The organism is Streptomyces radiopugnans (assembly GCF_900110735.1).
Taxonomy (GTDB): Bacteria; Actinomycetota; Actinomycetes; order Streptomycetales; family Streptomycetaceae; genus Streptomyces; species Streptomyces radiopugnans.
Window position 1 is genome coordinate 482,254 of the sequence record NZ_FOET01000002.1, and the last position, 55,158, is coordinate 537,411.

General features: G+C 74.8%; 50 protein-coding genes and 4 pseudogenes (1 of these 54 only partly in view). 23 read left to right on the plus strand and 31 right to left on the minus strand.

Annotated features, from left to right (window positions below; all coding sequences use genetic code 11):
• Window positions 1–69: 69 nt before the first annotated feature.
• Window positions 70–1,806 (plus strand): bifunctional 3'-5' exonuclease/DNA polymerase, encoded by a 1,737-nt coding sequence (locus tag BMY40_RS06945; protein WP_093656518.1) that lies wholly within the window; start codon window positions 70–72, stop codon window positions 1,804–1,806.
• On the opposite strand, the gene BMY40_RS06950 is transcribed toward BMY40_RS06945, so the two are convergent.
• Window positions 1,766–2,722, minus strand: a complete 957-nt coding sequence (locus BMY40_RS06950) for an alpha/beta fold hydrolase (protein ID WP_093656520.1) — start codon at window positions 2,720–2,722, stop codon at window positions 1,766–1,768. The genes BMY40_RS06945 and BMY40_RS06950 overlap by 41 nt on opposite strands.
• A gap of 187 nt (window positions 2,723–2,909) precedes the next feature.
• On the opposite strand from BMY40_RS06950, the gene gndA reads away from it, so the two are divergent.
• The 5 genes from gndA to BMY40_RS06975 all read left to right on the plus strand — a co-directional run bounded on the left by gndA (window position 2,910) and on the right by BMY40_RS06975 (window position 8,415).
• Window positions 2,910–4,355, plus strand: a complete 1,446-nt coding sequence (gene gndA, locus BMY40_RS06955; RefSeq protein WP_093656830.1) for an NADP-dependent phosphogluconate dehydrogenase — start codon at window positions 2,910–2,912, stop codon at window positions 4,353–4,355.
• Between the two features lie 201 nt (window positions 4,356–4,556).
• Window positions 4,557–5,723 carry a S1 family peptidase gene (locus BMY40_RS06960; RefSeq protein WP_093656522.1) on the plus strand — a complete coding sequence of 389 codons (1,167 nt, stop codon included), beginning with the start codon at window positions 4,557–4,559 and terminating at the stop codon, window positions 5,721–5,723.
• A gap of 351 nt (window positions 5,724–6,074) precedes the next feature.
• On the plus strand, window positions 6,075–6,278 hold the full coding sequence (locus BMY40_RS06965; RefSeq protein WP_093656524.1) for a cold-shock protein: 204 nt from the start codon (window positions 6,075–6,077) through the stop codon (window positions 6,276–6,278).
• Window positions 6,279–6,565: 287 nt separating this feature from the next.
• Window positions 6,566–8,086 carry a DEAD/DEAH box helicase gene (locus BMY40_RS06970; protein WP_425443080.1) on the plus strand — a complete coding sequence of 507 codons (1,521 nt, stop codon included), beginning with the start codon at window positions 6,566–6,568 and terminating at the stop codon, window positions 8,084–8,086.
• A 131-nt stretch (window positions 8,087–8,217) separates the two neighbouring features.
• Entirely contained in the window at window positions 8,218–8,415 is a 198-nt protein-coding gene (locus BMY40_RS06975) for a DUF2795 domain-containing protein (protein ID WP_093656528.1), read from the plus strand.
• A 106-nt stretch (window positions 8,416–8,521) separates the two neighbouring features.
• Here the strand turns inward: BMY40_RS06975 and BMY40_RS06980 are convergent, their stop codons facing one another.
• The 3 genes from BMY40_RS06980 to BMY40_RS06990 all read right to left on the minus strand — a co-directional run bounded on the left by BMY40_RS06980 (window position 8,522) and on the right by BMY40_RS06990 (window position 10,247).
• Entirely contained in the window at window positions 8,522–8,728 is a 207-nt protein-coding gene (locus BMY40_RS06980) for a hypothetical protein (RefSeq protein ID WP_093656530.1), read from the minus strand.
• Between the two features lie 155 nt (window positions 8,729–8,883).
• Window positions 8,884–9,801 (minus strand): phosphorothioated DNA-binding restriction endonuclease, encoded by a 918-nt coding sequence (locus BMY40_RS06985; protein WP_093656832.1) that lies wholly within the window; start codon window positions 9,799–9,801, stop codon window positions 8,884–8,886.
• Window positions 9,802–9,851: 50 nt separating this feature from the next.
• Window positions 9,852–10,247 carry a DUF1330 domain-containing protein gene (locus BMY40_RS06990; RefSeq protein WP_093656532.1) on the minus strand — a complete coding sequence of 132 codons (396 nt, stop codon included), beginning with the start codon at window positions 10,245–10,247 and terminating at the stop codon, window positions 9,852–9,854.
• A gap of 258 nt (window positions 10,248–10,505) precedes the next feature.
• Between BMY40_RS06990 and BMY40_RS06995 the strand changes: the two genes are divergently transcribed.
• The 3 genes from BMY40_RS06995 to BMY40_RS07005 all read left to right on the plus strand — a co-directional run bounded on the left by BMY40_RS06995 (window position 10,506) and on the right by BMY40_RS07005 (window position 12,821).
• A complete protein-coding gene (locus BMY40_RS06995; RefSeq protein ID WP_093656534.1) occupies window positions 10,506–10,817 on the plus strand; it encodes a hypothetical protein in 312 nt (103 codons plus the stop codon).
• Window positions 10,817–11,554, plus strand: a complete 738-nt coding sequence (locus tag BMY40_RS07000) for a peptidoglycan recognition protein family protein (protein ID WP_093656536.1) — start codon at window positions 10,817–10,819, stop codon at window positions 11,552–11,554. The genes BMY40_RS06995 and BMY40_RS07000 overlap by 1 nt, the downstream gene beginning before the upstream one ends.
• 262 nt (window positions 11,555–11,816) lie before the next feature.
• Window positions 11,817–12,821: a 2-hydroxyacid dehydrogenase gene (locus BMY40_RS07005; RefSeq protein ID WP_093656834.1), complete on the plus strand. Its 1,005-nt coding sequence runs from the start codon at window positions 11,817–11,819 to the stop codon at window positions 12,819–12,821.
• 18 nt (window positions 12,822–12,839) lie between these two features.
• Here BMY40_RS07005 and BMY40_RS07010 read toward each other — a convergent pair whose 3' ends face one another.
• From BMY40_RS07010 to BMY40_RS07040, 7 genes are all read right to left on the minus strand, one after another.
• Window positions 12,840–15,560 carry a cation-translocating P-type ATPase gene (locus BMY40_RS07010; protein WP_093656538.1) on the minus strand — a complete coding sequence of 907 codons (2,721 nt, stop codon included), beginning with the start codon at window positions 15,558–15,560 and terminating at the stop codon, window positions 12,840–12,842.
• 230 nt (window positions 15,561–15,790) lie between these two features.
• Window positions 15,791–16,171 (minus strand): hypothetical protein, encoded by a 381-nt coding sequence (locus BMY40_RS07015; RefSeq protein ID WP_093656540.1) that lies wholly within the window; start codon window positions 16,169–16,171, stop codon window positions 15,791–15,793.
• Window positions 16,168–16,860: a DUF4389 domain-containing protein gene (locus BMY40_RS07020; protein ID WP_218158237.1), complete on the minus strand. Its 693-nt coding sequence runs from the start codon at window positions 16,858–16,860 to the stop codon at window positions 16,168–16,170. Before BMY40_RS07020 ends, BMY40_RS07015 begins: the two co-directional genes overlap by 4 nt.
• Window positions 16,861–16,898: 38 nt before the next feature.
• Window positions 16,899–17,420 carry a flavodoxin domain-containing protein gene (locus BMY40_RS07025; RefSeq protein WP_093656542.1) on the minus strand — a complete coding sequence of 174 codons (522 nt, stop codon included), beginning with the start codon at window positions 17,418–17,420 and terminating at the stop codon, window positions 16,899–16,901.
• On the minus strand, window positions 17,417–18,388 hold the full coding sequence (locus tag BMY40_RS07030; protein ID WP_245769905.1) for a universal stress protein: 972 nt from the start codon (window positions 18,386–18,388) through the stop codon (window positions 17,417–17,419). The genes BMY40_RS07025 and BMY40_RS07030 overlap by 4 nt, the downstream gene beginning before the upstream one ends.
• 153 nt (window positions 18,389–18,541) lie before the next feature.
• Window positions 18,542–21,196: a pyruvate, phosphate dikinase gene (gene ppdK, locus BMY40_RS07035; protein ID WP_093656544.1), complete on the minus strand. Its 2,655-nt coding sequence runs from the start codon at window positions 21,194–21,196 to the stop codon at window positions 18,542–18,544.
• A gap of 121 nt (window positions 21,197–21,317) precedes the next feature.
• Window positions 21,318–22,175: a universal stress protein gene (locus BMY40_RS07040; RefSeq protein ID WP_093656546.1), complete on the minus strand. Its 858-nt coding sequence runs from the start codon at window positions 22,173–22,175 to the stop codon at window positions 21,318–21,320.
• Between the two features lie 240 nt (window positions 22,176–22,415).
• On the opposite strand from BMY40_RS07040, the gene BMY40_RS07045 reads away from it, so the two are divergent.
• The 4 genes from BMY40_RS07045 (at window position 22,416) to BMY40_RS07060 (ending at window position 28,055) form a co-directional block, all read left to right on the plus strand.
• Window positions 22,416–25,238 (plus strand): bifunctional acetate--CoA ligase family protein/GNAT family N-acetyltransferase, encoded by a 2,823-nt coding sequence (locus BMY40_RS07045; RefSeq protein ID WP_093656548.1) that lies wholly within the window; start codon window positions 22,416–22,418, stop codon window positions 25,236–25,238.
• Between the two features lie 32 nt (window positions 25,239–25,270).
• Entirely contained in the window at window positions 25,271–25,981 is a 711-nt protein-coding gene (locus tag BMY40_RS07050) for a CBS domain-containing protein (RefSeq protein ID WP_093656549.1), read from the plus strand.
• Window positions 25,982–26,084: 103 nt separating this feature from the next.
• Entirely contained in the window at window positions 26,085–26,606 is a 522-nt protein-coding gene (locus BMY40_RS07055; protein WP_093656550.1) for a flavodoxin domain-containing protein, read from the plus strand.
• A 474-nt stretch (window positions 26,607–27,080) separates the two neighbouring features.
• Complete coding sequence (locus BMY40_RS07060; protein WP_093656552.1) at window positions 27,081–28,055, plus strand: Acg family FMN-binding oxidoreductase; 975 nt, start codon at window positions 27,081–27,083, stop codon at window positions 28,053–28,055.
• 46 nt (window positions 28,056–28,101) lie between these two features.
• Here BMY40_RS07060 and BMY40_RS07065 read toward each other — a convergent pair whose 3' ends face one another.
• Entirely contained in the window at window positions 28,102–29,817 is a 1,716-nt protein-coding gene (locus BMY40_RS07065) for a sensor histidine kinase (protein WP_177213906.1), read from the minus strand.
• A 351-nt stretch (window positions 29,818–30,168) separates the two neighbouring features.
• Between BMY40_RS07065 and BMY40_RS07070 the strand changes: the two genes are divergently transcribed.
• Complete coding sequence (locus BMY40_RS07070; protein WP_093656554.1) at window positions 30,169–30,453, plus strand: DUF1540 domain-containing protein; 285 nt, start codon at window positions 30,169–30,171, stop codon at window positions 30,451–30,453.
• Between the two features lie 185 nt (window positions 30,454–30,638).
• A pseudogene (locus BMY40_RS07075) lies at window positions 30,639–30,857 on the plus strand (DUF1918 domain-containing protein); the annotation flags it as partial.
• Between the two features lie 85 nt (window positions 30,858–30,942).
• Here the strand turns inward: BMY40_RS07075 and BMY40_RS07080 are convergent.
• Window positions 30,943–31,971, minus strand: a complete 1,029-nt coding sequence (locus tag BMY40_RS07080) for an Acg family FMN-binding oxidoreductase (protein WP_093656558.1) — start codon at window positions 31,969–31,971, stop codon at window positions 30,943–30,945.
• 111 nt (window positions 31,972–32,082) lie between these two features.
• A complete protein-coding gene (locus BMY40_RS07085) occupies window positions 32,083–32,337 on the minus strand; it encodes a DUF1876 domain-containing protein (protein ID WP_093656560.1) in 255 nt (84 codons plus the stop codon).
• A 351-nt stretch (window positions 32,338–32,688) separates the two neighbouring features.
• Here BMY40_RS07085 and BMY40_RS07090 point away from each other — a divergent pair, with 351 nt between their 5' ends.
• Together BMY40_RS07090 and BMY40_RS07095 are read left to right on the plus strand one after the other, a co-directional pair.
• Window positions 32,689–34,290: a bifunctional aminoglycoside phosphotransferase/ATP-binding protein gene (locus BMY40_RS07090; RefSeq protein ID WP_093656562.1), complete on the plus strand. Its 1,602-nt coding sequence runs from the start codon at window positions 32,689–32,691 to the stop codon at window positions 34,288–34,290.
• Between the two features lie 95 nt (window positions 34,291–34,385).
• The gene (locus BMY40_RS07095; RefSeq protein WP_245769906.1) at window positions 34,386–35,750 is read left to right on the plus strand and encodes a nicotinate phosphoribosyltransferase; all 1,365 of its coding nucleotides are present in this window, start codon (window positions 34,386–34,388) and stop codon (window positions 35,748–35,750) included.
• 103 nt (window positions 35,751–35,853) lie between these two features.
• On the opposite strand, the gene BMY40_RS07100 is transcribed toward BMY40_RS07095, so the two are convergent.
• The 11 genes and pseudogenes from BMY40_RS07100 to BMY40_RS07145 all read right to left on the minus strand — a co-directional run bounded on the left by BMY40_RS07100 (window position 35,854) and on the right by BMY40_RS07145 (window position 43,263).
• Window positions 35,854–36,546: a hypothetical protein gene (locus tag BMY40_RS07100; protein WP_093656564.1), complete on the minus strand. Its 693-nt coding sequence runs from the start codon at window positions 36,544–36,546 to the stop codon at window positions 35,854–35,856.
• Complete coding sequence (locus BMY40_RS07105) at window positions 36,543–36,938, minus strand: DUF6114 domain-containing protein (protein WP_093656566.1); 396 nt, start codon at window positions 36,936–36,938, stop codon at window positions 36,543–36,545. The genes BMY40_RS07100 and BMY40_RS07105 overlap by 4 nt, the downstream gene beginning before the upstream one ends.
• The gene (locus tag BMY40_RS07110) at window positions 36,929–37,549 is read right to left on the minus strand and encodes a DUF6230 family protein (protein WP_093656568.1); all 621 of its coding nucleotides are present in this window, start codon (window positions 37,547–37,549) and stop codon (window positions 36,929–36,931) included. Before BMY40_RS07110 ends, BMY40_RS07105 begins: the two co-directional genes overlap by 10 nt.
• A 408-nt stretch (window positions 37,550–37,957) precedes the next feature.
• Window positions 37,958–38,167 carry a DUF4236 domain-containing protein gene (locus BMY40_RS07115; RefSeq protein WP_093656844.1) on the minus strand — a complete coding sequence of 70 codons (210 nt, stop codon included), beginning with the start codon at window positions 38,165–38,167 and terminating at the stop codon, window positions 37,958–37,960.
• Between the two features lie 123 nt (window positions 38,168–38,290).
• Entirely contained in the window at window positions 38,291–38,626 is a 336-nt protein-coding gene (locus BMY40_RS07120; protein WP_093656570.1) for a hypothetical protein, read from the minus strand.
• Entirely contained in the window at window positions 38,619–39,239 is a 621-nt protein-coding gene (locus tag BMY40_RS07125; RefSeq protein WP_143071740.1) for a hypothetical protein, read from the minus strand. Before BMY40_RS07125 ends, BMY40_RS07120 begins: the two co-directional genes overlap by 8 nt.
• Window positions 39,240–39,373: 134 nt before the next feature.
• Window positions 39,374–41,172 (minus strand): annotated as a pseudogene (locus tag BMY40_RS07130) (CotH kinase family protein).
• Window positions 41,173–41,285: 113 nt separating this feature from the next.
• Window positions 41,286–41,528 (minus strand): hypothetical protein, encoded by a 243-nt coding sequence (locus BMY40_RS28470; RefSeq protein ID WP_245769907.1) that lies wholly within the window; start codon window positions 41,526–41,528, stop codon window positions 41,286–41,288.
• A gap of 89 nt (window positions 41,529–41,617) precedes the next feature.
• Window positions 41,618–42,133 (minus strand): annotated as a pseudogene (locus tag BMY40_RS28475) (VTC domain-containing protein); the annotation flags it as partial.
• Entirely contained in the window at window positions 42,130–42,609 is a 480-nt protein-coding gene (locus tag BMY40_RS07140; RefSeq protein WP_218158239.1) for a DUF4956 domain-containing protein, read from the minus strand. The pseudogene BMY40_RS28475 and the gene BMY40_RS07140, both read right to left, overlap by 4 nt.
• A gap of 78 nt (window positions 42,610–42,687) precedes the next feature.
• The gene (locus BMY40_RS07145; protein ID WP_093656576.1) at window positions 42,688–43,263 is read right to left on the minus strand and encodes a hypothetical protein; all 576 of its coding nucleotides are present in this window, start codon (window positions 43,261–43,263) and stop codon (window positions 42,688–42,690) included.
• A gap of 433 nt (window positions 43,264–43,696) precedes the next feature.
• On the opposite strand from BMY40_RS07145, the gene BMY40_RS07150 reads away from it, so the two are divergent.
• Both BMY40_RS07150 and BMY40_RS07155 read left to right on the plus strand, forming a co-directional pair.
• Window positions 43,697–45,604 carry a pentapeptide repeat-containing protein gene (locus tag BMY40_RS07150; protein ID WP_342745060.1) on the plus strand — a complete coding sequence of 636 codons (1,908 nt, stop codon included), beginning with the start codon at window positions 43,697–43,699 and terminating at the stop codon, window positions 45,602–45,604.
• Between the two features lie 235 nt (window positions 45,605–45,839).
• Window positions 45,840–46,199 (plus strand): annotated as a pseudogene (locus BMY40_RS07155) (VOC family protein); the annotation flags it as partial.
• 66 nt (window positions 46,200–46,265) lie between these two features.
• On the opposite strand, the gene BMY40_RS07160 reads toward BMY40_RS07155, so the two are convergent.
• Entirely contained in the window at window positions 46,266–47,117 is an 852-nt protein-coding gene (locus tag BMY40_RS07160) for a phosphotransferase enzyme family protein (protein ID WP_093656580.1), read from the minus strand.
• A gap of 258 nt (window positions 47,118–47,375) precedes the next feature.
• On the opposite strand from BMY40_RS07160, the gene BMY40_RS07165 reads away from it, so the two are divergent.
• Complete coding sequence (locus BMY40_RS07165) at window positions 47,376–47,753, plus strand: VOC family protein (RefSeq protein WP_093656582.1); 378 nt, start codon at window positions 47,376–47,378, stop codon at window positions 47,751–47,753.
• Window positions 47,754–47,788: 35 nt separating this feature from the next.
• On the opposite strand, the gene BMY40_RS07170 is transcribed toward BMY40_RS07165, so the two are convergent.
• Window positions 47,789–48,355 carry a GNAT family N-acetyltransferase gene (locus BMY40_RS07170; protein ID WP_093656584.1) on the minus strand — a complete coding sequence of 189 codons (567 nt, stop codon included), beginning with the start codon at window positions 48,353–48,355 and terminating at the stop codon, window positions 47,789–47,791.
• A 138-nt stretch (window positions 48,356–48,493) separates the two neighbouring features.
• Between BMY40_RS07170 and BMY40_RS07175 the strand changes: the two genes are divergently transcribed.
• Window positions 48,494–49,441 carry an EamA family transporter gene (locus BMY40_RS07175; protein WP_177213907.1) on the plus strand — a complete coding sequence of 316 codons (948 nt, stop codon included), beginning with the start codon at window positions 48,494–48,496 and terminating at the stop codon, window positions 49,439–49,441.
• A 72-nt stretch (window positions 49,442–49,513) separates the two neighbouring features.
• On the opposite strand, the gene BMY40_RS07180 is transcribed toward BMY40_RS07175, so the two are convergent.
• The 4 genes from BMY40_RS07180 to BMY40_RS07190 all read right to left on the minus strand — a co-directional run bounded on the left by BMY40_RS07180 (window position 49,514) and on the right by BMY40_RS07190 (window position 53,356).
• Window positions 49,514–49,957 (minus strand): hypothetical protein, encoded by a 444-nt coding sequence (locus BMY40_RS07180; RefSeq protein ID WP_143071741.1) that lies wholly within the window; start codon window positions 49,955–49,957, stop codon window positions 49,514–49,516.
• A 56-nt stretch (window positions 49,958–50,013) separates the two neighbouring features.
• A complete protein-coding gene (locus tag BMY40_RS28930) occupies window positions 50,014–50,142 on the minus strand; it encodes a hypothetical protein (RefSeq protein ID WP_281250745.1) in 129 nt (42 codons plus the stop codon).
• The gene (locus tag BMY40_RS07185) at window positions 50,142–51,575 is read right to left on the minus strand and encodes an NACHT domain-containing protein (protein WP_093656588.1); all 1,434 of its coding nucleotides are present in this window, start codon (window positions 51,573–51,575) and stop codon (window positions 50,142–50,144) included. Before BMY40_RS07185 ends, BMY40_RS28930 begins: the two co-directional genes overlap by 1 nt.
• 233 nt (window positions 51,576–51,808) lie before the next feature.
• Window positions 51,809–53,356, minus strand: a complete 1,548-nt coding sequence (locus BMY40_RS07190) for a GH39 family glycosyl hydrolase (protein WP_093656590.1) — start codon at window positions 53,354–53,356, stop codon at window positions 51,809–51,811.
• A 341-nt stretch (window positions 53,357–53,697) separates the two neighbouring features.
• Between BMY40_RS07190 and BMY40_RS07195 the strand changes: the two genes are divergently transcribed.
• A complete protein-coding gene (locus tag BMY40_RS07195; RefSeq protein ID WP_245769908.1) occupies window positions 53,698–54,987 on the plus strand; it encodes an extracellular solute-binding protein in 1,290 nt (429 codons plus the stop codon).
• Window positions 54,988–54,997: 10 nt separating this feature from the next.
• Window positions 54,998–55,158 carry the 5' end (the start) of a carbohydrate ABC transporter permease gene (locus BMY40_RS07200; protein WP_093656594.1) on the plus strand. It continues 862 nt past the right edge of the window, so the window shows 161 of its 1,023 coding nt (coding positions 1–161); the start codon lies at window positions 54,998–55,000; its stop codon lies beyond the right edge, outside the window.

Consider the following 55,158-nt stretch of genomic DNA (forward strand, 5'->3'; position numbering starts at 1 on the left):
TCACCGCGGGGCGAGGCCCGCCGTCGGCCGGCCGCCGGGTTGTCGGTCCCCGCTGCCACACTCCACCGTATGCGGGACGGCCACGGCCCCGGGCTGAGGGGCGGACGGGAACGGGAGGACGCGGTGCGCTGGGCGGTGGCGGTGACCGCCGAGGGCACGGCCCTGCTGTGCCCGCTGGACGAGCGGGGGCGCGCGGCGGGCCCGGTGGCGGCCGAGCCGGACGTGGCGCGGGCCGTGGCGGAGCGCACCGCGTCCGGCTCGGTCAGCCGGTGGGTGTGGCGTTCGACGGCTCAGGTGTACCCGCGGCTGCTGGAGGCCGGGGTGCGGGTGGAGCGGTGCCATGACACGGAGGCGTGCGAGGCGCTGCTGCTGGGCCACGAGGGCCGGTGGGGCGAGCCGCGTTCGCTGGCGGCGGCCTGGGCGCGGCTGCACGGGGCCCCGGTGCCGGACGACCCGCCGCTGCCCGCGGCCGACCAGCAGCCCTCGCTGTTCGCGCCGGGCCCGGTGCCGCTGCCGCCGGGCACGGACCCGCTCGCCGCCCTGCTGGAGGTGTACGCCGGCCAGTTGCGGCGGGCGGAGGCGGCCGGGCACCCGGAGCGGATGCGGCTGCTGCTGGCGGCGGAGTCCGCGGGGACGCTGGTGGCGGCGGAGATGAACCGCACGGGGGTGCCCTGGCGGGCGGACGTCCACCGGGAGCTGCTGCGGGAACTGCTGGGCGAGAGCTATCCGGGCGGCGAGCCGGTCCGGCTGGCGGAGCTGGCCGAGGAGGTCTCGCGCGCCTTCGGGCCGGGGGTGCGGGTGCGGCCCGACCTGCCGGCGGACGTGGTCAGGGCGTTCGCGCGGGCCGGGATCCGGCTGTCCTCGACCCGGGCGTGGGAGCTGCGGAAGGTCGACCACCCGGCCGTCGCCCCGCTGCTGCGCCACAAGACGCTGTACCGGCTGCACACCGCGCACGGCCGGTCCTGGCTGCGCACCTGGGTGCGCGACGGCCGCTTCCGCCCCGAGTACGTGCCCGGCGGCTCGGTCACGGGCCGCTGGACGAGCAACGGCGGGGGCGCGCTGCAGATCCCCAAGGTGGTGCGGCGCGCGGTGGTGGCCGACCGGGGGTGGCGGCTGGTGGTCGCCGACGCCGACCAGATGGAGCCCAGGGTGCTGGCTGCGGTCTCCCGTGACCGGGGGCTGATGGAGGTGGCCGGAAGCGGCCGGGACATGTACTCGGTGCTGTCGGACCGGGCGTTCGGCGGCGACCGGGACCGGGCCAAGCTGGCGCTGCTGGGCGCGGTGTACGGGCAGACCTCGGGGGACGGCCTGCGGCACCTGGCGGATCTGCGGCGCCGCTACCCGGCGGCGGTGGCGTATGTGGACGAGGCGGCGCGGGCCGGCGAGGAGGGCCGCCTGGTGCGCACCTGGCTGGGGCGCACCTGTCCGCCCGCGGCCGCCCGGGAGGCGGATTTCGGGGACGGCGGGGCCGGCCCGCCGGAGGCGGGCGCGGAGGGACCGGCGGGCGGCGGCGCGGCCCGGGCCCGCGGCCGGTTCACCCGCAACTTCGTGGTGCAGGGCAGCGGGGCCGACTGGATGCTGCTGGTGCTGGCCGCACTGCGGCAGTCCCTGGCCGGGATGCGCGCCGAGCTGGTGTTCTTCCAGCACGACGAGGTGATCGTGCACTGCCCCGAGCGGGAGGCGGAGGCGGTGGTGGAGGCCGTCCGGGCGGCGGGCGAGCGGGCGGGCCGCGCGGCCTTCGGCGAGACCCCGGTGCGCTTCCCGTTCACCACGGCCGTGGTGGAGTGCTACGCGGACGCCAAGTGAGCGGGGGCCGTGGCCGTACGGCGGCCGTGGCCGCCGGCTCCCGGGCCGTCCGCGCCCGTTCCGGGGCGAGGAAGTCGCGCAGCGCCCCGGCGAGCTGCTCGGGCGCCTCCTCGGCCATGTGGTGGCCGCTGTCGATCGTGCCGCAGGTGACGTCGTCCGCCCAGTCGCGCCAGATGCCGGGGATGTCCGGGTACAGGTCGCCGAGGTCGTCCTTCTCCGACCACAGCACCAGCATCGGGCAGGTGATGCGGCGGCCCGCGGCCCGGTCGGCCTCCTCGTGGCGGCGGTCCACGGTCAGCCCGGCCCGGTAGTCCTCCAGCATCGCCCGCACGGTGGCCGGATTCCGGATGGCCGCCTGGTAGTCCTCCCACGCCTCGGCGCCCATCACCTCCTCCGAGCCGCCGTACCAGGCGGCGGGGTCGGCGAGGATGGCGCGTTCGGGCTTGTCCGGAACGGCGAAGAAGAACCAGTGGTACCAGGCGCGGGCGAAGCGCTCGTCGCAGCGGGCCAGGTGTTCGCTGATGGGGATGCAGTCGCCGACCGCGAGGCGGGTCACGGCCCCGGGCGCGTCCAGCGCGAGCCGGTGGGCGACGTAGGAGCCCCGGTCGTGGCCGAAGACGGCGAAGCGGTCGTGGCCCAGCCGCCGCATCAGCTCCAGGCAGTCGCGGGCCATGGCGCGCTTGGAGTACGGGGTGTGGCCGTCGTCGGTGGGCGGTTTGGAGGACTGCCCGTAGCCGCGCAGGTCGGGGCAGACGACGGTGTGGCCGTCCGCGAGCAGGGGTGCGACGCGGTGCCAGGTGGCGTGGGTGCGCGGATGGCCGTGGAGGAGCAGCACCGGGGGTCCCGAGCCGCCGTGGCGCACCCGTAAGGCCGCCTCGCCCACGTCGATCCGCTCCAGCGCGAAACCCTCGAACACACCCGCTCCCTCCGCCGCCCGTCCTCTCCCCGCCCGTGCCCGCCGGTTCGCCGGACGGGCTCGGGCGGGGGCCCTCGGGGGTCACAGCGGTGTACCCGGGTACACCGCACCGTCGCGGCCCTTCCCGGCCCTGCCCGACCGTTCCCGCGTTCCCCGTGTTCCGAGGAGCCACACCATGAGCGACACCATGAGCGGCACCGCACAGATCGGCGTCACCGGACTCGCCGTCATGGGCCGCAACCTGGCCCGCAACCTCGCCCGCCACGGCTACACCGTCGCCGTGCACAACCGCACGGGCGCCAGGACGGAGGAGCTGGTGGAGGAGTTCGGCCGGGAGGGCGACTTCGTGCCCGCCGGGACGCCTCGGGAGTTCGTCGCCGCGCTGGAGCGGCCGCGCCGCGTGATCGTGATGGTCAGGGCAGGCGAGGCGACCGACGCCGTCATCGGGGAGTTCGCACCGCTGCTGGAGCCGGGCGACATCGTCGTCGACGGCGGCAACGCCCACTTCGCCGACACCCGCCGCCGCGAGGAGGCGCTGCGCGAGCGCGGCGTCCACTTCGTCGGCGCGGGCGTCTCCGGCGGCGAGGAGGGCGCCCTGCACGGGCCGAGCATCATGCCCGGCGGCTCGGACGAGGCGTACGCCGCGCTCGGCCCGCTGCTGGAGGACATCGCCGCGAAGGCGCCCGACGGCGCGCCCTGCACCGCGCACATCGGGCCCGACGGCGCCGGACACTTCGTGAAGATGGTGCACAACGGCATCGAGTACGCCGACATGCAGCTCATCGCCGAGGCGTACGACCTGCTGCGCACCGTCGCCGGGTACGGGCCGGCCCGTGTCGCCGAGGTCTTCCGCGCCTGGAACACCGGCCCCCTGGACTCCTACCTCGTCGAGATCACCGCCGAGGTGCTGGCCCACACCGACGCCTCCACCGGGCGCCCCTTCGTCGACGTCGTGGCCGACGCCGCCGAGCAGAAGGGCACCGGCCGCTGGACGGTGCAGACCGCCCTGGACCTGGGCGTTCCGGTATCCGGCATCGCCGAGGCGGTCTTCGCCCGCTCCCTGTCCGGGCACACCGGCCTGCGCCGCGCCGCCGCCGGCCTGCCGGGACCGCACCGGCCCCCGTTCGGCGAACGGGACGCCGCGCGCTTCGCCGAACGGGTCGAACAGGCCCTGTACGCCTCGAAGATCACCTCCTACGCCCAGGGCTGGAACATGATGCGGGCGGCGAGCGCGGAGTACGGCTGGGGCATCGACCTGGGAGCCGTGGCCGCCGTCTGGCGCGGCGGGTGCATCATCCGGGCCGCCTTCCTGGACCGGGTGCGCGCCGCGTACGCCGCGGATCCGGAGCTGCCCACACTGCTGGCCGACGCGGAGTTCGCCGAGGAGACCGGCCGGGCACAGGAGGCGTGGCGGGAGGTGGTGGCCACCGCCGTCCGGCACGGCGTCCCCGTGCCGGGCCTGTCGGCGGCGCTGGCCTCGTACGACGCCCTGCGCGCCGAGCGGCTGCCGGCCGCTCTCGTCCAGGCGCAGCGCGACTACTTCGGCGCCCACACCTACCGGCGAACCGACCGGCCCGGCTCGTACCACACCCTGTGGGGGCGGGACCGCTCCGAGGTCCGCACCGACGGCTGAGCCCGGCGGTCCGTCCGGCGGTCCGGTGGCCCGGCGTTCCCGTACGGCGAGGGCGCCGGGCCGCCCGCAGCATTGGTATGGACATGACCTCGGATCCCTTCTACGCTCTCCTGGACCAGACCTGAGAGCGCTCTCATGTCTCCACTGTCCGACCCCACCTCGACCTCACCAGGTAGAGCCGACAGAAGGAGAACAACCGTCATGCGACGCAGGATCGGCATGCGCGTGGGCCTGTCCGCGCTGCTCGCGCTGGGCGCCCTGACCGCCACGGGAAGCGGGCTCGCCTCCGCCTCGCCCGCCCCGGTGGAGCCCCGCGCCGGCGCACCGGCGCAGGAGCTGGTGGACGCCATGGAGCGCGACCTCGGGCTGACCGAGGGCCAGGCGCGGAAGCGGCTGCGGCAGGAGGCGGCGGCCATGGAGGCGGCCCCCGGGGCCGAGCGGGCCGCGGGCGCCGCCTTCGCCGGTTCCTGGTTCGACGCCCGCACCGGCGAACTCGTCGTCGGCGTGACCGCCCCCGGCAGAGCCGGCGCCGTACGGGCCGCGGGCGCCCGGGCGCGGGTGGTCGAGCACAGCGCGAAGGAACTGGACGCCGCCAAGGAGCGGATCGACGCCCGGGCCGAGCGTGAGGCCGCTCCCGAGGGTGTGAGCGGCTGGTACGTCGATCCCCGCGCCAACAGCGTGGTGGTCGAGCTCGTGGAGGGCGCCGGGGAGGACGCCGCCGTGCGCGGCTTCCTGGCCGCCGCGCGGAAGGCCGGCCCCGTCGAGGTCCGCGAGAGCACCGGCGGGGCGCCGCGCACCTTCGCCGCCGGCGTCGTCGGCGGCGACCCGTACTACACCGGCAACGCCCGCTGCTCCATCGGCTTCTCGGTGCACGGCGGCTTCGTCACCGCCGGGCACTGCGGGCCGGCCGGAGCGTCGGTGCGCGGCTGGGACGGCTCCCAGATGGGCACCTTCCAGGGCTCGTCCTTCCCCGGCAACGACTACGCCTTCGTGAGGACCGGCCACGGCTGGTGGACCGTCCCGGTGGTGCTGGGCTGGGGGACGGTGCCCGACGTCCTGGTGCGCGGCTCCGCCGAGGCCCCGGTCGGCGCCTCGATCTGCCGCTCCGGCTCCACGACCCGCTGGCACTGCGGCCGGGTGCTGGCGAAGAACGAGACGGTCAACTACAGCCAGGGTGCCGTCCACCAGATGACCAAGACCAGCGTCTGCGCCGAGCCCGGCGACTCCGGCGGCTCGTTCGTCAGCGGCGACCAGGCCCAGGGCGTGACCTCGGGCGGCTGGGGCAACTGCTCCGGCGGCGGTGAGACGTGGTTCCAGCCGGTCAACGAGATCCTGTCGGTGTACGGCCTGACGCTGCACACCGCCTGACACCCCCCTGTACGCCGCGCCCGGGGGTGCGCGGAGCAGAGGCCGCCCGGCCCGCGCCGGGCGGCCTCTCGTCGCCCCCGGGGGTCTTTTCCCCGGTCGCCTTCCCCCCGCCTTCCCCTCGTCTTCCCCGGTTCCCCGTGATGCCGGGCGGGGCCGCCGCCCGGGGCGGATCTGTGTTACGTTGGACCACGTTGCAGTTTTGGTACCCATGAACTTTGTGCGCGCCTGACGGTTTGTGACCTTCAGGCGCCTTTGTTTTTCCGGCTCTTCCGGCGGGGTCTCATTGCGGCGACAAGGAAGTCCGCACAGTGCGGACTTCCTGCACTGCGCCTATCTGGAGGAGAGAAAAGTATGGCTACTGGCACCGTCAAGTGGTTCAACGCGGAAAAGGGTTTCGGTTTCATCCAGCAGGACGGCGGCGGCGCCGACGTCTTCGCGCACTACTCGAACATCGCCACCCAGGGCTTCCGCGAGCTCCACGAGGGCCAGAAGGTCACCTTCGACGTCACCCAGGGCCAGAAGGGCCCGCAGGCGGAGAACATCCTCCCCGCCTGATCCCGCCGCGTTCGGCGAACGCGACGCGCAGCACCACCAGAAGCCGGGGCCCGCACCACAGGGTGCGGGCCCCGGCTCGTGCCGCCCTCCGGCCCGCGGCCGCGCCATCACCGCGCCGCACCGCCACTTCGCCGCACCGCCGTACGCCCCCGCCGGCCCGTTGGGCCGGCTTTCTCCGCGCAGCAGCGCGATCCGCTCTTTCACCGGCTCGTTCCCGCGACTCTCCGCCCGCTCACGCGCTGCGGAGCCTCCCCGGCACGCGCCGCCCCGAGGAAGGTCACACCCGCGTGAACCAGAATTCCGGAACCCGTTCCACCCGCTCCCCCCGTCCCGCCCGGCGCCGTCCCTCCCGTTCCCAGGCCCCCTCGCGGGTCCCCGCGCAGAAGGCGGCCCACGGCCGCGGGGGCGCCCCGCGCCGGGAGGAGCCCATGGCGCCGGCCGGCACGCCCGGCCTGCCCCCGGCCGCCTCGTTCGCCGAGCTGGACATGCCCGCCGCCCTGCTGGAGACCCTGGGGCGCGAGGGCGTCACCGCGCCGTTCCCGATCCAGGCGGCCACCCTGCCCGACTCGCTGGGCGGCCGCGACGTCCTGGGCCGCGGGCAGACCGGCTCGGGCAAGACCCTCGCCTTCGGTCTGGCCCTGCTCGCCCGCACGGCCGGGCACCGCGCCGAGCCGCGCCGCCCGCTGGCCCTGGTGCTCGTGCCCACCCGGGAACTGGCCCAGCAGGTCACCGACGCCCTCACCCCGTACGCGAAGGCCGTACGGCTGCGGACGGTCACGGTCGTGGGCGGCCTGTCCATCGGCCGCCAGGCCGCGGCGCTCAGGAGCGGCGCCGAGGTCGTCGTCGCGACCCCCGGGCGGCTGAGGGACCTGGTCGAGCGCGGCGACTGCCGGCTGGACGAGGTGCGGACCACCGTGCTGGACGAGGCCGACCAGATGGCCGACATGGGCTTCCTCCCGCAGGTCACCGCCCTGCTGGACCAGGTGCGCCCCGACGGCCAGCGGATGCTGTTCTCCGCCACCCTGGACCGCGACGTGGACCGGCTGGTGCGACGCTTCCTGTCCGACCCGGTGGTCCACTCCGTGGACCCCCCGGCGGGCGCCGTCACCACGATGGAGCACCACATCCTGCGGGTGAGCACCGACGACAAGAACGCCGTCGCCACGCGCATCGCCGCCCGCGACGGGCGCGTGATCATGTTCGTGCACACCAAGCGCGCCGTGGACCGGCTGGTCAGGAGACTGCTGGCCAGCGGGGTGCGGGCCGGCGCACTGCACGGGGGCAAGTCCCAGAACCAGCGCAACCGCACGCTGGAGCAGTTCAAGGACGGGCAGGCCACGGTCCTGGTGGCCACCAACGTCGCCGCCCGCGGCATCCACGTCGACAACCTCGACCTGGTCGTCAACGTCGATCCGCCCGCCGACCACAAGGACTACCTGCACCGCGGCGGCCGCACCGCACGGGCCGGCGAGTCCGGCAGCGTCGTGACCCTGGTCACCCCCGAGCAGCGCCGCGAGGTCGACCGGATGGTGGCCGCCGCCGGTGTGTCGCCCCGGGTCACCCCGGTCCGCTCCACCGGTGAGGAACTCGTCCGGATCACCGGGGCGAAGGAGCCCTCCGGCGTTCCCGTGGTCATCGCCGCACCGCCCGCCGAGCGGGCTCAGCGGCCCCAGCGGCCCCGCGGCGGCACGTCCGGCCGCGGCGGCGCCTCCGGCCGGGGCGGCGCGTCCGGCGCCTCCCGCGGGCACCGGGGACGCCAGGGGCGCGGCCGGCGTGCGCCGGGCGCGGCGAGCAGCGCCTCCTCCTGACCCGCTCCCGGCCGCCGGGCCACCCGGCCGGCCGTACGGACGGGCCGCCGTGCATGCCGTGCGGACCGCCGGGGTACCCCGGTGCCCCGCACGGCACACAGTCCGTACGGCCTGTATCGAGGAGGCACCCTATGGCGAAGATCAACAACCCGATCGAGCTGCAGAAGGCCCTGGGCGGCGTGGACTACCCCGCCGACCGTGAGTCCCTGGTGAAGAACGCCAAGGAGAAGGGCGCCAAGAAAGAGGTCATCGATGAGCTCTCGTCCCTGAAGAAGGACCGTTTCGACGGGCCGGACGATGTGAGCAAGGCCGTCTTCGGCAAGGGCTGAGCCGAGCCCCACCCGTACGACAACCCTCCGGGGCGCGGCCGCCGAGCGGCCGCGCCCCGGAGGCGTGTGCGGTGCCCGTACGGTACGGGTCCGCATGGCGGTACGGCTAACTCCGCCCGCCCTCGCCGTTCTCGCCGGTGAGGTCCTCGCGGTCCACACCGGCCTCGTTCATGGCGTCCTCGAGCTGCCGCCCGACGTTCCCCCGGTCCTTGTTGGCCTCCTCGGCCCGGCGGGCGGACTCCTGGCCCTGCTCGTCGAAGACGACCTGGTCGGTCTTCTCGGTCTTCGGCCGGTTCTCCTCGGGAGTGGTCATGACGGCCTCCTCGGCTCCGTGGCGTCTGCGGTCGTCTGCGACCGCCCGTGATCTCCTGTGCAGGAGGACGCCGTACCCGTTCGCGGACGGCGCATGCGCGTCCGCGTCCGCATCGGCCGCCGCCGCGTGCTCCGCCCGCCGGTGTCCGCACCGGTTCAGGCGGTCGCCGCGCGGTCGCCGTGCTTGAAGACCTGGCGGTCGTGCCACTCCACGGAGGCGGGGTCGAGCGGCGGCCGTCCGGGGCGGGGCCTGGCCAGCGGGGCGCCGTCGAGTTCCCCGACGGCGCGGCCCGCCCGGCTGCGGGCGGTGTAGCGGGGGGAGACGCGGATGCGCAGGTCCGGGGTGAGGCCGAGCGCACCCAGGTCGAACAGCGCGTGGTGCAGGGCGCACAGCGCCAGGCCGTTGGAGGGCTCGTCCGGGCCGTCCTGGCTGTGCCACCGCACGTGGGCGGCCTCCAGCCCGACCGGGTTGCGGCCCAGCGCCCCGTCGTAGCCGCACATCGCGCAGGCGCGGGCGTACGCGTGCAGCACCTGCTCGGCGAAGTCCGGCCGGCGCGGGCGGCTCCCTCGCACCCGGAGGGTGAGCGCGGCCTCCTCCACGGCCGTCGGGTTCAGTCCGGCGTCGGCGCGGATCGCGGGTTCGAGCGCGGGTGTGAAGTGGAGGTCCAGCAGGAGCCGGGCGGCGGAGGCCAGGGCGCCGGGGTCGGCCAGGAGGCGCTCGACGGGCGCGCGCAGCCTTCCGGTCGCGCCCCGGGCGCGCAGCCAGGAGCCGCGCTCGAGGGCGGAGGGGGGTATCGGCCGGCCGTCGGCGTCCCGCGGGTCCCACAGGGTGCGCTCCAGGTGCACGAACGGCATCGCGGCGCGGTCGGCGGACCGCGCCGGAGGGCCGTAGTCGTCGATCATGCGGCCGACCGGCTCCTCCGCCTCGTCGTAGGCCACCGCCGTGCTGCCGGTGGCCGTGAAGCGGCCCAGCAGCCACAGCAGCAGGAGCGGCTTGTGCGGTGCGCGCCGCCCTCCGACGGTGGCCCGTCTCAACCCCGCCAGTGCGGACAGCAGTTCGTCCCTCGTCGTCACGTCCCTCGTCACGGCGGTCACGGTGCCATGCCCGGCGGGGCCGCCGCTCGTCAGGCCTCTTCGGGCGAGGAGCCGCCGCGGGATGTCCACGGGACGGTCGGCTGGAGCACGGCCTCGGTCAGCGCGCGGGTGCGCAGGGCGGTGACCTGCTGGTACTCGGGGTCGGCGACCATGCGGCAGAACGCCTCCCGGCTGGGGTAGCGGACGAGCAGCACCGCGTCCCACTCCTGCCCGTCCTCGGCGACCAGGGCCGTGGAGCCGTCGCCGGCGTAGAGCACCTCGGCGCCGTAGCGATCCAGGAAGCGGTCCGCCAGGTGCCGTGCGTACTCCGCGTACGAGGCCCGGCCGTCCGGGGCGAAGCGCAGCAGGTTGAGCATGACGACCGGGCCTCCGGGGTCCTCGGCCAGCATCCGCTTGAGGTCGGCTCCGGTGGGGTCGATGGCCATGGAGGCCTCCTTGCCGCTGTGTCGGTGTGTGCTGCCACCCGCCGCCGACGGCGGGGGTCGGCAGGAGCTTAGACGCCCCGCCGCCCGTTGCATACCGTCTGGTCGGTCAGTGTTGGGGGCGGCGTTGGGGGCGGTGATGTTCACCGGTACGGCCGAGCCTGTCCGGGACGCCGGGGGGTAGGCCCATGTGCGCACTCAGACGGACGGGCCCCCGTCCCCGTCCTCCCTCCCCACCCCCTCGGCGGCAGGAGAAGCCCCTTGTCCTCCACACTGTCCCCCAGACCGTCTCCCGGCCCCTCCTCAGGCCCGCCCTCCGGTCCGTCCCCCCGTACGACCCGGCGCGGCTTCCTGGGGCTGACCGGCGCCGCCGCAGCGGCCGCGGCCGGCGCGGCGGCGCTTCCGCCCCTGGGCGCCTTCGGCGCCGGTGCCGCGGCCGGCGAGCACCGGCTCCCGGCGGTCACCCACCCCTACCACCCGGCCGCCCTCTACCCCGAGGACGCCGACGACGACGCCCCCGGCGAGCCCCTCAACGCCGGTGTGGAGTGCTGCCGGGAGGGGGTGGACGCCTGATGGCCGTCTTCGTCCCCCGCTCGGAATGGGGCGCCCGCGCCCCCACCAACCGGCCCTCCGACATCGCGCCGGGGAACGGCGGCACCACCGTCCACCACGTCGGCGGCACCCGTACCGCCCGCTCCGACCACGGCGAGTGCGCCGGCCAGGTGCGCGGCATCCAGAGCCACCACATGGACGGCAACGGCTGGGCCGACATCGCCTACACCTATCTGGTGTGCGTCCACGGCCGTGTCTTCGAGGGCCGGGGGCCCTGGGTACGGACCGCCGCCAACGGCACCGGCCCCGGCAACCGGAACTGGTACGCGGTGTGCGCGCTCACCGGCGGCTCCTCCTCCGACTACGACCCCGTCACCGAGCAGCTCCTGGACGCCTTCCGCTGGTCGATCGCCAACCTGCGCGACATCGGCGGCGCGGGCCGCGGGATCAACCGGCACGGCGACCACCTGCCGACGTCCTGCCCGGGCAGGCTCTCCTCCTATGTGAGCAACGGCTCGCTGGAGCCCGCCTCCGGTCCCCCCGCCTGGCCCGGCGTCTACCTCAGCCATCCGCCGGCCACCGAGCACCCCGCCGTGGGGCTGTGGCAGCGGCGGATGCGCGAGCGCGGCTGGTCCCCCGGCACGGACGGGCGGTACGACGCGCGGTCCAAGGAGGTGTGCGAGCGCTTCCAGGCACGGCACGGCCTGGCGGTCGACGGCGTCGTCGGCCCGGAGACCTGGGAGGCCTGCTTCGGCTGACCCTCCGCCCTCCCGGCCGCCCGCCTCCCGAGGCGCCTCCTTCCCGGGAAGGGACCGGGTGGCCCGTTCGGCCCTGGGCCGGAGGGAGGCGTCCGGGGAAGGCTTGCGGGCAACGTGTTCCCCGGGGGGTGCGGCATCCCGCGCCCCCGCCGGCCCCGCACGGCCGGCCGGGCACGTACACGCGCACGCAGGACGGCGCAGGACGAGGGAGGAAACGGTGGAGCAGACGGTGGAGGGCACGGCCGGAAGGGCCGGGGAGGCGGTGGACGTCGTCGCCTACGGAGTCGTCGCCGACGAACGGCCCCTGCTGGAGAAGGCGTTCGACGGGCGGCACCGCCTGCGCTGCCTGGACCTGGTCCTGGACCGGGACACCGCCGCGACGGCCGCCGGATGCGCGGTGGTGTGCAGCAGCGTCAACGACGTGCTGGACGAGGAGGTCCTGGCCGTCCTGGCGAAAGGCGGCACCAGGCTGGTCACCCAGCGCGCCACCGGCTACAACAACATCGATCTGAACGCCGCCCGGAAGCTGGGCCTGTCGGTGGCGCGCGTGTCGCACTACTCCCCCCACTCGGTGGCCGAGTTCGCCTGGGCCCTGGCCCTGGCGGTCAACCGCCGGGTGCCCCGCGCGGTGACCCGCACCCGCGACTTCGACTTCCGGCTCAACGGCCTGATGGGGCGGGACTTCCACGGGCGCACCGCCGGGATCCTGGGCACCGGGAAGATCGGCGCGGCCTTCGCCCGCATCGCGGCGGGCTTCGGCATGCGCCTGCTCGGCTCCGACGTCGCGGAGAACCCCGAGTGCCTGGCCCTGGGCATGGAGTACGTCGACCGCGACCGGCTGTTCACCGAGTCCGACCTGATCAGCCTTCACCTGCCGCTGCTGCCCGACACCTACCACGTGGTCGACGGCGACGCCCTGCGCAGGATGAAGGACGACGCGATCCTGATCAACACCAGCCGGGGCGGTCTGATGGACGCCCACGCCCTGGTGGAGACCCTGCGCGAGGGCCGTCTGGACGGGGTGGGGCTGGACGTGTACGAGGAGGAGGCCGGGGTCTTCTTCTTCGACCGCTCGCTGGACGTGATGACCGACGACACCCTCGCCCGGCTGATGACCTTCCGCAACGTCCTGGTCAGCTCGCACCAGGCGTACTTCACTCATGACGCGGTGGGGCAGATCGTCCAGGCCACCGCCCGCAACGTCGAGGACCACCTGGCCGGGCGCACGGGCGAGAACGTCCTGGTGCCCCCGCCCGCCCCGCGCTGACCGTACGGGTGCGGGGCCTCAGCCCCGTGTGCGCCGCCCGGCGCCCGCCGGGCCGCCCGGGGCGGCGGGGCCCCAGGACGCGGCCGCGCCTCCTGCCGCGCCGCGCGTGAAGCGGCTCTCGAACCGGGCCGCGGCGAACCCGGCCGCGGCGACGGCCGCGACGGCCGCCAGGGCGGACGGGCCCAGCGGTTCGGTGCGGAGCACCTCCTCCAGGAAGGGCACCACGACGGTGGCCGCGCCCAGCGCAACCGCGGCCAGCACCGCCGCCGGCAGGAAGGGGTTCTCCCGCGTCAGCAGCCGCTCCCGCAGGCCCAGCACGACGCCGAGCTGGGCCGCCAGCAGGGCCAGGAACAGCGTGGTCTGCCACGGCTGCCCGGCGGCGCGCGCCCACAGCGCCGCCGCCAGGGAGGCGGCCGTCACCAGCGCGGCCAGCCGCAGGATCCGCAGCCACAGCCCGTCGCCGAGGACATGCTCGCCGGAGGGGCGCGGAGGGCGGTGCATGGCGTTCGGGGAGACCGGTTCGGCTCCCATGGCCACGCCCGTCAGACCGTGGGTGAGCAGGTTGATCCACAGGATCTGGCCCGCCCGCAGCGGCACCGTCAGACCGAGGAAGGGGCCGATGAGCATCACCAGGATCTCCGCCGCTCCCCCGGCCATGCCGTAGAGCAGGAAGCGGCGGATGTTGTCGTAGACCCGGCGTCCCTCCTCCACCGCCGCGACCACCGTGCGCAGTTCGTCGTCGGTGAGCACCAGGTCGGCGGCCTGCCGGGCGACCTCGGTGCCCCGCCGCCCCATCGCCACCCCGATGTCGGCCTGCCGCAGCGCCGGCCCGTCGTTGACGCCGTCCCCGGTCATGGCCGTCACCGCGCCGCGCGCCCGCCATGCCTGGACGATGTCCACCTTCTGCTGCGGGTCGGTGCGGGCGAACACCCGCACCGTGGACGGGTCGGCGACCCGTCCGGCGGCCAGTGCGCGGCCGGTGACCACCTCGGGCGGCTCGGTGGGCGCGGCCCCGTCGGTTCCGGTCGGGCCCGGGCCCCGGTCGAGGATGCCGAGCCGGGCGGCGATCGCGCGGGCGGTGGCCGGGTGGTCCCCGGTGATCATCACGGGGGTGATGCCCGCCTCCCGGCAGGCGGCGACGGTGGCCCCGGCCACCTCCTTGGGCGGATCGCTCAGCGCCGCCAGCCCCAGCAGCCGCAGCCCGCTCTCGGCCTCCTCCCAGCGGCCGGGCGTCCCGTCGAGCGGGCCCGACGCCACGGCCAGGACGCGGTAGCCCTCGGCCGACAGCGCGGCGGCCTCCCGGTGGGCGCGCTCCAGCCGCGGGGGCGTCTCGTCCAGGAGCGAGGCGTTCAGGACCGCCTCGGGGGCGCCCTTGAGGCACACCAGGCGCCCGCCGGAGGGCTCCCGGTGGACGGTGGTCATGCGCTTGCGCAGGCTGTCGAAGGGCACCTCGCCGATCCGGGGGTGCTCCCGCAGCACCTCGGCACGGTCCAGGCCGGCCTTGGACGCCGCGGCCAGCAGCGCCGCCTCGGTGGGGTCGCCGAGCGCGGTCCAGCGCTCCTCGTCGTCGTGCGGGGGGCGCAGCGCGGCGTCGTTGCACAGCGCGGCGGCGGTCAGCAGGGCCCGTACGGCCCGTGCCGCCGCGGGGGCGGGCGGCACGTCGCCTCTGCCACCGGCACCGCTGCCGCTGCCGCCGTCGGACAGCATCTCGCCGGCCGGCTCGTATCCGCCGCCGGTGAGGCGGACGGTGCCCTCGGGGGTCCACACCCGCTCCACGACCATCCGCCCCTCGGTGAGGGTGCCGGTCTTGTCGGTGGCCAGCACGGTGACCGAGCCGAGGGTCTCCACCGCGGGCAGCCGCCGCACCAGCGCGTTGCGGGCGGCCATCCGCCGGGCGCCGAGTGCCAGGGCGAGGGTGACGACGGCGGGCAGGGACTCCGGGACGGCGGCCACGGCCAGACTGATCGCGGTGACGGTCATCGTCTCCAGCGACTGGCCGCGGGCCAGGCCCATCAGCAGCACCAGCAGGCACAGGGCCACCGTGACCGCAGCGAGCACCCGGCCCAGGCCCGCCAGGCGGCGCTGGAGCGGGGTGGGTTCGCGGCGGGGGCGCAGCAGGGCGGCGATGCGGCCCAGCGCGCTGTCCGCCCCGGTGGCGGTGACGCGGGCCACCGCCCGGCCGCGTACGACGACGGTGCCCGCCCGCAGGGCGCAGGCCTCCGGCCCGTCGGCCCGCGCGTCCTTGTCCACGGGCACGGACTCGCCGGTCAGCGCGGACTCGTCCACCGACAGGACCCAGGAGTGCAGCAGCCGCGCGTCCGCCGGGACGATGTCCCCCTCGCCGAGCAGGAGCACGTCGCCGGGCACCACCTCGGCCGAGGGCACCTCCCGCTCGGCGCCGCCGCGCACCACCCGGGCCACGGGGGCGGACATGGCGGTCAGTGCCGCGATCGCGTTGTCGGCGCGCACTTCCTGGACCACTCCCACGCCCGTGTTGGCGACGATCACCAGGGCGATGACGGCCGTGTCGCCGTGGTCCCCGGTCAGCAGCGTCAGCACCACCGCGCCGAGCAGGACCAGGATCAGCGGGTCGCGCAGCTGTGCGGCCACCCGCGACCACAGCGGCGTGCCCGGGGGCCGCCCCACCTCGTTGCGCCCCCGTTCCGCCAGCCGCCGGGCGGCCTCCTGCTCGGTGAGGCCGTCCGGGCGCGCGGCGGGAATGGTGGGCGGGTCCTGCATGGTCTGCTCCGGTTCGTCACGGTGGCTGCCGGGCTGTACGGGCGTGCCGGGGGGTGGGCGCGGATGGTGCGGTGGTGCGGCGTGGGCACGGTGCGCGACGGCGCCCCTCCCGGCGCACGGGCCGGCAGGGGCGCCGGAAGCCCCGGCCGGTACCCGTGTGGTCCGCACGCCATGCCGCGGACGGCCCGGGCCGGTACGGGACCGGTACAGGCCGGACCGGCACGGTCGGATCAGTACAGGGAGGCGGGCCAGGTCAGCGTCACGGCCAGGACGACGCCCGCGTCCAGCACGATGCCCAGCAGCAGCCACGGGTTGAACCAGACCACCTTCAGCACCAGTCCGCCCGCCGCCGCCACCACGGCCGCCGGGGGCCACCAGCCGGCGTCCGCCAGCAGGGCCACGCCCGCGACGGCGTACAGCAGGCCCGTGACCGCGGCCAGGGCCGTCGCCGCCGCCCTGGAGGTCTCCTCGGTCACATGGGCCGCGGCGAGCACCCAGGAGTGGCCGGGGGCGAAGGGGGGCGGGTTGTCGGGGTCCGGAGGCGTCACCCAGACCCTGAAGTGCACCAGGGCGTGCGCGAGGAGGAAGACCACCACCAGCGCCCTGATCACGGCGACCGCTCCGGCGCCGGCCCTCGCTCCGAGCCGCCCTTGTCCAGCCGGAAGGGCGGGTAGGCGTCCGTCATCAGGGCCGCGTAGGCCGTCACCCGCAGCACCCAGCGGTTGAGCCCGGTGATCAGGTCGAACAGCTCCCCGGGGTAGGTGCGGGTGAAGGCCTTGGCGATGATCGCGATGAACGCCAGGACGGTGATGAGCCCCGCGGACCAGAACCACTGCTCCTCCGTACCGCCTCCGGCGCCACCGCCGCCGACGAAGAAGCCGACCACGATGTAGTGCGGGATCGCCAGGAGCCACCACTTGACCAGTACCAGGCCGCGCGAGAGCCGCTCGGGGTAGCCGATGTCCAGCCGCGCCGGGTAGTCCGGTTCCCGGCCCAGGCTGAAGGGCGGGTAGCGGTCGGTGGCGAACGCGGCGGTCGAGTAGAAGCCCACGCGCCAGCTCCAGCGCAGCACGCCGACGTTGAAGTCGAACAGCGGCCTGGGATAGCGCGCGGTGAACAGGATCGCGAAGAACGCGATCACGGTCACCACGAAGAACGCGATCCACAGGAAGAACAGCACGACGAAGTGCGGGATCAGCAGGATCCACTTCACCAGCCACAGCCATCTCGACAGCGGTTCGTCCAGCTCCGCCTCCACCGTCACGGGCCGGTGGGCCCCGGTTTCCGCCGTGGGGAACACGGTGATCAGCTCCTTCGTTCTGTGGTGTCCGCGGGTGCTCAGGGACTGTCGGGGGCCGGGTGCAGGGAGCCCGCGACGGTGTCGGCGAAGGCGTCGATCGCCTCCCAGTCGCGGTAGTCGCCGTAGCGCAGGCCCATCGCCCGGAAGACCGCGCGTCCGGCGCCGGGCAGGTGCTCCGGTGCGACGACCCCGGAGAACATGGCGTGGTCGCGGGGGGAGAGGTCGGCCAGGACCTCCTCGGTCACCTTCGGCTCCTCCTTGGGCGCCATGGGTTTCCACGGGCCGCGCAGGGCCGCGGGCATGCCGACGCTGAAGATCCACACCGGCCGGCCGGCCAGCAGCCCCCGGTGGGTGTGGACGAATCCGGTGGCCTCCGGCAGCCAGGCCATCCCGTGGACGGCGCTGCCCAGCACGTAGGCGTCGTAGCCGCCCGCGTCGCCGACCGCGTCCAGGGAAGCGGTCTCGGCCTCGACGCCCCGCTCGGCCAGCCGGGCGGCGATGCGCTCGGCGATCTCGCGGGTGGAGCCGTGGGCGCTGGCGTATCCCACCAGTACGGTCATGTCGTTTCCTCCTCGCCGCGGTCCCCTTCGTGGCCCCCTCCGTGTCCTCCGCGTCCGCCACCGAGCGGGACCGGCACCACCAGCACCGGGCAGCGGGCGTGGTGGAGCAGGGAGTGCACCACCGGGCCCAGCCGCATCGCCAGCCGGCCGCGCCGCCGGTGGACGGCGACCACCACCACGTCCGCCGCCTCGCTGGCCTCGACCAGCGCATGGGCGGCGCCGCCGTTGACGGCCCTGACCTCCGCGCGCACCTGCGGGTAGCGGCCGCGGAACGGGGCCAACGCCCCTTCGGCCGCCGCCGCCTCGGCGCGCGCGACCCGGGCGATGTCCTCGCGCCGCGGGCTGGTGGGCACCAGCGGCTCCCCGGGCGGGGCGAGGTGCCGGTAGACCCAGGCGTGCAGCGCCACCAGGCGCGCCCCCCGGGCGGCGGCCTCGCGGAAGGCCAGGCCGACCGCGTCGGCGTCGGCGTCGCTCTCCACGCCCAGCAGTACGGTGCCGTGGGGGACGCGGTTGTGCTCCGGCGGCAGGTCGCCGCGCACCACCAGCAGCGGCCCGGCGGTGTGCGCGGCGACGCGCAGGCCCACCGACCCCAGCAGCAGGCCCGTGAAACCGCCCAGCCCGCGGGAGCCGACCACGGTCAGGCCGGCCAGGTGGCTCAGGCGCACCAGGGCGTCCGGGGCTTCCTCGTCCACGGCCGATGCCACCACCTCCAGCCCCGGGGCCAGGCGCCGGGCGTGTTCGGCGGACGACTCCGCCAGCGCCTGGGCGTCCCCGCGGGAGGGGGTGTGCGCGGCGGGTTCCGCCCCGGTCTGCGGGAGCGCGGCCCAGGGGCGGCCGTGCACGACCTCCAGCGGCACCCCGCGGCGCCGCGCCTCCGCCGCCGCCTGCTCCAGCGCCAGTTCGGCGTGCCGGGAGCCGTCCACTCCGACGGCCACATGGCCCCGGGGCCGGGCTGGGTTGGCCTCCATCGTCGCTCCTCCCGCTCCGCCGCACGCGGCGGGCGTTTCGCCCGCCGTCCTCCACCCTTACCGGAAAAATCCTTTTCCGCCTGGGATCGGCCGCCCTTCCGGTGGACCGGGCGGCCCCGGGCGCCGCCCGTCCGCCCGGGGCCCCTAAGGCCGTCAGGCGGTCGTCGACCGCGCGCGGCCGGGGCCCAGGGCCGCACGGGCCGCCTCCAGCCGGGCGACCGGCACCCGGAAGGGGGAGCAGGAGACGTAGTCCAGACCCACCTGGTGGAAGAAGTGCACGGACTCGGGGTCCCCGCCGTGCTCGCCGCACACCCCCACCTTCAGACCCGGCCGGGCGGCCCGGCCCTCCTCGACCGCGATCCGCACCAGCCGGCCCACCCCCTGCAGGTCGAGCGTCTCGAACGGCGAGTCCTGGAGGATGCCCCGCTCCAGGTAGTCGGAGAAGAACGACGCCTCCACGTCGTCGCGGGACAGCCCCCAGGTGGTCTGGGTCAGGTCGTTGGTGCCCAGGGAGAAGAAGTCGGCCTCGGCCGCGATCCGGTCCGCGGTCAGCGCCGCCCTGGGCAGCTCGATCATCGTGCCGACCGGGCAGGTGACCTCCACCCCCGCCTCCCGGGAGACCTCGGCCAGTACGGCGTCCACCTCGTCGCGCACCAGCCGCAGTTCGTCGGAGGTGTCCACCAGCGGCACCATGATCTCCACCCGCGGGTCGCCGCCGGCGCGCAGCCGCCGTGCCACGGCCTCGCCCACCGCCCGCACCTGCAGGGCGATCAGCCCCGGCACCACCAGGCCCAGCCGCACACCGCGCAGCCCCAGCATCGGGTTGTGCTCGTGCATGCGCTCCACCGCGCTCAGCAGCCGCACGTCGTGCGGGTCGGGCTCGCCCCCGGCCGCCTCGGCGGACGCCACCCGCACCGCCAGTTCGGTGTGGTCGGGCAGGAACTCGTGCAGCGGCGGGTCCAGCAGGCGGATGGTGACCGGCAGGCCGTCCATGGCCTCCAGCATGGCGGTGAAGTCCTCGCGCTGCGGCGGCAGCAGCGCCGCCAGCGCCTTCTCGCGCTCGCTGTCGTCCTCGGCCAGGATCATCGCCTCCACCAGGCGCCGCCGCTCCCCCAGGAACATGTGCTCGGTGCGGCACAGGCCGATGCCCCGCGCGCCGAAGCGGCGGGCCCGCTCGGCGTCCTCGGGCGTGTCGGCGTTGGCCCGCACGCCCAGGCGGCGCGTGGCGTCGGCGTGCTCCATCAGCCGGGCGACCGCGTCGACCACGCCCGGCTGCCGCTCCCCCGTCTCGAAGTACCGCATCACCGGGGAGCCCACCAGGGGCAGCTCGCCCAGGTAGACGGCGCCGGCCGACCCGTCCACGGAGACCGTCTCGCCCTCGGCGACCACCGTGCCGTCCACGGTGAAGCGGCGCGCGGCGACGTCGATCTCGACGGCCTCGGCGCCGCACACGCACACCCGGCCCATGCCCCGGGCCACCACGGCCGCATGGCTGGTCTTGCCTCCCCGGCTGGTCAGCACCGCCTGGGCGGCCACCATGCCGGGCAGGTCGTCGGGCGTGGTCTCGCCGCGCACCAGCACCACCTTCTCGCCGGCCGCGGCCCGGCGGGCGGCCTCGGCGGAGTCGAAGACCACCGCCCCGGAGGCCGCGCCGGGGGACGCCGGCACCCCGTGGGCCAGCGGCTCACCGGCTCCGGCGGTGTCGAAGCGCGGGAACATCAGCCGGGCGAGCTGCTCGCCGCCGACCCGGTCCAGGGCCTCGTCCCAGTCGATCGTCCCCTCGTCCGCCAGCTGGGCGGCGATGCGGAAGGCGGCCTCGGCGGTGCGCTTGCCCACCCGGGTCTGCAGCATCCACAGCCTGCCGCGCTCGATGGTGAACTCGATGTCGCACAGATCCCGGTAGTGCCGCTCCAGCCTCTCCATGTACTCGCACAGCTGCGCGTAGCACTCGGGGTGCAGACGCTCCAGCTCGGCCAGCGGCACGGTGTTGCGCGCCCCGGAGACCACGTCCTCGCCCTGGGCGTCGGCCAGGTAGTCGCCGTAGACGCCCTGGAGCCCGGTGGCCGGGTCGCGGGTGAAGGCCACACCGGTGCCGGAGTCGGGACCGAGGTTGCCGAAGACCATCGTCTGGACGTTGACGGCCGTGCCCAGGTCCTCGGGGATGTGCTCGCGGCGGCGGTAGACACGGGCGCGCTCGGTGTTCCAGGAGGAGAACACCGCGCGCACCGAGCGCCGCAGCTGCTCGGCCGGGTCCTGCGGGAACTCCTCGCCCGTCCGCTCGCGCACGATGCGGCGGAAGTCCTCCACCAGCAGCCGCCGCTGCCCCGGGTCGGGGCGGCGGGCCAGCGCCCCGGCGAACAGCGCCCCGTCGATCCCCATCACCGTGGTGCCGAACATCTGGATCAGCCGCCGGTAGGAGTCCCAGGCGAAGTCCTCGTGCCCGGAGGTCCGGGCCAGCCCGTGCACGGAGGCGTCGTTCAGCCCGATGTCGAGGATCGTCTCCATCATCCCCGGCATGGAGTGGCGGGCGCCGGAGCGCACCGACAGCAGCAGCGGATCGTCCGGGTCGCCCAGCCTCCGGCCGGCGGCCCGCTCCAGCACCGCCAGGTGCTCGGCCAGCTCCCGCTCCAGCCCCTCGGGCTCGGAACCGGTGGCCAGATAGGCCCGGCACGCCTGGGTGGTGACGGTGAAACCGGGCGGCACGGGCAGGCCGATGCGGGTCATCTCGGCGAGGTTGGCGCCCTTGCCCCCGAGCAGGTCTGCCTGCTCCCGGCCGCCCTCGGTGAAGTCCTGGACGTAGCGGACCATGGTCACGGTCTCCTCAGCGGTTCGGCGCCCGTGCGGGCCTGCGCCCGGCGGCGGAGCACCTCGGTCGGACGGGTTCGCGGCCCCGGTGCGGCCGGGCAGGCCCGGCCGCACCGGATACGGCTCAGTCGTGCGGTACGACGGCCACCGGCGCCGGCGAGTGGTGCATCAGGGCGTGGGTGACCGGCCCGGTGTGGAAACCCAGCCGGGCGCGGCGGTTGCGGCGCCCCACGACCAGCAGGGAGGCGTTCTCGGCGGCCTCCAGCAGGTGGTGGGCGGCCCTGCCGACCACGGCCTGCGGCCTCACCTCCACCTCCGGGTGCCTCTCCCGCCAGGGGGCCAGCACACGGGTCAGGGCGTCGGCCTTCTCCTCGGCCAGGTCGTCGATCAGATGGGGGTTCACGGCCACCGGGTTGATCCCGTACACCGGCGGCGGGTCCCAGCCGTGGACGACCGTCAGCGGCACCCCGCGCCGGGCGGCGGCGTCGAAGGCGAACTCCAGCAGCTCCTCGCGCGGCCTGGACAGGTCCAGTCCCACCACGACGTCACCGGTGTCCTGCTCGGCCGTCCCGGCCCGCACCAGCACCACCGGGCACTCCACGTGCGCCACGGTGGACAGCGCCACCGAGCCCACCAGGAAACCCGTCAGCGTCCCGCGGCCCCGCGACCCGAGGACCAGCAGCTCCGCCTCGCCCACCGAGTCCCTGATCACCTCGGCCGGACGGCCGGCCAGCCGCTCCACGGCGACCTCCAGCGGCGGGTGCTTGCGGGCCAGGTCGGCCGCCGTCTCGTCCGGCAGCGCCTCCCACCGCTCCCGCGCCTCCGGGTCCATCCCGGACAGCACCTTCGGGTGGGAGTCGTTCTCCTCCACGTGCACGAGCCGCAGCGGCAGCGTGCGGCGCAGCGCCTCGCGGGCCGCCCACTCGGCAGCGGCCAGGCTCTCGCGCGAACCGTCCAGGCCCACGGTGACGGTGCGGGTCATGGTGTGTACCTCCAAGCCTTCCGGGTGGAGCGGCCGTCCGCTCCACCTCCAGGCTGCGGCCGGGTACCCGCCACCGCGAGGGGACACAGGTCCCTACGGGTGGGACCGACCGGCCTGCCCGGCCGTCCCGCCCCGCCCGGCCGGGGCCGAACGGCCCCCCGCCGCACCCCTGCCGGCCCTGGGAGCGACCCCGCTCCCGTACGACGCTGGGAAGCGAGGCAGAAGGAGAGGGGACCGGCCATGACGGGCACCACGGGCACGACGGACATAACGGGAACAGCGGACACCGCGGGCGCCGTACGCCCCGTACGGCCGGCCCACGCGCTGCTGGCCGACGGCCGGACCGTGGAGATCCGCCCCGCCCGCCCCGAGGACCGCACCGGTGTCGACGGGCTGTACGAGCGGATGTCGCCCGAGAACCTGCGCCTGCGGTTCTTCGGCTCCGGCCGCGAACTGGGCCGGCAGGCCGCCCGCCGCGTCTGCGGACCGCCCCGCCCCGGCAGCCTGGCCCTGCTGGCCCTCCACGAGGGGCGGCCCGTGGGGATCGCCGAGTACGAGGGCGAGGACGGCACGGGCGGCACCGCGGAGGTCGCGCTGGCGGTGACCGACGAGTTCCACCACCGCGGCGTGGGCACCCTGCTGCTCGAACACCTGGTCCACGCCGCCCGCGCCGCCGGCGTCACCGCCTTCACCGCCGGGGCCCTGGCCGACAACCACGCCGTGCAGAAGGTCTTCGCCGACCTCGGGCTGCGCACCACCCGCCAATACGACGGCGGCGAGGTGCGCTGGACCATCCGGCTGGACCCCGACGAGCACTACCTGACCGCCGTCGACGAGCGCGCCCGCACCGCCGACGCCGCCAGCCTCCGCCCGCTGCTGCGCCCCCGCTCCCTCGTCGTGGTCGGCGCCGGCGGGCCGGAGGGGGCGGCGGGCCGCGCCGTCCTGCGCGGCCTGCGCCGCGCGGGCTTCACCGGCCGCCTGCTGGCCGTAGCCCCCGGTGCCCGGTCCGTCGAGGGCGTCTCCGCCCACCCCTCGGTGACCGCCCTTCCCAAGGCACCCGAGCTGGCCGTGCTGACCCTCCCCGCCCACGAGGTGCCCGAGACCGCCGAGCAGTGCGGCAAGACGGGGGTGCGCGCCCTGGCCGTCCTCGGCCCCCGCCTCGACGCCGGGCAGGGCGCCGCCCTGCTGGCCGCCTGCCGCCGCCACGGCATGCGCCTGCTCGGCCCCCACTCGCTGGGCGCCGCCAACACCGAGGACGACATCCGCCTGGCGGCCGTCCTCACCCCCGCGCTCCCGGCCGTCGGCACCGGCGGCACCGCCGGGGTGGCCGTGCAGTCCGGCGGGGTCGGCGCCGCCCTGCTGGGCGGGCTGGCCCGCCTGGGCATCGGCGTCTCCACCTTCGCCTCCCTGGGCGACAAGTACGACGTCAGCGGCAACGACATGCTCCGGTGGTGGGAGGGCGACGGCCGCACCGACCTGGCCCTGCTCCACCTGGAGTCCTTTGGCAACCCGCGCGCCTTCTCCCGCACCGCCCGCCGCGTCTCCCGCCGCATGCCCGTGCTCACCGTCGACGCCGGGCGCTCCGAGGCCGGCCGCCGCGCCGCCGCGGCGCACACCGCCGCCGCGTCCGCCCCCGCCATGACCCGCCGCGCCCTGTTCGCCCAGGCCGGGGTGATCGCCACCCACGGCATCGGCGAACTCCTGGACACCGCGGCCCTGCTCCACTCCCAGCCCCTGCCCACCGGCACCCGCGTCGCCGTGGTCTCCAACGCCGGCGGCGCCGGGGTCCTGGCCGCCGACGCCTGCGCCGAGGCCGGGCTGGTCCTCCCCCGGCTGCCCGACTCCCTCACCGCCGACCTGCTCGGCGCCCCTCCCGCCCGCGCCTCCACCGCGAACCCCGTCGACACGGACGGCAGCGGCGGGCCGCGGCCGGCCGAGTGCGTGGGAAGGCTGGCCGAGTACGGGGGCGTGGACGCCGTCCTGGCCGTCCTGGTGCCCACCGCCCCGGCCGACGGCGACGGCAGCGACAGCGACAGCGACAGCGACGACGGTGGCGGTGGCGGCAGGCACGGGGACGGCGGGGCGGTGGGCGAGGCCCGGGTCCGCGAACTGCTGCGCACCGCCTCCGCCCACCCCTCCCGCACCATCGTCGCCGTCCTGCCCGGCCAGGCCGAACGCGTCCGCCTGCTCCGCTCGGACGACGGCACCGCCCTCCCGGCGTACGCCGAACCCCAGGACGCCGCACGCGCCCTGGCCCACGCCGCCGAACGGACCCGCTGGCTGGGCCGCCCGCCCGGCGAGGTCCCCGAACTGTCCGGCGTGGACACCGCGGCCGCCCGCGCCCTGGTCGGCGCCTTCCTCGCCGACCACCCCTCGGGCGGCCTGCTCGACCCCCGCGACTGCGCCCGCCTCCTGGACCACTACGGCATCCCACGCCTGCCCCAGCTCTGGGCCGAGGACGAGGACGCCGCCGCCGAGGCCGCCGCCCGCCTGGCCGGGCGGCGCGGCGAGCGCGTCGCCCTCAAGGCCCACTGGCCCGGCCTGCACCACCGGAGCGAGGAGGACGCCGTGGCACTCGACCTCGGGGACGAGGACCGCGTACGGGCCGCCTGGCGGGACCTGTCCGCCCGCCTGGACGGCGCCATGACCGGCGCGCTCGTCCAGCCCATGGCACGGCGCGGCACCGAACTGGTCGCCGGCGTCGTCCAGGACGAGGTCTTCGGCCCCCTGGTCCTCTTCGGACCGGGCGGCACCGCCGCCGAGGTCCTGGCCGACCACGCCGCCCGGCTCGCCCCGCTCACCGACCGGGACGTCCGCGACCTGCTCACCGCACCCCGCTGCGCCCCCCTGCTGCTCGGGCGCCGCGGCGGCGAACCGGTGGACCTGGAGGCCCTGGAGCAGATCCTGCTGCGCCTGTCGCGGATGGCCTGCGACCTTCCCGAACTCGCCGGGGCCGACCTCAACCCGGTCCTGGCCCGGCCCGACGGCGCCACCGCCGTCGACGCCCGCGTGCGCCTGCTGCCCAGGCGCGCCCACGACCCCCACCTGCGCCGGCTGCGCTGACAGGCCGCCGGAAAGAGAACACGGAGGACACCATGAAGCACAAAGTGGTCGGCGCCGTCATGACGATCGACGTCGTCAAGGCCCACCCGACGACACCCTTCAAGCAGATAGCCCACCTGCTCGCACGGCACGGCATCAGCGGCCTGCCCGTCGTGGACGACGACGACAAGGTCCTCGGAGTCGTCTCCGAGACCGACCTCCTGGCCCACCAGGCGCGCCAGGGAACGGACGGCCCTCCGCCCAAGGGGCGCGCCGGACGCCGCAGGGACGCCGCCGGACGCCCGCTGACCGCCGGCGAGCTGATGACCGCACCGGCCGTCACCGTCCACGCCCTGGACTCCGTGGCACGCGCGGCCCGCACGATGGTCGCCCACGGCGTCCAGCGGCTGCCGGTCCTGGACGAGGAGGAGCGGCTGGTCGGCATCGTCACCCGCCGCGACCTGCTGGGCGTCTTCCTCCGCCCGGACGCCGACATCCGCGCCCAGGTCGTCGACGAGGTCCTGGTCCGGTCCCTGTGGCTGTCACCCGACACCGTCTCCGTCTCCGTCGCCGACGGCGTGGTCACCCTCACCGGGCGGGTCGAACGGCGCAGCGAGATCCCCGTCGCCACCGCCCTCATCCGCCGCCTCGACGGTGTGGTCGACGTCGTCAGCCGGCTCACCTACCACCTGGACGACTCACGGCTGCGGCCCGAGGAACCCGCACTGCATGGCCTCGCCGACCGGTGGCTGCGCAACCACTGACAACACCACCGTCACACCACCGGCACACCAGCGGCCCTGCCGGGCACCCGGGAACGTCCCGGGCGCCCGGGAGCGCCCGGCGACTCACAGGAAGGCGATCACGATGACACCACCGCACGTACTCGTCGCCCACGGCTCGAAGAACGGCTCCACGGCGGAGATCGCCGAGTGGATCGGCCAGGACCTGCGGGAGAGCGGCCTGACCGCCGACGTCCTGCCCGCCGCCGAGGCCGCCTCCCTCGACCGCCTCGACGCCTACGACGCCGTACTGCTGGGCTCCGGCCTGTACGCGGGCCGCTGGGTCAGGGAGGCCACCCGGTTCGCCCGGCGCCACCGCCACGCCCTGGCGCGGCTCCCGGTGTGGCTGTTCAGCAGCGGCCCGCTGGACTCCTCCGCCGAGGAGCGCGACATCCCGCCCGCCCCCGGCGCCGCGCGCGTCGCCGCCCTGCTCGACGCACGCGGCCACACCACCTTCGGCGGCCGGCTGGGGGAGGACGCACGCGGTTTCATCGCCCGGCAGATCGTCAAGCAGGGCAAGGGCGGGGACTTCCGCGACCGCGAGCACATCCGGCGGTGGACGCGCTCGGTCGCCGCCGAACTCACCCGGGCGACCCAGGGCATCTGAAGGGCACCGGAGCAGGAGCGGGCACCCGGGCCTCCGGTCCGCACCGGGGACACGGCGAAGGTCCGGCTTCCGGGCGTACCCCGGAAACCGGACCGAAGACCACGGCCCGAGACCGCCGGCCGAAGACCCGGACCGAAGACCACGGCCCGGCCGATCCCCCCGGCCGGGCCGCTCCCCTCCTCGCCCTCGGCTCCTCACTCGTGACCGCGCACCGAGACCCGGTAGGCATCGCCCCCCGACAGGGCCACCGCCACCTTCTCCATGACGCACCTCCTCGGCATCACCCCCAGCCAACCGCTCCGCGCGCGGCCGCGGCCAGGGCCGACCGGACGCGCCCGGGGGCCGTACGGCCCCGCTTCCCGGGCCACCCGGCCGCACTGGACCGGTCGGCGGCACGGAACGGGACCAAAGGCACTGCCCCGGCGGGCCGCCGCGGCGGCAGCCTGGTGACGGCCGGAACGGGAGGAGCACACCATGCCACCCACCACACTCGACGCGGTCGTCCTGGAGAACCTCGTCTCCGCGGCCGTGGCCGCACCGTCGATCCACAACACCCAGCCCTGGCGCTACCGCCTGGACCCCGCCACAGCCACCCTGGAGGTACGCGCCGCCGCGGGGCGGGGACTGCGCCACACCGACCCCGTCGGGCGGGCCCTGCACGTCTCCGTCGGCGCCGCTCTGTTCAACCTCCGCGTGGCGGTGGCCCACACGGGCTGGGAACCGGCCGTACGGCTGCTGCCCCGCCCCGCCGAACCGGACCTGCTGGCCTCCGTGCGCCCGGTCGGGGCCGAGGCCCCCGACCCGCGCCACCGCCCCGACCTGTACGCCGCCCTGTGGCGCCGGCACAGCAGCCGCTTCCCCTTCTCGCCCCACCGCCCGCCCGAGGAGCTCCTGCGCGAACTGGCCGCCGCCGCCCGCGCCGAGGGCGCCTCGCTGTGGTTCCCCGGCGTCCGGGACACCATCCGGATGATGCGTCTGACCGCCGCGGCCGAACGCCGCAACACCGAGACCGACGCACGCCGCGCCGAGAACCGCTCCTGGATGCGCGAGGGCGCCCACGACGGACTCCCCGGTGCCGCCCTGGGCGCCCGCGACGCCACCGGGCGCCTCCCCCTGCGCGACTTCTCAGGCGTCGGGGCGGCCGGCGCCCTCACGGCCCGGTTCGAGACCGGCCCCACAATCGCCGTCCTCGCCACGGCCCGCGACCGGCGCGCGGACTGGCTCCGCGCCGGGCAGGCGCTGGAACACGTCCTGCTGGTCGCCACCGCCCACTCGGTGCGGACCTCGCTGCTGCACCAGGCCCTGGAGTGGCCGGACCTCCGGAGTTCCCTGCACCGTGTGACCGCGGGCCCGCGGTACGTCCAGATGCTCGTCCGCCTCGGCTACGGCCCCGAGGGACCGGCCACGCCCCGCCGGCCCGTGCGGGAGGTGCTGGAGACGGGCTTCTGAACGCGCCGCCCCGGCCCTCGGGCCCGGTTCCTCAGACCCGGGTTCCTCAGACCCCGTCCAGCGGCACCCGCCACACCAGGCGGGAGCCGCCGGACGGCGGCCTCTCCACCAGCAGCTCGCCGCCGAGCTTCTCGGCCCGCTCCGCCAGGTTCACCAGCCCGCTGCGGCGTCCGCCCTCCGGGATGCCCACCCCGTCGTCGGTCACCGTGGCGGTCAGGGAACCGCCCGCCACCACCAGCGAGACCTCGGCCACCGCGGCCCGCGCGTGCCGCGCCACGTTCGACAGCGCCTCGGCCAGCACCGCCACCACGTGGTCTGCCACGGCCGGCGGCACATCGGTGTCCACCAGCCCCTCCATGCGCAGGGCCGGGGTGAAGCCCAGGTTCCCCACGGCCTCCTCCACCAGCCGGGCCACCCGCACCCGCAGCCCCTGCTGCCGGCCCTGGCCGTCGCCGTGGCTGCGCAGACCGAAGATCGTCGATCTGATGATCTTGATGGTCTCGTCCAGGTCGTCCACGGCCCGCAGCAGCCGCTCGCTCGCCTCCTGGTGCTGGACGAAACGCACCGCGCTCTGCAGCGTCATACCCGTGGCGAACAACCGCTGGATGGCCAGGTCGTGCAGATCGCGGGCGATGCGGTCGCGGTCCTCCAGCAGGGCCACCTGCTCGGCAGCCCGGCGCCGCTCCGCCAGCTCCATGGCCACCGCGGCCTGTCCGGAGAAGGACGCCAGCGGCGCCGTCTCCGTCTCCGTGAACGGCGCGCGCCTCTCCTTGCGCGCCAGCAGCAGCACACCGCGCACCCCGTCGCCGGCGCCCATCGGCACCGCCACCGTCGGGCCCATGCCCTTCCATCGCTCCGTACCCGCAGAGATACGGGGGTCGCCCGCGATGTCGGCGCTGGTGATCGCCTCGCCGGCGGCCAGCGCCGCCCCCACGAACGACCCCTCCTCGGGCAGCACCAGACCGCGGAACTCCTCGCTCCCCTCCCCCTCGGCCAGCACCACCTGGAGGTTGCCGGTGTCCTCCAGGGGCAGGGCCAGTACGCCCAGGTCCGCGGCGAGGATGTGCCGCGCGTGGTCGACGACCAGCGCCAGCACCTCGTGCTCGTGCACCCCGGACAGCAGTCCGGCGGTGATCTCGGCGTTGGCCTCCATCCAGCGCTCGCGGTTGCGGGCCTGCTCGTAGAGGCGGGCGTTCTCGATGGCCACGCCCGCCGCCACGGCGAGGGTGGACAGCACCACCTCGTCCTCGGCGTCGAACTCCAGGCCGCCCCGCTTCTCGGTCAGGTAGAGGTTGCCGAAGACCTCCTCGCGCACCCGGATCGGCACGCCCAGGAAGGAGTGCATCGGCGGGTGGTTGAGCGGGAAGCCCGAGGAGTTGCGGTGCTCGGCCAGCTCCGGGATGCGCAGCGGCTCCGGGTGGCGGATCAGCTCGCCCAGCAGCCCGTGACCCGACGGCAGCGGGCCGATGGCCTCGACCGTCTCCGCGTCGATGCCCACCGGGATGAACTGCGACAGCCGGCCGTCCTCGCCGATGACGCCGAGGGCGCCGTACTCGGCGTCGACCAGCAGCACCGCGGCCTCCACGATCCGCTGGAGCGCGTGGGACAGCTCCAGCTCCTGCCCCACCGACATCACGGCCTCGAGCAGACTGTGCACCCGGTCCTGGGTGCCGCGCACCGCGTCGACGCGAGCCTGCAACTCGTCCAGCAACTCGTCCAGCTGCAGCCGAGGCAGACGGCCCGCGCCCTTCTCGCTCCCCATGCCCACCGGTCCTTCCGTCAGGCCCTCGGGCCTTTACCCAAAGGTATCGGTTCACCCGGGCGGACCGCTGCCCTGCCTCGGGGTGTCCGGTCCCGGCCGCTTCCGCCGGGACCGGATGCGCGGAGATACCTCCCCCTAACTCGTAATATGAACTGCTTGGCACACTATTTATTCGGGCGGAGATCCGACAGCCCCTCCGAACTCGGCCCATCGGGTGAACTCCGGCGGCCCGGCGGCGGGCGCCGCCGCCGGGCCGGGGAAGCACTCCCCCTGGACGGCCGCACCCCGGCCGGACGCCCCGGAGCACCCGAAGACCATCCCAGAGCACGCCCGAGAGCACAGGAGACTCCCATGGAGATGCCCGCCGTGACCGAATGCGCCGTGGATTCCTGCGTGTACAACAGGGAGCACGCCTGCCACGCGCTCGCCATCACCGTCGGCGACCCCCTGCACGCCCACTGCGACACCTTCTTCACCGCTCCGCGCAAGGGCGGGAGCCCGGAGGCCGCCGCGCACGTCGGCGCCTGCAAGATGTCCGACTGCCGGTACAACACCGACTTCGAGTGCCAGGCGACCGGCATCTCGGTGGGCGCCCGGCACGACTCGGCGGACTGTCTGACCTACTCCCCTCGCTGACCCGGTTCCGAGCCGGTCCCCGCCCCGCCCGCCACCGGGCCGCGGCGGCGTCCCCGGAACACGGCCGGCCCGCGGGGTTCCACAGGCCGGTTGCGGATACGGCGCACCGGGTACCCGCCCCGCGCCCGGACGCCCGGCCACTGGTCCGGGGCGGGCGCCGGAGAGTTCGGAGAGCGGTGACGAGCATGCACGCGGAGCTGGGAGACGAGCTGATCATCGAGAGCCCGGCCACGGGCGCCGCCCGGCGGGACGGCGAGATCGTCGGGCTGCACCACGACGACGGGACACCGCCGTACGACGTGCGCTGGTCGGACACCGGCCGGGTCACGCTCGTCTTCCCCGGGCCCGACGCGCACGTCCGCCATCTGCACCACCGGGAGGCCCCCGGCGCTCCGCGGCGCCCGGGCCGGGACTGACGGCCCGACGGGGCGGCGGGCCGGGCGGGGCCCGTGGGCCGGCGAGGCCCGTGGGCCGGACGGGTCGGTGCGGTCAGGGCCGGATGTCGAGCACCTCGCCAGTCGGGCGGCGCGGGGTGCCGGGCCCCGACGGGCCGTACCCCAGCCGCAGCACCGTCTGCACCTGGCCCCGGCCCGACACCGGATCACGCAGCGGCCAGCGCAGGTCCGGCCACTCCACGGGCTGGGTGGCCGGCGAGCCGACCAGGCCCTCCAGGGTGGCCAGCAGCAGGACGCGCTCCATGGCCTGACCCGCCCTCAGCCAGTCCTCGGGGCGGTCCTTCACCGTGCTGAGCAGGGCGACCTGCGGGTGCCGCTCGAACGTCGCCGCCCGGCGCCCGGACACCCGCCCGGTGCCCGCGAAGTCCCGTACCGGGGCCCGCCCGTCGAACCTGCGCGGCCCGAAGGCGTACTCGGGTATCCCGTCGCCGGCCGCGGCGGCCCCGGCGGCGTCGGAGGTGCCTGCGGTGCCTGCGCGGGTCCAGCGCGCCAGGTCCTCCGCCTCGCCGCGGTCGGTGCGGTTGCGGGCCTCGGCCTCCTCCACCAGTTGCAGCACCCACCGCAGATGACTCGGCCCGGGGAAGTCGAGCAGGGCGCCCTCCCGCCGGGCGGCGTCGGACAGCGCGGTGCGCAGCGCCTGCGGGATCTCGGTCTCGGTGAACGGCAGGCGGCTGGTGTGGCGGCGGTGGACGGCCGGGTGGAGCGCGCCGAGCCCGCCCTCGCCACCACCGCCCTCGCCGCCGTCCTCGGGGCGGGACGGCCGCACCACGGCGAGCAGTGCGGGATCACCCGGGTCCGGCAGCAGCCGGGCCACCGGCCGCAGCCCCCGGTGGGCGAGCGCGACTCTCAGGTTCAGCAGGGCGGCGCCGCAGCTGATGTGGAGGGCGCGCCCGTCGGGATCGGCGTGCGGGAGCGCGCGGCCGAAGTCCGCGCGCACCTGGAAGACGCCCTCGCTCCGCAGATAGCGGAAGCGCCAGGGCTGGGTGTTGTGCATGGACGGGGCCGCGGTGGCGTCGCGGACCGCGGCCGTCACGCGTTCGTCGGACAGCTCCCCTGTGCTCATCGGGCCTCCCCGGTCCTGGCGGCCCGCCGGCCTGTCGGTTGGGCGGCCCCGGGGGACGCGCCCGCGGGCCGGGGCGCGCCCGGGGCTCGGTCGAGCCGGATCCGGCCGGGGTCAGGGCCCGGGGTGCGCCACGCCCTCGATGTCGGTGCGCGCGACGCTCAGCAGCTTCTGCGCCAGGTCGTTCATCGCGCGTCCCGCCGCGAGTTCGTCACCGATCTCGGGGACGTCCCTGTCGTGCGGGTTGCGCCGTGCGACGCCCTGTCCGCTGATCTCCGTGCCCCCGAGGTCCAGCACCGCGCGGGCCTTCGTCGTGCCTTCCTCCTCGAAGAGGTGGACGCGGACCTTCCAGTCCTGTGTGTGAGCCATCGTCTGCTCCCTGGGGTGGTGCGGGGCCGATGGGGTCCGGATGCGTCCGGCCCGGTCCGGTGTCCACGCCCTCCGCACGCCGGGCCCGCCGGCTTCGGCGGTCGCCGCACCGGGCGTCGCCGGCGCCTGCCCGGCGCGGATGCGCCTCCGGCCTCTGCCTCCCACCGTAACCCCGGTGCCGTGAGGGTTCCATCGGACGGCGTACGGCCCGCCCCCGGTCCGGGCGGGGCGGCGGGGGTTTCCGGGCCGGGGCTCCCCGGTACTCCCCACCGGGCGGCGCCCGCGGGTCCCGCCCGCGCGGCCTGCGTACGGCCCCCCGCACGAACCCCGCAGCAGCCAGGGAGCGACAGGATGCCCACACCGCCGACCCCCGGTCCCAAACCCCGCCCCGGCGCCGGGGCGGGGGCGGCGCACCCCCCGCGGGCGGAGGTCCGCGAGACCCACACCGCGGTGCTGTTCTTCCTCGGGGACCGCGTCTACAAGCTCAAGAAGCCGGTCGGTCTGGGGTTCGTGGACTTCACCACCCTCGCCGCCCGGCGGCGGGGGTGCGAGCGGGAGATCGAGCTCAACCGCCGTTTCGCGCCCGACGTCTACCTGGGGCTCGCCGAGGTCCACTGCCCGCCCGGCCTCCGTCCCGCGCAGTCCGGCGGGCCGCAGGGGCGGCCGGAGGAGGACGCCGGGCCCGAGCCGGTCGTGGTGATGCGCCGTATGCCGGCCGAGCGCCGGCTGGCCGCCCTGGTGGGCCGGGGCTCGGACGTGCGGGAGCCGCTGCGGGCCGTGGCGCGGCTGCTGGCGGCGCGACACGCGGACTCCCCGCGCGGCCCGGAGGTGGTGCGCGAGGGCACCCGGGACGCGCTCGCCGGGCGCTGGGAGGCGAACTTCGCCGAGGTCCGCGCCCTGGAGGGCGCGATCGCGCTGCCCGCGGGGGTGTCCGAGGCCGAGCGGCTGGTGCGCCGTTACCTCGGCGGCCGCGAGGTGCTGTTCGAGACCCGTGTCCGCCGCAACCGGGTCGTCGACGGGCACGGCGATCTGCGGGCTGAGGACATCTTCTGCCTCGACGACGGCCCGCGCGTCCTGGACTGCCTGGAGTTCGACGACCGGCTGCGCCGCGTCGACGGCCTGGACGACGCCGCGTTCCTGGCGATGGACCTGGAGCGGCTGGGCGCGCCGGACGCGGCGGCGTTCTTCCTGGCCCACTACGGCGAGTACTCCGGGGATCCCGCCCCGCCCTCCCTGTGGCACCACTACGTCGCCTACCGCGCCTTCGTACGTGCCAAGGTCTCCCTCATCCAGGCCGTCCAGGGCGCGCCGGACGCGGAGGAGGAGGCGTGGCGGTTGGTCACCGCGGCCCTGCGCCATCTGCGCGCCTCCGCCGTACGCCTGGTCCTGGTCGGCGGGCTGCCGGGCCGCGGCAAGTCCACGCTCTCGGGGGCGCTGGCGGACCGGATGGGTGTCACGCTGCTCAGCAGCGACCGCGTCCGCAAGGAGCTGGCGGGCATCCCGGCCGAGCGGCCGGCGCCCGCTTCCTACGGCGAGGGCCTGTACACGGCGGAGCGGACGCGCGCCGTCTACACGGCCCTTCTGGACCGCGCGGCCGCCCTGCTGTCCTCGGGCGAGTCGGTGGTGCTGGACGCCAGTTGGACGGATCCGGAGCAGCGGGAGGCGGCCCGGCGGACCGCCGAGCGCGCCGGGGCGGACCTGGTCGCCCTGCACTGCCGGGTGCCGGGCGATGTGGCCGCGGCCCGGCTGGCCGGCCGCGCGCCGGGGGTCTCCGACGCCGGGGCGGAGGTGGCCGCCGAGATGGCGGCCCGGGAGGCGCCGTGGCCGGAGGCCGTCGCCGTGGACACCTCCGGCCCGCTCCGGGCGGCGGCCGATCAGGCGATGGCGGCCGTCCATCCGCACGGCGCCGGGTCCGCACCGGCCTTCCGCCGCCCCTACATGGAGCCGGACTGACGGACTGACGGGCTGACGGCCGGGGCGGCGTCCTGCGGGACGGGCCGCGTCCCGCGAAGGTGCGCCGGGCCGCGCGCGGAAGGAGACTGCGGAACATGACCGGACAGATGACCGTCCCCGGAGCGCTCACCACGGACCTGTACGAGGTGAGCATGGCCCTGGCGTACCTGCGCGAGGACATGACCGGCGAGGCCGTCTTCAGTCTGTTCGTGCGGAAGCTGCCGCCGGACCGCGGCTTCCTGGTGGCGGCGGGGCTGGAGTCGGCGCTGTCGTACCTGGAGGGGCTGCGGGTCGGCGCGAGCGAGGCCGCCGCCTTCGCCGAGGCGCTGCACCGCCCGGTGGAGGACCTCGAGCCGATGCGGGGGCTGGAGTTCACCGGCGAGGTGCGGGCCGTGCCCGAGGGCCGGATCGTGCTGGCGGGCGAGCCGCTGCTGGAGGTGACCGCGCCGCTGCCGCAGGCGCAGCTGGCGGAGACCTGCCTGCTCAACCAGCTCAGCCACCAGACGGCCGTCGCCTCGAAGGCGGCGCGCTGCGTCCTGGCAGCCGGCGGCCGCCCGGTGGTGGACTTCTCGCTGCGCCGCACCCACGGGGTCGAGGCCGGTCTGCGCATGGCCCGGCTCGGCGCCCTGGTGGGTTTCGCCGGGACCAGCAACGTGGCCGCGTCCGCCGCCTACGGCATCCCGGCGGTGGGCACCATGGCGCACTCCTTCGTGGAGGCCCACGAGGACGAGGAGGCGGCGTTCCGCGCCTTCGCCAGGGCCCATCCGGGCCCGGTGACCTTCCTGGTGGACACCTACGACACCGAGGAGGGCGTGCGGACGGCGGCGCGGGTGCTGCGCGACCTGGGGTACGGGCCCGGCTGCGCCGTCCGGCTCGACAGCGGCGACCTGGGGGAACTGGCCGTGCGCGCGCGGCGGATCCTGGACGGGGCCGGGCTGGAGGAGGTGCGGATCGTCGCCAGCGGCGGCCTGGACGAGCACGGTGTCGACCGCCTGGTGCGCTCCGGCGCCCCGATCGACACCTACGCCGTGGGCACCCGCGTCGGGGTGTCGGCCGACGCCCCCTATCTGGACTCCGCCTACAAGCTGGTGGCCTACGAGGGGCGGCCGGTGATGAAGCTGTCCGCGGCCAAGGTGACCGCTCCGGGGGCCAAGCAGGTCTTCCGCGGCCCGGACTTCGCCGATGTCGTCGCCCTGCGGGACGAGACGCCGCCGCCCGGTGCCGAACCGCTGCTGGAGACGGTGATGAGCGGCGGCCGGCGCGTCGCCGCGCCCGCGACCCTGGCGGCCGCCCGCGAGCGCTTCGAGGCCGATCTGGCGCGGCTGCCCGAGGAGGCGCGGCGCGTGGTGGATCCGGTGCCGCCGGAGCCCGTCGCCTCCGAGGCCCTGTCGCGCCTGACCGCCGAGGTCAGGCGCCGTATCGCCGAGCGGGTGCTCGGCGGCCGCACGGCGGGCGGCTGACCCGCGGGCCCGTCGCGCCGCCGTACGGCCGTTCGGCACCACGGGCCCCGGGCGGCTGCCTGGTCGCCGCCCGGGGCCCTTCGGCGAGCCGCCGCTCGCCGGGTCAGTCGGTCACGGTGATCTGCGAGGCGGGGTCGGTCGTGTCGGTGATGTTGTAGGTGGCGTTGAAGACGGAACTGGTGGCGCTGGTCGGGCAGCCGAATCCGCCGACGACGTCGACGGGCACGGAGACGTTCGTGAAGGCGAGCTTGGAGGGTGCCCCGTTGGTCCAGGTGCCGGTGATCGAGGCACCGGCGTCGGGCGCGGCGGTCACGGTGCAGCTGGCCAGGCCGCTGGTCTTGACGACCAGGCCGCCGCTGGGCATGGAAAGGGTCGCGGTGGACGGCGCCCCGTGCTGGACGGAGACGCCCCAGGCGCCGCTGGTGGTGACGGTGGCCGAGACGCCCGGCATGCTGGTGCGGCACGAGCTGTAGGTGGGCGCGTTGAGGGGGCCTCCGACCGGGCCGGCGGCGTTGCTGTTGTCCGGCGCCTGCGGGACGCGGTTGGCGTCGCCGGTGCCCGTGGGGGCGGAGCTGGAGACCGTGCAGGTCACCGTCACGCTGCCGGCCTTGAAGGTGGCGCTGCCGCTGAGGTTGGCGGCGAAGTAGTGCCCGGCGGGGGTGACGGTCGTGGAGCCCGCGACGGCGGCCGGCCCGGCAGTGGCGCTGCCGGCCCCGGCCAGGGTCAGGGCGGCCGCGGCGGCCAGAGCGGCGCCGATGGACAGGGGGGTGCGGGAACGTGATGAGCTGAGGGTCACGCTTCCTCCTCGACTAAGGGGGGGTTGGGGTGGGGGGGTTCCGGCGCGGACGCCGTCCTCGGCTGCCAGCCGAAGACGAGCCCGCCGCCGATGAGTCCGGCGACCGTCCCGATCAGGAAGCCGCCGAGATTTGAGAGGACCAGCGCGGCCGCGGCGATCATGGCCGTGAGGATGCCGGTGAGGGTCCGGTAGTGCGGCGTGAACCAGGCCGACAGGCCCAGCACGATCAGTACGGCGCCCAGGAGGACGGACGCGGCGCCCGCGACCCCCTGGTGCAGCATGACCTTCATCGGGGCCAGGGGGATGGCCGCGATCTCCACGCCCGCGGCGACGGTGAGCAGCCCTCCCCAGAAGGGCCGGCCGCGACGCCAGCGCCGCCACCTCAGAAGCATTCGCGCTTGCCCTTGGTGATCTTCATGCTGAGGTCGGCGAGCTTGAACGTGCCCGCGTTGGTCGCCCAAGCGGTCTGCTTCAGATCGCTGATCTCAAGGGTGTCGGCCTGCTGGGAGAAGGCGTCCTGCATGCCCTGGGCCCCGTCGGGGCCCTTGTCGAGCGTGGAGGCGTCGCGGCCGATCTCGATGTTCTTGAACGACGCGTCACCCGAGAGCTGGGTGGCGTCCACGAACAGGTCGGTGGCCTCCACGGGCTTGTCGCCGGTGCCGGCGGAGAGCTTGAGCGAGATGTCGCCGAGGACGGGCAGGGTGGTGACGACGGACTGGCACAGGCTCTCCATCCTCGCCTTCTTGATGCCGGTCACCGCGACGGGCAGCAACTGGTCGCGGGCGTTGACGTCCACGCTGCCGTACTGCACGAAGCCGTCGCCGGTGAGCCGGTCCGCGGACACCTTGAACTGCTGGCCGGACACGGCGAACGACGCGGCGAGGGCTCCCTCGGCCAGCGCGACGGCCAGTACGCCGGTGACGGCGAAGCCGGGCACGCACACGGCGGCGAACCTGCGCCATCTGACGCGGCCTTCCACGGGTCTCTCCTGCTCGTCCTTCATGACACACCCTTCCGGCGGAGCCCGCGAACGTCTCGCGGACGTGCCTGTGGCATACGGATTGCGAGGTTCTGTGCTGGTGCCGGGCCCCGGTTCGGCTCCGTCGCCGGGGTGCTGTTCGCGGCCCGGCGGCGGACCGGTGCGTACGGTGGCGCGGCTCCACCCCGCGCCCGGCCGGGGCGCACGGGGAGGCTCCCGGTATTAGTGAACATGTCAATACCGGCGAGTAGGTTGACTGTAGGTACGCCACTGGTCACTGGCAAGGTTCCGTGCAGCCGCTTTTCGGCCATTCGGCGGCCGCCCTCGCGGAGCCCTCGGTGCGGAGCCGTCGGCGAAAGGGCCGGCCCCGGAACCCTCGAGGGTTCCGGGGCCGGCCCGGTGCGCGGTGTGCGGCGTGCGCCGCACGCGGTGTCAGCGGCCGCCGCGGCGGCTCCGGCTCGTCGTCGTCCTGCGGTATCCGAACGGACCGGGAAGGTTCATCGACGTGGTGCGGCGCCCCCTGGACCCGAACGTGTGCCTGGGCCCCTTCCCCTTGCCCAGGGTGAACGACCAGGAGCGGCGGTTGAGATTCAGGCGCACTCCGGGCAGGATCCGGATGCTCCTGCGGAACGTGACGGCCATACGGTCCTCCTCGGTTCGGCTGTCCTCGGCGTTCCCGGCGGCGAACCGCCCCACCGAATACGGATGTTGTCCGTATGCCCGGCTCCGGCCCCGCCGAACTCGGCCGCCGGGCGGGCCCCGTGCTCAGCCGCCCCCGCCCCCCGCGTTCCCGTCTCCCGTACCGCCGTCCCGCGTACCGCCGTCCCCGTCCCCCGGCGAAGCGCTGCGGCGGGCCGCCTCCGCCAGGGCCTGCTCCCTGCTCATCCCGATGAGCACCCCGGCCGGGACCGCCGCCGCGGCACAGCCGCCGTCGTGGTCGTACGCCAGGTCGTCCGGGAAGCCCTGCCGGCCGAGGAACCACACGCGCGGACGCGCCGTCAGCGGGCGCCCGCGCAGCAGCAGCGGCCCTCCGCACACACAGCAGTGCGTCACCTCCGGCTCCCACGGGCCGCCGACGGCGCGCACGACGGACTCAGACATCGCGCCCCTGCCCCTCCCCCCTGATCCCTCTCCTGTCCTCTCCCGCACCGCCGGCCCGGGCGGCGCGCAGCAGCCACCTGCGCGTCCACCACTCGCGCAGCGTCCACTCCAGCTCCGCCAGGGCGCCGGCCGCCAGCACGGCGCTCGCCGCCCAGCGGCACACAGCGTGCCAGAACGAGGCGCCCTCGGGGGCCGCGAGGGCCAGCGCCCCGCCCGCGCCCAGCAGGGCGATGCCCAGGTTGTAGGCCAGTGCCGCCCGGCGGCTCAGCCGCAGCCACTCCCCGAAGTGGCGGCGCTGCTCCCGGCGCAGCACCTCGCCGGAGGGCCTGCGGGAGTCCGGCGGATGCCAGGACTCCACGTCCGCCGGGGAGTACAGGTGGCGGCGGGCGTGGAAGCCGTACTGCACGCTGCCGACGAGTGCGGCGAAGGCGAGGGTGAGCAGCAGCATCGCGGGCCCCGGCCAGCGGAACTTCTCGGCGTCCGCGCCCAGCACGCCGACGGTGGCGATGCAGGCGCCGGCCAGCAGCGGCGCGGCGACGAAGTGGGCCGCCTCGGACGCGCCGCCCTGCCCCAGCGGCACCGGTCTCCCCCAACTCCCCCGGTCCTCGGCCATGTTCGCCCCGCTCCCCTCCCCCGCGCCGTCCCCCAAGTGTCCAGGCCGCGGGCGCGTCCCGTAAAGCGCGTTCCGGCCCGGCGGACTGCCGGGCCGGAACGGCGGCCGGACCTCGGCGGGGCGCCGGCGGGACGTCAGCGGGATGTCCCGCCGTCCCGCAGATGCGGCATGAGCGGCGCGGTGTTGCGCTGCGGCGTCCATCCGGGGCGGGCGGTGACCTGCCAGTTGGAGGAGTCGATCCAGGCCGCCCGCCGCACCAGCCAGTCCTGCATGAGCTGGAGCTGCTCCTGCCAGGTCCGGGTGGTCTTGGTCTGGAACGGCCCGACCATGGCGGTGCCGAGGTTGGGCCAGCGCTGGAAGTTGCGCTGGGCCGCGCCGGTCAGCGGCTCGGCCAGCCGGGAGACCCGCGAGCGCAGCCGCGCGTCGGACAGCACCCCCCGGCGCAGCTCCTGCCACCGCTGCCTGACCTTCTGGTTGAACGACGGGTCCTGCATCAGTTCGAGGAACCAGTCGGTGGTGGCGGGGAAGCCGGGGAAGGAGAACGGCTGGAACTGCCAGCCCTCGGTCATGTCCGACCCGGGGACGGCTCCGAAGGCGAGGTCGTAGTCCCACAGGGGCCCGGCGGAGATCTTCCCGTCGCGGCCCTGTGGAAGTACTGGCTGCGGATGTAGGCGTCGCCCTGCCGGCTCATCTCGTTGAGGATGATCAGGTTCACGAAGGAGTCGACGTCGATGTAGGCGGGGTAACCGCTCTGCGGGTCCGAAGGGTTGGGACCGCGCAGGGAGTCGTGGAAGCTCTGGACGTACCGCGTCAGCCAGTCCCGCTGCCGGGAGTTGAGCGGATCGGGGTCCACCACCTCCAGGTCGCGCCAGCAGGTCTGCGCGTCGCCGGTGCACTGCAGCTTCGGCTCCTCGGCCGCGAAGGCGTCGAACTTGAAGATGTAGCCGCCGCTGATGTCCGGGAGTTCGGTGTCGTCCTCACGGAGCTGCTTGAGGCCCAGCCGGTTCTTCGAGTTCTTGATGTTCTCGTCCAGCAGGTAGACGCCCTGGTAGTCGCCGGCCTGCAACGGGCCGCCGTCCAGGTTCAGATGGACCTCGACGAACCTGTGGCGCGGGGTCTCCAGCCCCAGCTCCCGCCCCAGGGTGTAGGCGAAGGCGTCGCGGACCAGGGTCTTGTCCGGGAACGGTCCGCGCAGCACCCGGTCGGAGTCGGCCGGCATGCCGGCCATCGGGTAGTCGGCGTCGTCGTCCTCGTTGCCCCACAACTCCAGCCGGTAGGGCGCCTTCTCGAAGGAGGCGGAGGACTGCCCGCGCAGGTGGAAGCCGGCCCGGGTGGCCACCGCCGGGGCCGCGCCGAGCGAGGTGGTGCCGCCTTGGGGCTCCATCAGCATGGTGGCGACGTCCCGGTACTCGCGGCCGGGCTTTCCGGCGCCGTAGGCGTCCATCACCAGCACCGGCAGGTCGTGGGCGGCCTCGACGGCGCGGGCGACGTAGAGGGCCGTGCCCGGATCACCGCTCGCGCTCCCGTTCACGAAGGCCTGGGCGCGCAGTTGCGCGGTGCCGGTCAGGCGCAGCGGCCCGGAGTACACCGGCGAGGAGGCGGTGGGCAACCGCCCGTCGGTGGTGTAGCGGATCTGCGCTCCCGCGACGGATGTGCTCAGCGAGACGGACACCTGGCCGCTGAAGGTGCCGCTGGGCACGGAGAAGACGATGTCCCCGGTCAGGTCGTCGGCGGCTTCCCGCCCGGCGGCGAGGTCGGCCTCGGTGGCCTCTGTCTTGGGCAGGGCCTCGGGCAGGGCTTCGGGTAACGCCTGGGGTAATGCCTGGGACGGTGGTCTGTCGGGCGGCGCGGCGGGTGCGGCGGCGGCTCCCGCCTGACCCGACACGGCTGTCATGACGATGGACGTCGCGGCCGTCAGAACCACCGCGCCCATCCGTTTCCTGCGCACAGGGCAACACCTCGATCCATGAGTGCGAGTACCTGCGTGTACGTGCGAGTGCGTGCGAGTTCGTTCGCGCGTACCGGTGCGCGCGTACCGGACAGGCGTCAGCGCGCCGCGCCGGCCGCCGACAGCTCCGTGGGAGCCGCGGGGGCCGGGGGGCGCCCGGCATCCGGCTCCGCTCCCTGGAAGTTCCGGCGCAGGGTGCGCCGCCAGGGCACGGCGGGCAGGTCCGGGCGGAGGGCGGCCAGACCGGTCGCGTACTTGGAGATCCGGCTGGGCCGGTGCCCCGCGCGCCACAGCAGCCGGTCGGCGGCGGAGGGCGTGGAGCCGGTCTTGGTCTCCACCACGACCGCGTCCGGCAGACGGAGCCGGGGTCGCCGTCCTGCCAGGTCAGAGCGGTGTCGACGGTGACCCGGCTGCCGGAGTCGGGGAGGTAGAGCGTCGTGCGGCGGTAGCGGGTGGTCAGCACCGGCAGCAGGGTCAGCCGCCGGCCCCCCTCGACGCCGCCGGCGGCCAGGGCCTCGTCCACGAAGTGCCGCCCCGGGGCGAGCGTGCCCCAGGCGTCCGGGTCGTACGGCAGGCGCCGCTTGACGGTGCTGCCGCGCGAACCGCGGGTCTTCACCTCCAGCCGGCACTCCCCCGACTGCTCGTACAGCCGGGTGCGGACCTTGAACCTGCGGCGCCGGCGGAGCGCGGCCAGCCGGTAGCCGAGCAGGTCGGGGGTGTCGAAGTACAGCGACCGGTAGGCGAAGCGGCGCTCTCCGCCGATCTCCAGGACCCTTGTGCCGGGCGGCAGTCGATCCAGCAGCGCGCCGAGGGCCGCGGCGGGCAGGGGGTACTTGCGGTCCACCCGGGTCTGGAGCATGGCGCGGGCGAGCAGTTCCTCCAGCCCGATGGACGGCAGCCTCTCCAGCGCGGCCGGTACGCCTCCGGGGATCGCGGCGGCGCTCATGAGCGCACCGTCAGCGCGGTCGTGCCGGCGGCCGGTACGCCCGCGGGCGGCGAGCCCGTGCGCGCCCCCGCGTCGCCCTCGGTGCGGCGCCCCGCGCCGACGCGGTAGCGGACGTCCACGACGGTTGTGTCGTTGACCAGGTCCAGCCACTGCACGGTGGCCGAGTGGACTCGGGCGCCGAGGGTGCTCTCCAGGTGCTCCACCAGGGCCGCGTGGTCGGGGATCGCGTTGTCCAGCACCATCACCTGCCGCCGGTAGGTACGCAGCAGCCGGGGGTGGTCACCGACGAACAGCACCGCCAGGATCAGCTCCATCAGCGCGGCCGAGCGCCACGGCTCGCCGGTGTCCACCGCGCCGAGCAGACCCAGGGCCAGGGCCGAGAAGTAGTAGGCGACCTCGTGCTGGTCCAGCTCGGTGGAGCGCAGCCGGATGATGGAGAGCACGCCGAACAGGGCCAGGCCGAGGTCGGACATCATCCACCGAAGTTCGCCGTGCTCGCCTTTCCGCATGAAAACTTCCGGTACGAAGTTCCGAAACAGAGATCGCTCCCCGCATCACAGCCCGGGCAGGAAACGCCGACGGCTCGTGGCCGAATGTCCCAGCAGCTTCGCCTGCTCGTGCTTCAGTCCCGTGAAGCGATCGCGGACGTACTCCCGCAACTCCCGGCCGGGGAAGCGGATCACCGACAGGTGCTCGGTGCGGTCGCCCTGCTCCCAGCGCGCGGCGGTGATCTCGTAGCCGGAGACGTGCGCGCACAGATCCAGCAGCACCTGCGGCACCTCCTCCTCGATGAGGAGATCGGCCTTGGTCACGACCACTTCGCGCATCGCGCGGACGTTGGGAAGGAAGACGGCCGTGGCCCACAGCCGCCACGCCGCCAGCTCCTCCTCGGTGGGCGGCTCGTCGTGGTGGAAGAAGTCGCGGCCGTCGGGGCGGGCGTACTTCTCGGCGTAGGCGTCGTAGATACGGCCGTTGGCCTCCATGAGGGCGAACAACGGACCGTAGAAATCACTGAGTTGCTGGTTGACGCGGGCGAGCCGGGCCTGCCGCTGCGCCAGCCGCAGACCGTTGAGATAGGTCGCCAGGTAGCCGAGGAACGCCAGCGAGACGGTCACGATCAGGGTGGCCATGACCGGTGATCGTAGAGGGGGCGGCATGCCTGTGCCCTGTGCTCCCGAGGGAGCCGGGGACACAGGGCACAGGCGCGCGACGCGAACGTCAGACGTGCGAGCGGGACGCCAGGTCGAGGAAGGACGCCCAGGCGTCCGGGCCGACCGCGAGGCCGGGCCGGGCGGTGTCCTTCTCCTCGGGGGATGCTCGAAGGGGCACGCCCTGCCGCTCACAAGTCGGATCGCACGGAAGGCTCCGGCAGCGCGCGACCTCGGAAGCGGAACGGGCAACTATCCACCCACGCCCGGTCGTCCTCCGGACATGACACACCCGAGCCCCGCGCCGTCCCCACGTATGCCCGGCTGGCCGCACTGCGGCCACGGCGCCACGACGGAGGACCCGGTCGGCTGCCGCGGCATTCGCGTCCCCGGCCACACCGCGTGCCTGGCCCACTTGTCGGACACTGGCCGCGACGCCTATTTCGCCACCCTGTCCCCCGGCTCGGACATCGACCACCGTGGCACCACCTTCACCGCCGAGTTGCTGGGCCGGTTGCTCGACGCCCTCCGCGACCCCGCCACCGGGCGCCCTTGCTTCGGCACTGCGGGGTTCGATTCAGCGACCTTCCGGAGCGACGTCGGATTCGAATCGGTCACCTTCCAGAAGAACGCCTGGTTCGAAGGGGCGTCCTTCGCAGGTGTCGCCTGGTTCGAATCGACCGTCTTCAAGGGCACCGCAGGATTCGGGGCAGCCACCTTCGAAAGCGCGGCCTGGTTCGGGACGACCGTCTTCAAGGGCACCGCAGGATTCGGGGCAGCCACCTTCTCGGGCACCGCCTGGTTCGAATCGACCACCTTCAAGGGCACCGCCAGGTTCGAAGCGACCACCTTCAAGGGCACCGCAGGATTCAGGAGAACCGTCTTCGAAAACGTCGCCTGGTTCGAGGAGGCCACGTTCGAGGGCACGGCCGGGCTCGTGGAGAGCACCTTCGCGGGCACCGCCTGGTTCGAAGCGACCACCTTCAGGAACAGCGCTTCGTTCGAGGCGACCACCTTCGAGCGTGATGTCTGCTTCGAAGCCGCCGTCTTCAAGGGCGACGCCAACTTCGCGAGGACCACTTTCAAGGACAACGCCCGGTTCCGGAAAGCCGCCTTTGAGGGGAACGCGAAGTTCGAAGCGGCCACCTTCGAAAGCGGCAGCGGATTCGAAGCGGCCGTCATCGAGCGCGACGCCTGGTTCGCAGATACGGTGTTCGAGCGGTCGGCAAGTTTCGGCCCGCTGGTGTGTGCCGGGCGGCTGGTGCTGTCGGGGGCGGTGTTCGGCGGCCCGGTGACCCTCTCGCTGGCCGCGCACCGACTGGAGTGCCGACGGACCCGCTGGTCGTCGACGGCCGAGGTGCGGCTGCGCTACGCGACGGTCGACTTCTCCCACGCGGTCTTCGAGTACCCGCTCACGATCGCCGCGGAGGCTGGCCCCTTCGTGCTCCCCAACGGGCGGCCGGTGGAGGAACACGCTCTTGCCGGTGCACCGGACGCCGCGGTGCGGCTGGCCTCGCTACGCGGGGTGGACGCGGCCCATCTGGTCCTGGCCGACGTCGATCTGTCGGGGTGCCTTTTCACCGGGACCGTGCACCTGGACCAGTTGCGGCTGGAGGGTGCCTACTCCTTCGGCGAGGTCCCGCCCGGCACGCACTGGGTGCGCGGGCGGCCGGTACGGTTCACTCCGCGCCGCACCCTGGCCGAGGAGCACCACTGGCGTGCGCGCCGGCCGGGAGCGGTCCGGGGCTGGAACGTGGCGGTGCTCGGCGCCGGTCACGCCGGGCCGGCGCAGTTGGCGCCGGTGTACCGGGCGCTGCGCAAGGCGTTCGAGGACGGCAAGGACGAGCCCGGAGCGGCCGACTTCTACTACGGCGAGATGGAGATGCGCCGCCACGACGCCTCCCGGCCCTGGAGCGAGCGGGCGCTGCTGGCCGCCTACTGGGCCGTCTCCGGCTACGGGCTGCGCGCGGCCCGCGCGCTGGGCTGGCTGGGGGCGGCGATGCTGGTCACCGTCGTGCTGCTGATGGGCTTCGGGATCCCCGGGGACTCGCCGAAGCAGGAGGCGACCGGCACCGTGCCGCCCGGCGGCGGCACGGTCACCCTCACCATCGGCAAGGCCGACCCGCAGAACCCCACCGGGGACAGGTTCACCGGCGAGCGCTTCGAAAAGGCACTGAACGTCACGCTCAACTCGGTGGTGTTCCGCTCCTCCGGGCAGGACCTGACCACGACGGGCACCTACACCGAGATGGCCTCCCGCCTCGTCGAACCCGTCCTGCTGGGCCTGGCGGTCCTGGCCGTGCGCAACCGCGTCAAACGCTGACCGCCCTGTGACGCCCCCCGCACGCACAGTGCGGGGCGCGTTCGCGCTGTGGGTGGCGGCGGTGGCCGTCGGCGCGTTGAACCACCGCTGATGTCGGGCCCGTGGTGCCGCGGAGAGGGCGGCTGTGACCTGGCGCTTCACCTGCCGGGGGTGGACGGTCCGCCCGGCAGGGCCGAGCGCTCCGTCCGGCGAAAACGCGGGGGCCGTCGCGGAGCGTGCGCATAGGATCGCCGACATGGCGCTGCGACCTGCCCAGGTGAACATCAAGGCTCTCGACGCCCCGGCGGTCGGCCGGTTCTGGGCGGAGGCCCTCGGCTGGCACGCCTACAGCCCCGGCGTGACCACCTACGTCGGGCCCGCCGGCGGCCTCGTATGGCCGGATCCGGTCGCCGTCTGCATCGATGTCGTTCCCGTCCCGGAGCCCAAGGCGGAGGCGAAGAACCGTGTGCACCTCGACCTCGCCACCACATCCGCGGCCCACCAGGCGGAGCTGGTCGCACAGCTGAAGACTCTCGGTGCGACGCCCGCCGACGTGGGCCAGGGCGAGGTGCCGTGGACGGTCCTGACCGACCCGGAGGGCCACGAGTTCTGCGTCTGCGCCCTGTCCTGACGCCCTGACGCGGAGCCGCGCCGGCACCCCGGCACACGGGCCTTGTGCTCATCAGCCATGGGTGTCCGGGCCGTTGCGATCGAGTGCCGCCCGGATCCGGCCGAGCCACTCCGCGCCCAGCCGGCGACCGCCGGGGAGCCGGTCGTCCCGGTCCCAGCGCCACGCCGTGATCACCGCCAGCACGAGGATGCGGCACTCGCGCAGCAGGTCCTGGTCCACGCCCGGATAGTGCTCGCCGACCTCCTCGGGCGCGTGGGCGAGGTCGAACTCGACGGGTCCACTGCAGCACGTCTCGAAATCCACGAACAGCAGCCCGTTCTCCGTGCCGAGCACGTTGCCCGGGTGCGGCTCGCCGTGCAGCAGCTGCTCGGCGCCGCCACGCTCGCCGATCGCCCGCCCCAGGCTCCGCAACGTGTCGCACAGCAGCTCCCGGTCCGCGTCGGCGAGCGCCGGAGTGCGGTTGCGGTCCGCCACGAGCCGTCGAGCCTGCTCGACCCGGTCCGTGAAGTGCGGCACCGGGAGGTCGAGCCCGCACATGCCGGTGTGCAGCCGCCTGAGCGCGTCGGCGTAATCGGCCGGTGAGGCGGCCTGGGGTGACACGGGCTCGTAGTAGGTCCACAACGTGACCACGAAGCCGTCGCGTTCACGGACGCGTGGCTCCACACGAGGTTCGAGAGCGGCCACGGGGTATCCGGCTTCGGCGAGCCGCTGGGCGACCTCGACCTCGAACTGCGCGACCTGGTGCGCCACAGGTGCCACCCGGGCCAAGGCGTCGCAGGGCAACAGGCGCAGCGTGAGCTTGTTCGAGTCGTTGAGAACGATCGCTTCGTCGGCGGTCAGGCCGAGCGACGAGGCGATCGACAAGGCCGCTGCCACCGCACGCCGGGCCTCCGATGCCCGCATCCTTCCCCGGCCTCCCTGACTCTTGGGCGCTGCCACGACTCTCCGGACGGCGCGGCCCGCGCACCGTACCAAGCCGCCGTGAGAAGCCGCGGTGAGCAGGGGGCAGCGGCAGGGGGAGCGGCCTCCCTGCCGCGCGGCCAACGGCCGCGCCGGGCGGCCCGGCGGGATCGAGCACGAAAACCCTTCGCCCGTGCCCGCCTCGCCCGGTACGGTCGCGGGCGTCCTGGCAGTTCCCACGCTGAAAGCAGGTTTCCGTCGATGGCATGTCGTATCAGTGAGCTCGTACTCGGTTGCCGCGATCCCGAGGCGCTGGCGCGGTTCTGGTGCGAGGTCCTGGACTTCGTGGTGCTCGACCGCGAGGAGGGCTGCATCGAGATCGGGCCGCGCGAAGGGTTCGGCGGTCCGCAGCCGACGATCATCCTCAGCCGCAGGGACGAGCCGGAGCCGGGGAAGGCCCGGCTGCACATCGACGTCAACGCCACCGACCGCGACCAGGACGCCGAGCTCGAACGCCTTCTGGAACTCGGGGCACGCCCGGCCGACGTCGGCCAGACCGGCGAGGAGCCCTGGCACGTCCTCGCCGACCCGGAGGGCAACGAGTTCTGCCTGCTCAGGGCCCGCCTCGCCCCGCTCTGACGCTCTCCGGCCACGCCCGGCGCCCGCGGCCGCGCTCAGGCCGGGGCGTCGGGGCCGGGGGCCTCGCCGGTGGGCCGGTCGGCGCGGTAGACGTGGTGGGCGCGGCCGTCGGCCGGGTTGTCCGGGTCCAGGTCGGCCGTGCCGACCCTGCGCAGCCCGGCCTTCTCCAGTGCCCGCCACGACGCGCGGTTGGCCGCGTTCACGGGGACGACGACTGCGGACGCGTCCGGGTGGTCGGTCCAGGTGGCCGCCACGACCGCCCGGATCACGCGCGGCCCCAGCCCCCGTCCCACCCGGGCGGGGTCGCCGATCAGGTAGTCGATCGTGACCGCCGAGTCGGGCAGTTCGACCTGGCCGGCCAGCTCCGCGCGGTAGTCGGGGTAGTCCGCGAAGCGGCACCGCTGCACCAGGGCGACCGGTGCGCCGTCCTCCGTCACCAGCAGGTCCTCGGACGGCTCCTCGCCGCGCGCCGCCGGGCCGAAGTCCCGCGCGACCGCCTCCGCGGACGTGTCGTGGTGCCACCACCGCGCCACGTGCGGCTGCGCGAGCCATTCCCGCAGCAGCCCGAAGTCCTCTTCGGTCACCCGCCGCCATGTGAGCATCCCGCCTCCCCGCCACTCCCGGTCCGCGCCGGCTCCGGCGATCCGCCGCGCCTAAGGTCCACCACGGGATGATCCCGGACGCGGGCGGCGGCGGGAAAACCGTGTGACGCGCGGCGCCCGATCATCGATACTCCGCGCGTGGCCACCTCGAACACCTCGAACACCTCGGACGCCGACAGGACCGAAACCGGCCCGTCCCCCCGGTCCCCCCTGACCGCGTCGGCCGGCCGTGTCTTCGACACGGTCCCGCCGACGGTGCTGGTACTGCTCGGCATCGTCAGCGTCCAGGTGGGCGCGGCACTGGCCAAGAACCTGTTCAGCACGGCGGGCAGCTTCGGGACGGTCGCGCTGCGGCTGTTCTTCGCTGCGGCGGTGCTGATGCTGCTGTGGCGGCCGTCGCCGCGCATGAACCGCCGAGCGTGGACGGTGGTGCTCGGCTACGGCGCGGTCCTGGGCCTGATGAACCTGTGCTTCTACCTGGCGCTGGCCCGGATCCCGCTGGGGATCGCGGTGACCATCGAGTTCCTCGGGCCGCTGGGGGTGGCCCTGGCCGGGGCGAGGCGGTGGCTGGACGCCTTCTGGGCCGTGCTCGCGGCGGGCGGGGTGGTCCTGCTGATGGAGGGACGCGGCGAACTCGACCTCGTCGGCTGCCTGTTCGCCCTCGCCGCGGGGGTGTGCTGGGGGCTGTACATCCTGCTCGGCGCGGCGCTGGGCCGCCACACCTCGGAAGGCGGCGGCCTGGCTCTGGGCATGGCCGTCGCGGCGCTGATGGCCGTGCCGTTCGGCGTGGCCGACAGCGGAACGGCGCTGCTCCAGCCGTGGGTCCTGGCCGCGGGGCTCGGGGTGGCACTGCTGTCGTCGGTGATCCCGTACTCGCTGGACCTGGAGGCGCTGCGCAGGATGCCGCCGCGTGTGTTCGGCATCCTGATGAGCCTGGAACCGGCGGTGGCGGCCCTCATCGGCCTGGTGGTGCTGCGGGAGTCGCTGTACTGGTCGCAGTGGCTGGCGGTGCTGTGCGTGGTGGTCGCGTCGGCGGGCGCCACCCGCGCCACCCGTGCCGCCCGCGCCTCCCTCCCGGACGCCTGACCGCCGGTGCCTGTCCTGCCGGCACCCGACCGCCGGCAGCGGCCGGCGGAGGCCGGCGCGGGGAGACGGCCGCTACGGGGTGCGGGCGCGGGAGGCGAGGTGGTCCTGGAGTTCGCGGTGGCGGAGCTGGTAGGCGGTGCCCGCCAGACGCAGCAGCCCGGCGCCGTAGCACCAGTGGAGGAACCGGCCGAGCCGCCACGGGAGCCGGTGGCGGTTCCACCGCCGGGTGCACAGCAGCAGCGCCGCGTACCGCACACCCGCGATCCCGAACAGCAGCCCGGCCGCGAGCGCGAACGCGGGCACGCACACGAGCTCGGCGTCGAAACGCCTCTCCGCGTCCTGCGGGTCGATGCCCCCCAGGACGACGGGGGCCGAGCCCCCCGACACGAAACCGAGAACGATGCCGAAGACGGTCCCGAACACGAGATTGCCCCGCATGACGTCTCGCGGATCGGCGGCTCCCACCGCCCCCGGGGCCACCAGCAGAAGCGCCGACGCGAATCCGAGGCCGAGCACGGCCCCGGAGGCGCCTCCGGCCACGAATCCGTACGCACTCCCGAGTCCGAGCCGCTTCACCGCGCGGCGCCGGTCGGCCGGGCCCGGAACGGCCGCAGACTCATCCGGTCCAGTCGCGGCATGACCACCGCCCAGGCCGCGGACACCGACACCGCGGCCGTCACGAACAGCAGCCCGGCGCCCATCAGCTGCAGCGGGAGGAACCCGAGTCGGTGGTCGCCCGGGGGAGCAGCGCGGCGGCGCAGAGGAGCCAGGCGGTCGCGAGGAGGGCGGCGTGGACGGCCCGGGGCAGGCGGGAGCCCGCCAGCGGCCACAGTTCGTGGAGCACGATGTCGGTGCCGGACAGCGGCCATCCGCCCACGGTCCGCCCGGTGGCGGCGTTGCGGTCGAGGTGGACGGCCAGTTCGGTGAGCCGGGCGCGGACCTGCTCGGGGGTGTACCGGGCACGGCGCCGTGTGCCGGACAGGGCGTCGGCGGTGGCCGTGGCGGTGGGGACGAGCAGTCCGAGCAGGTGCTCGCTCACCGCCTCGGCGGTGTCCGGCTCCGGGGCGAGCAGCTCGGCCGGGTCGCGCAGGTAGGCGCCGGTCCTCTCGTCGCGCGGCTCGTGGACGAGGGAGGCCAGGGTCAGGCGCCAGGGGGTGGACAGGCCACGGGCCAGCGGGCCGTCGGGGGCCCGCTCCAGTTCGTCGATCACCGGCTGCCAGCGCCCGGGGTCGGCGGCCCGGGCGCGCAGGAAGCCGCCCGCCCCGGCCGCGTCGACGGGACGGATCTCCACACGGGCGGCGTCCTGGGCCCACACGCCCCGCAGCCCCTCCAGGACCGTGTAGGTGCGGGTGCGGCAGGTCAGCACCAGCCCGGCCTTGCCGTCGGCGCCCTGGTAGCGGTTCAGGGCGCGTACCGCCCGGCCGGCCCGGGAAGCGTACCCGGGCATGGAGTCGGCGTCCATCTCGTCCAGACCGTCCAGCACCGGCAGCACCAGCCGGGCCCCGACCAACTCCCGGGCCGAGGCCGCGGGCAGCCGGTAGGTGTCCCTCAGGCGCCGGGCGATCCACTCCCCGAGGTCATCGTCGGGATCCCAGGAAGCCAGGGACAGAAGTACCGGCACCGGGTCGTCCGGTGTGCGCCGCGACAGCAGGCGCAGCATGAGCTGGAGGGCCAGCACGGTCTTGCCCGCTCCCGGGGCTCCGGTGACCACCAGCCTGCGGGGGCGCAGGTCGCGGTAGTAGTCCACGACTTCCCCGAGCCGCCCGCCGGCCCCGGCTCCGGCGGCTGTGTTGGCCGGGGCCGGTCGCAGGGTGAACCGGACGTCGACGGTCCTGTCGTGGTCGCCGAGGAGCTGCTGCCGGGCGGTGCGCGTCTCGTCGAGCACCGCTACCGCCAGCCGTGCCGCCACCTCCTGGAGGTTGGTCTCCTGCCGGCGCAGGGCCTGGGCGCCGTGCCGGGCGGCGACCAGGGCCACGGCCAGGGACACCAGGGCGATCACCGCGCCCACCCCGTCGAACGTGCCGTCCACCACGACGCCGCTGTGCGCGGCCCGCGCCCCGAACCCGACGGCCGCCACCAGCGCCACCGCCGCCAGCACCGCCAGTCCCCGACCCTGCCCGCGTCCTCTCCCCATGACGCCCCATCATCGCGGAGCCGACATGCCCGCCACCGGACGGGCCGGGGCGCCCGCGGTCCGGGCCGTTCGCGGACGCCGGCGCGGTGACCGCGCAGGAACGCGGCGGTGGGTGCGGACCGGATCAGATCGGTGTCGCGGTACCGCAGTACCGCGGTGCCGTCAGCCGTACACGGCCACGGCTTCGGCTTCGGCGGCGGCCCGCTGCAGGAGCCGGTGGGTGGCGGGGGCACTCACGACCGGTCCGCGGAGGCGTCGAAGTCCTCGGTGCCGAGGCCGAACAGCCGGTCGTCGTTCCACCACTCCGGCGTCTCGTCGACAACCGGGGTGAGTTCCAGCAGCGTCACCTCGTTGCGGCCCAGGACGAGGTCCACGTCGGCGCGCCCGCCGGCGACGGGCACGCTCCGGTGCGAGCGGGCGGGTTCGGCGGCCTCGCGGAGGGCGTCGAGCCGGCGGTTGTCGGGCGCGAGCGGCCGCCCCATCTCGCACCAGGCGGCCCAGGGGTTGCCGGCGTCCTCGCTCACGGAGCGGCGGAGCGCGAAGGCGGAGCCCCGCGCGTCCGGGGCGCCGACGGGCAGGGACAGCCGGACGGTGTGGCCGTCGACGGGTTCGCCGCCGGCCGGGTCGGCCGGCGCCCAGGCCAGTACGGTGACGCGCCCGTCGCCGTGCCGCGTCACCAGGTGGTCCTCGCCCCGGGCGAGCATCTGCTCGCCCATCTCGGCCATGAACGCGTACAGGTGGTAGGTGGGCTTCTTCACCTGGCGATGCGTCAGCAGCCCGAAGCCGCCGTGGAACGGCGCGGTGGGGACGCCCACCTCCTCGAAAACGTCGCTGAACGTCCAGTACGAGAAGGAGTCCGCTACGTCGCCTCCGTTCGCCAGTACCGGCGCGAGGTACGCCGCGTGGAACGCGGTGTCGTGGATGGGGTTGTCCGGCCGGTACGAGGAGTTGAACTCGGTGATGTGGACCGGCAGGTCAGCGAGCCCGGTGCCCGCCAACTGCCGCCGTGGGGCGCCGAACTGCTCCAGCAGCGCCGACGCCGGCATGAGCGTCTGGTGAGCGCCGAACGGCACGGGCCGGACGGGGCCGGAGGAGTAGGCGTGGCGGCTCACGAAGTCGATCGGCAGGTCGCGGGCCTCGACGAACTCGGCGAAGCGCTGGATCCACTCGTCCTCGTATCCCGGCGCCAGTGAGGGTCCGCCGACCCGGAGTTCGGCGTCGACCTCCTTGACGGCCAGCGAGGTCACCTCGTAGAGGCGGTGGTAGGCGTCCTGGCCCGCGGACCAGAACGGCGCCAGGTTGGGCTCGTTCCACACCTCGATCGGCCACCGGCGCACCTGGTCGATGCCGTAGCGGTCGGCCAGGTGCCCGATGACGGCGCGGACGAGGTCCGCCCACTCCTTCTCGTCGCGGGGAGGGGTGATGTTGCCCTTCCACCAGAACACGGTGTCCTCGCCGGAGGCGAGCCCGGACGGCATGAAGCCGAGTTCGACGAAGGGCGCGACGCCCGCCTCCAGATAGGCGTCCACGACCTGGTCGACGTATGTGAAGACATGGCGCACGCGCCGCTCGCCGGCGTGGTCGTAGGGACGGTGGACGCCCATCCCGTCGCTGAGCAGGCCGTGCCCCCGGATGTGCCGGAAACCGATCTCCCTCTGGACGAGGCCGAGCGACTCCTGGTAGTCGCGCCGCAGCGCGAGGTCGAGCCGGCCCGTGCCGACGCAGTGGCGCCAGGCGTCGGAGAACCGGGCCGTCGGCTGCCGGGGTACGACGATCCGCATGGTGGGGGTTCCTTTGCTGCGGTGCGGTGCAGTGCGGTGCGGTACGGGGTGAGGCTCGCCGGAGGCGTTCGGCATGAAGGCCGGTCCTCCGGTTCGAGGCCCGGAAGCCGGGGGCCTGGCCGGGTGCGACCGGGCCCTTCTCCGATCGTCACCGCACCCGTTCGTGACCGCCTACGACGGTGACCGCGTCAGTAACGATTGGACAACTTGCGAAAACTGTTGGTTGCTTATCGCTCGTTTCTGACTGTACACCTTAGCTCCCGCTTCGCGGACGGCCCATTAGTTTGCGCAAACTAAAGGCAGTTGGATCACTGACGACAGATCAGGGAGTTTCCACGGTGATGAGGAAAACCCGCAGCGTGAAGGCTGCCGCGATCGGCTTGGGCATCGCACTCGCCGCCGCAGGCTGCGCCGGCGGCGGCGACGGCAGCGGCATCTCGTCCGACGGCAAGGTCACGCTCACCCTCTGGACGAACGCGATGGAAGGGCGTGGTGCGGAGTACTGGAGGGACGCCGCGAAGAAGTACCACGCGCTGCACCCGGACGTCACGATCGAGGTCCAGTCGGTCCAGAACGAGGACCTCGACGGCAAGCTGCAGAACGCGCTCAACTCGAACTCCGCGCCCGACGTCTTCCTGCAGCGCGGTGGCGGCAAGATGCGGGCCATGGTCGACGCCGGCCAGATCCGGGCGCTGGACCTGACCGACACCGACAGGGCGAACGTGGGCACGGCGGCTCTCGAGGGCGTCTCGATCGACGGCAAGGTCTACGCGATGCCGCTCGACACGCAGCCCGAGGGCGTCTACTACAGCAAGGACCTGTTCGAGAAGGCCGGCATCACCTCGCCGCCGACGACGATGGACGAGCTCGAGGACGCCGTCGCGAAGCTGAAGGCGATCGATGTCGCGCCGATCGCGGTCGGCGCCAAGGACGCCTGGCCGGCCGCGCACTGGTACTACAACCTCGCCCTGCGCGAGTGCAGCCAGGAGGTCATGCAGGAGGCCGCCAGGTCGCTCACGTTCGACGACGCGTGCTGGACCAGGGCCGGCGAGGACCTGGCGTCGCTCCTGGAGGCCGACCCCTTCCAGAAGGGCTTCCTGACCGCTTCGTCGCAGCAGGGCGCCGGATCGTCGGCGGGCATGCTCGCCAACCACAAGGCGGCCATGGAGCTCATGGGGAACTGGAACCCCGGTGTGATCGCCGACCTGACCCCGGACAAGAAGCCGCTCCCCGACCTGGGCTGGTTCCCCTTCCCCGCCGTGCCCGGCGGCAAGGGCGACCCGACCGCCATCATGGGCGGCGCCGGCGGGTACTCGCTGTCCAGGAACGCCCCCGAGGAAGCCCTCGGCTTCCTCCGGTTCGTCGTGACCAAGGAGCAGCAGGAGGCCTACGCCGAGGCCTTCGACACGATCCCGGTGAACAAGGAGGCCCAGGGGGTCGTCACCGAGTCCTACAACATCTCGGCACTGGAGGCCTTCAACAAGGCCGCCTACTCGATGCAGTTCCTCGACACCGTCTACGGCCAGAACGTCGGCAACGCCATGAACATCGCCGTCGTGAACCTGATGGCCGGCAAGGGCTCCGCCGCCGACATCGTCAAGGACGTCAAAGCTGCCGCCGAGAAGGGCTGAGTAAGCAGACATGAGCAACACCCTGGGTACTGGCACGGCCGACGGCCGTCAGTCGCAGGGCACGCCTCGAGCCGGGGACGCGGCCGGGTCCGCGTCCCCGGCTCCGCCGCGAGCGGCTGCGCACCGCCGAGGCCGTGCCAGGATGCGAATCGAGATCGCGGTCCTGTCCGC

Excerpts from the sequence above, each read along its gene's own strand:
- BMY40_RS06990 (WP_093656532.1), bottom strand. The coding sequence starts at position 10,247 with ATGGCCATCGACCCCACCGGAGCCGACCTCAAGCGGATGCTGGCCGAG.
- BMY40_RS07160 (WP_093656580.1), bottom strand. The coding sequence starts at position 47,117 with ATGCGGGCATCGGAGGCCCGGCGTGCGGTGGCAGCGGCCTTGTCGATC.
- BMY40_RS06960 (WP_093656522.1), top strand. The coding sequence starts at position 4,557 with ATGCGACGCAGGATCGGCATGCGCGTGGGCCTGTCCGCGCTGCTCGCG.
- BMY40_RS07070 (WP_093656554.1), top strand. The coding sequence starts at position 30,169 with ATGGAGATGCCCGCCGTGACCGAATGCGCCGTGGATTCCTGCGTGTAC.
- BMY40_RS07090 (WP_093656562.1), top strand. The coding sequence starts at position 32,689 with ATGCCCACACCGCCGACCCCCGGTCCCAAACCCCGCCCCGGCGCCGGG.
- BMY40_RS06975 (WP_093656528.1), top strand. The coding sequence starts at position 8,218 with ATGGCGAAGATCAACAACCCGATCGAGCTGCAGAAGGCCCTGGGCGGC.
- BMY40_RS07165 (WP_093656582.1), top strand. The coding sequence starts at position 47,376 with ATGGCATGTCGTATCAGTGAGCTCGTACTCGGTTGCCGCGATCCCGAG.
- BMY40_RS07040 (WP_093656546.1), bottom strand. The coding sequence starts at position 22,175 with ATGACCCGCACCGTCACCGTGGGCCTGGACGGTTCGCGCGAGAGCCTG.
- BMY40_RS06945 (WP_093656518.1), top strand. The coding sequence starts at position 70 with ATGCGGGACGGCCACGGCCCCGGGCTGAGGGGCGGACGGGAACGGGAG.
- BMY40_RS07095 (WP_245769906.1), top strand. The coding sequence starts at position 34,386 with ATGACCGGACAGATGACCGTCCCCGGAGCGCTCACCACGGACCTGTAC.
- BMY40_RS07010 (WP_093656538.1), bottom strand. The coding sequence starts at position 15,560 with ATGCAGGACCCGCCCACCATTCCCGCCGCGCGCCCGGACGGCCTCACC.
- gndA (WP_093656830.1), top strand. The coding sequence starts at position 2,910 with ATGAGCGGCACCGCACAGATCGGCGTCACCGGACTCGCCGTCATGGGC.
- BMY40_RS07050 (WP_093656549.1), top strand. The coding sequence starts at position 25,271 with ATGAAGCACAAAGTGGTCGGCGCCGTCATGACGATCGACGTCGTCAAG.
- ppdK (WP_093656544.1), bottom strand. The coding sequence starts at position 21,196 with ATGGTCCGCTACGTCCAGGACTTCACCGAGGGCGGCCGGGAGCAGGCA.
- BMY40_RS07125 (WP_143071740.1), bottom strand. The coding sequence starts at position 39,239 with ATGGCCGAGGACCGGGGGAGTTGGGGGAGACCGGTGCCGCTGGGGCAG.
- BMY40_RS07195 (WP_245769908.1), top strand. The coding sequence starts at position 53,698 with ATGAGGAAAACCCGCAGCGTGAAGGCTGCCGCGATCGGCTTGGGCATC.
- BMY40_RS07045 (WP_093656548.1), top strand. The coding sequence starts at position 22,416 with ATGACGGGCACCACGGGCACGACGGACATAACGGGAACAGCGGACACC.
- BMY40_RS07080 (WP_093656558.1), bottom strand. The coding sequence starts at position 31,971 with ATGAGCACAGGGGAGCTGTCCGACGAACGCGTGACGGCCGCGGTCCGC.
- BMY40_RS07060 (WP_093656552.1), top strand. The coding sequence starts at position 27,081 with ATGCCACCCACCACACTCGACGCGGTCGTCCTGGAGAACCTCGTCTCC.
- BMY40_RS07115 (WP_093656844.1), bottom strand. The coding sequence starts at position 38,167 with ATGGCCGTCACGTTCCGCAGGAGCATCCGGATCCTGCCCGGAGTGCGC.
- BMY40_RS28930 (WP_281250745.1), bottom strand. The coding sequence starts at position 50,142 with ATGGGCGCCGGGCTGCTGTTCGTGACGGCCGCGGTGTCGGTGTCCGCG.
- BMY40_RS07170 (WP_093656584.1), bottom strand. The coding sequence starts at position 48,355 with ATGCTCACATGGCGGCGGGTGACCGAAGAGGACTTCGGGCTGCTGCGG.
- BMY40_RS07110 (WP_093656568.1), bottom strand. The coding sequence starts at position 37,549 with ATGAAGGACGAGCAGGAGAGACCCGTGGAAGGCCGCGTCAGATGGCGC.
- BMY40_RS07065 (WP_177213906.1), bottom strand. The coding sequence starts at position 29,817 with ATGGGGAGCGAGAAGGGCGCGGGCCGTCTGCCTCGGCTGCAGCTGGAC.
- BMY40_RS07000 (WP_093656536.1), top strand. The coding sequence starts at position 10,817 with ATGGCCGTCTTCGTCCCCCGCTCGGAATGGGGCGCCCGCGCCCCCACC.
- BMY40_RS07140 (WP_218158239.1), bottom strand. The coding sequence starts at position 42,609 with ATGATGTCCGACCTCGGCCTGGCCCTGTTCGGCGTGCTCTCCATCATC.
- BMY40_RS07120 (WP_093656570.1), bottom strand. The coding sequence starts at position 38,626 with ATGTCTGAGTCCGTCGTGCGCGCCGTCGGCGGCCCGTGGGAGCCGGAG.
- BMY40_RS07055 (WP_093656550.1), top strand. The coding sequence starts at position 26,085 with ATGACACCACCGCACGTACTCGTCGCCCACGGCTCGAAGAACGGCTCC.
- BMY40_RS07030 (WP_245769905.1), bottom strand. The coding sequence starts at position 18,388 with ATGGAGGCCAACCCAGCCCGGCCCCGGGGCCATGTGGCCGTCGGAGTG.
- BMY40_RS07145 (WP_093656576.1), bottom strand. The coding sequence starts at position 43,263 with ATGGCCACCCTGATCGTGACCGTCTCGCTGGCGTTCCTCGGCTACCTG.
- BMY40_RS07190 (WP_093656590.1), bottom strand. The coding sequence starts at position 53,356 with ATGCGGATCGTCGTACCCCGGCAGCCGACGGCCCGGTTCTCCGACGCC.
- BMY40_RS06980 (WP_093656530.1), bottom strand. The coding sequence starts at position 8,728 with ATGACCACTCCCGAGGAGAACCGGCCGAAGACCGAGAAGACCGACCAG.
- BMY40_RS07185 (WP_093656588.1), bottom strand. The coding sequence starts at position 51,575 with ATGGGGAGAGGACGCGGGCAGGGTCGGGGACTGGCGGTGCTGGCGGCG.
- BMY40_RS07105 (WP_093656566.1), bottom strand. The coding sequence starts at position 36,938 with ATGCTTCTGAGGTGGCGGCGCTGGCGTCGCGGCCGGCCCTTCTGGGGA.
- BMY40_RS07025 (WP_093656542.1), bottom strand. The coding sequence starts at position 17,420 with ATGACCGTACTGGTGGGATACGCCAGCGCCCACGGCTCCACCCGCGAG.
- BMY40_RS06965 (WP_093656524.1), top strand. The coding sequence starts at position 6,075 with ATGGCTACTGGCACCGTCAAGTGGTTCAACGCGGAAAAGGGTTTCGGT.
- BMY40_RS07085 (WP_093656560.1), bottom strand. The coding sequence starts at position 32,337 with ATGGCTCACACACAGGACTGGAAGGTCCGCGTCCACCTCTTCGAGGAG.